Below are 57,671 nucleotides of genomic sequence, written 5' to 3'. Positions count from 1 at the left end.
ACACGACGTTCGTGATCTTCTCGCCGCTCGCGTGCTCGACCGCGATGTATTGGCCGACGATCTCGCCGACAGTGAGGTTGCGCTTGAGCTTCAGTGATGCCGTCGCACAGAACTTGCAATCGAGCGGACAGCCTACCTGCGTCGATAAGCACAGTGTCTTGCGGCGTGCTTCGCCGCGTGCATCGCGCATCTCGCTCGGGATCAGGACGGACTCGACCTGTCTGCCATCGGAAAGCTCGAACAGATACTTGATCGTCCCGTCAGCGCTACGGGATTCTTTGACGATCTTCGGATGGACGATCGGGAAGCGCGCGTCAAGTGAAGCCCGCAGTGCTGCTGGCAGGTTCGACATCTCGGCGAACGAGCGAATGCCTTTTGCGTAGAGCGCGTTATAGATCTGACGCGAACGAAATCGCGGCAGCGACGGATCAGCCTGCGCAAGCGCAGCCGCGATCGCGGGCTCATTCAAGCCAAAGAGCGTTGTCGGGGTCTCGTTCATTCGTTGTGCTAACAGCAAACTTCTCGCACTAATGCCGCCGCTGCATACCGTACCAGTATTCCGATTCCGCGACGAAAAAGAACGAGCCGCTCTGCGTCAATGGCGCGGAGCCTTACGTGTGACGGGCAAGAAGCTCGTGTTCACCAACGGCGTCTTCGATCTTTTGCATCGGGGCCATGTCACCTATCTCCTTGCAGCCCGCAACGAAGGTGATGCGCTGATGGTCGGGGTGAACGCCGATGCATCGGTGAAACGCTTGAAAGGAGAATCTCGTCCGATCCAGAGCGAAGAAGATCGTGCACTGATCCTCGCTTCACTGAGCGCATGCGATTGCATCGTGATCTTCGATGAGGATACGCCGAAAGAGCTAATCGACTTCGTCATCCCGGATGTACTCGTCAAAGGCGGCGATTACAAGATTGAAGAAATTGTCGGACGCGATACGGTCGAGAAGAGCGGCGGCAAGGTGATGACGATCCCGTTCGTCGATGGGAAAAGCACGACGGGTATTGTGGAGAAGATGAAAGGGTAGTGCTCCATTCGGCATGTCATTCTGAACGAAGGCCGCTTGCGGCCGCAGTGAAGAATCCCTTCGGTCCTGCCTGAATGTTCGTGCAGTCCCGAAGGGATTCTTCGCTTCGCTCAGAATGACAACGATCGCTACTTCATCAGCAACCGCTCGACCGGCTTGCCGCCGACGATGTGCGATTCGACGATCTCCTCGACGTCGTTCTCCGTGACGTGAGCGTACCAGATGCCTTCGGGGTATACAACAACGGCCGGACCCTTTGCACACTGGTCCAAGCATCCGGCTTTGTTCGCTCGTGCCTGACCTTTGAGTCCGCGCTTCTTTAATTCTTCTTTGAGCTTCTTGCGGATGGCTTCCGAGCCTTTTGCTGCGCAGCATCCGCGCGGATCGCTCGGATCGCGGTAGTTCTCGCAGACGAAAATATGGTGCGTGTATTTCGGGACGCTCATCGTCGTGCTCAGTCGCGCATGTCCACGACCTGAATATTTCTCGCGGGCTTGTAGGTGAAGAGACTCTTCGGCAGCGTCTTCTTCGGTGTGATCTTGAGCTTCGCAAGCGTCATCGACGCGTTCGGGGCTTGCGCCGAGATCGAATCGACGACCAACCCACCGCCCTTGGCAACCATCTTGAACTCGACGGTCTTGACATCGCCGATGCTCTTGAAGAGTGACGCAATGTTCGGATGCGGCGTCAGCGTCAGCGTGTAATTGCCTTTGCTTGGGTTGGTGAGCTTCGCATCGTAGTTATGCGCGAAGTCGAGCATGGCTTGCGAATTGGCACCGCTGCTGCCCGCTTTATCGATGACGACCTTCTTTTCTTTTTTGAACAGATGCCACTGCGTCTTGCCGTCGCAGATGAACTCTTCGGTCGCGCTGGTCAGATGATAGGCGTTCGAGTCTGTCGCAAGCGTCATCGTGACCTTGCTCTTATCCGGCAAGGCAAATTGCACCTCGACTCCGGCGCCTGTTTTGTACGTGCTTTCGAGCCGGGCAATGACCTCCTTCGTCGATTGTGCACGCACGAGCATGGGGAGCATCACCAACACGGTGAGCACGATCTTACTGATAGAATGTCTGTAGTTCATTCCTTCTTTCATTCCACTCTTCACTGGTGATCGCAAAGACACGGGTATCGGTCCATTTCCCGCCCTGATGCAATGCGCGGATGGCCGTCCCTTCATAACGCAAACCCAACTTCTCAACGACGCGCAGGCTTGCTGCGTTCTCGGGTGAGATCCAGATCGAAATGCGGTGCAGCCGCAGCACATCGAACGCGAACGCCAGGATCGCCGCCGTTGCCTCGGTCGCAACGCCTCGGCCCAACCAGTCATGGCCGACCCAATAGCCGACGAAGGCAGATTGTGCGACGTTGCGGATAATGTTCGTGACGGCGATCTGGCCGATGATCGTCTCCGACCCCGACTCGCGGATCACAAACCGATAGTCGGTACCGTCGTCCCACTTGTCGAGCGTCGTCCTGATCTTCGCGCGCATCTCTCGGATGCCTTCGGCCCGCGCTCGCTCGTCGTCAGGAGTACCCGGCATGAATGCCGCCAAGTGGTCGCGAAGGCCGCGCTGTTCGAGATCGTAGTAGCTCTCGGCATCTTTGGAGTCGAACGCGCGCAGGACGAGGCGTTTGGTCACGACTCGCTTTGGAATAGGGTACTGTGGCTCGTGTTCGGGAAAGATCACGATACAGGGATCTCTTTGATATAGAATCGCTCTTCGAGCAGTTCTTTGGTGATGCGGTGCCGATGCTCGAACATATCGTTGATCATCCGCTGCACCGAAATCTTGTTCGCCAATCGGCCGATCGCACCGAATGGCAGGGCGTATTCCAACTTGTCGCGCAATTCTGTCAGCGCTGCACACGGCTGGCTGAACGTACGGGAATGGCGAAAGTAGGGGAAGGGACCTTTCACCACGAGGTCGGTGAGCTTGAACGGCGGATCGAATTCGTCGATCTTCACGATCCAATGGCTCTTGAATAATCCGAATTGGGTAATCTCAAGGTACATCGTCCGGGCCGTACCGAGTCCCTCGTCCTTCACCAGCCGCGCCGACATGCCGGGTGGCGAGATCTTGTTGAGGTTCGCAACATCGAGATGAAAATCGAACACCGCCTCGATCGGGGCGGCAATGGTCACAGCACTTTCGACGGTGTAGATCGTCATGCCTTCGCTGCTTCCAACACTTCTTTGACGTGACCCGGGACCTTCACCTTTGAATACAAGGCTGCAATCTTGCCTTTTTCGTCGATGATGAACGTCGAACGCACGACGCCCATGTACTTGCGGCCGTACATCGACTTCTCTTGCCAGACGCCGAACGCTTCGCAGATCTTCTTGTCGGTATCCGCGATCAGCGGAAACGGAAGTTCATACTTCTCTTTGAAGCCTTTGTGCGACTTCTCGGTGTCCGGACTTACACCGATGACCGGAATGCCAGCCTTGCGGAACGAGGGAAAAGTATCACGGAAATCACACGCCTCGACGGTACAGCCGGACGTGTTATCCTTCGGGTAGAAGTACAGGACGAACTTCTTGCCTTTGAAGTCTTTGAGCGAGATCGTCTTCCCGCTGTCGTCGATTCCGGAAAAGTCCGGAGCTTTATCGCCTACTGTGAGCATACCGTTATTGCTGAACTTTGCTAAAGTCTACCTGCAGTTCGCCTTTGGTCACCATCGCGACTTTCCAGTGCTGGCCTTTTTGCTTGACCATCCAGAAATACGCGACCGGATCGGTTTCATGCGGCGATTTCACCTTTACCATGCCGGTCTCTTCAATGTCAGTTGCGTCGAGAAGACCACCGGTGAGGTCTGCTTTGAAGTCCTTATCGACATCGGCGCTTGCAGCGCGGATGAATTTATGGTTACGGAAATCGTAGATCGACTGGATGTAGGTAATGAAGTCGCTGGCAACATAGTCGTTCTTGAAGTACGACTTAAAGAGCCGCGTCGCGATCATCGAGTCGCGCATGCCGACGTTGTTACGAGCAGTTGCTTCGGCAAATCGCTCGGCAGCCTGGATCTGTTCGGTGGCGCCGCGATCGCAGCTGCTGAGCATCGTTGCGACGAGCAGTGCGACAGCGAAACTACCGAAGCGGAATGCCCACGAGTTCTGTGGTCTCTTTGACATAGATCAATACTCCACGATGGATAAAAAAGTTATCGGGCACGGGATACGGCGTGCGGCTATTGAGCACTTCGCGATAGAGCACATCGCCGCTGTCCTTGTCGAGAATGACAAGGTGGTTCGACAGCGTGTTCGCGAGCATCGCATTGGCATCGCCGGTGATGCGTGTGTGGTAACTAAAGACAAGCTTCCCGCCGAAGTCGGCGAAGTCGATCGAGCCGCGAAGTTCATTCACATCGAGCACTTCGCTTACGAGCGCTGCGATCGGTTCGAAGAGCTCCTCGCCCGGAGCGATCGGTACCGAGTAGATAGATTCCGTATCCTCGTTCGCCACAAGCGCCTGCAACCCAAGGATGTTCTCGCGCTCCGAGCCAAAAGCCTCGAGCACTTCGCCACTGCGGCTATCGATCGCAAAGAACTCAGTGCGGCCGAGCGCCTCGCGTTGGGCGTACACCTTGCCGTCGTATTCGAAGAGCATCGCAACATCCGGTTGCTCCCAGCGAACGGTACCGGTCGCGGCGTCGAGCGTGACGATGCCGAGCGGCTCGGGCATGTCGGGCTTGCGGAAGCGATGGATATAGAGATTCTGCGGGGTGAGCTTTGCCGAATGGAACCACCACGGTTCGTCGATGCCGACGTTTCGCCAGATCATCGTGCCCGATGCCACATCGAGGGCAAAGAGCGAAGCCGTCTTGTTCTCCACATCGCGCTCCTCACCGCCGAGGATACCGTTCGGGCTGATGAGCAGGCGCCAGAACATCTTCCCATCGCCGGCTTGGAACTGCCAGGCGGGCTTGAGCTTACTGCCTCGGATGCGTGAAAGAATGCTCATTCGCTACTTCTGCGCAGGTGCAAACACGTAAGCAAGGAGAAACGTCGCCGCTGCTGGGGTACGCAGAAGAGACCTACTTTTCGTATGTGGGTAGAGACAACCGCTACTCTGCAGCCGTGTTCCTGCATAAAAGGAACATCCCGAAATGCAACACATCTCGCTTCGGTCCCGAATTATACATCTCCTCGTCGTCGCGACGCTTGCGATGTACGTCGGCGGATTCGAATATCTTCCCTTCCAGGATCTACCGCAATGGACGTATCACGGTTACGTAATGCATCAATGGCTCGCACATCATGACGATCTCGGCGGCCACTTTCGGCTTCAGCCATATCTTCCCCCGAATTCCGCTGCAACTCTGGTGATCGCAGCGCTGGAGGGCATGCTTGCCCCGATCGTTGCCGGAAAAATTTATCTATTGATCACATTGGTCCTGTGCTATAGCGGAAGCGTTCGGCTGATGTATGTACTTGGATCGCGACAGGAGGCGGTCAACATCCTTGTAGCCATTGGTGGGTGCATGACGCTGGATGTCCAGATGGGCTTTGTAAATTTTGTTTTCGGTCTCGGCGTTGCCCTGCATGGCAGTGTCTATGTACTTCGGCATCGTAGCTCTGCGCTCGGTTTCCCGCTGATGCTGTTTCTTTTTGCCGCATATGTCTCCCACTTTGTCGCCGCTGCGATCCTCTGTAGTGTATTGCTTGTCGTGTGCATGCGCGAAGCGAATGTCAAGCTGTTCAAACGATCGCTATTGGCGCTGCTACCGTCGGTGGTGCTGTTTGTGCAGTACTGCATAGCAAAAGACATTCCGATGGGCCCGACTGACGGATTCTCGGTCACTTATGCGGAGTCGGTCCGTACGTCGATACGGACGTTGCCGGCGGTAGTCATGCCGGTCCACCGGATGAAGCATGTCTTTGAGCCATCAACGGTGTTCGTGTGGTTCGACGCCGTATTTGCGATTGGGTTCTGGATCGGGGCTGTGTGGATGATCGTCCGTTCGATCCGCGCTCGGTACTGGGAGTTCTCAGCCGTGATCGGCGCACTCGCTCTTGCGATTGCCATCTTCTCGCCGGCGTTTCTCGGTGGGATGGTCGCGCCGGGCGTGCGATTTACGTATGTGGGGTATCTTGCAATAGTCGCATTCATTGCCCGGACACTGAGACATCCCCGTTCGCGCCGGGTTCTTGCATTCGGGTTGTGTACTCTAACAATGGTCTCCGCGACGATTCTCGTTTGGTCAACGGCGGTGTGGAATCGAGAGTTGGATGCTGCACCGATCGACACGTTCGGTAATTATGACACACACGGCGGTTCAAATCCGTTCACCCACTTTCATTTCTATCAGGATATTCGCAATCATACACCACGACCGGTATTTCGTAGTGGTATAATCACCTATGTTGAGGACAGCCGCGATATGCGGTAGGCTAATCGAGGAATGCCCACGTCACATCCAATCGGAACGAGAACCCCTCGCGTGGGTAGATCGGGACATTGAAATACGGAGTGCCAAGAACATTCAAGAACTGTACGTTCACTTGTGCTCGCTGATCGATCAGAGCGGAAGCGAGAATGTCGACTATATATCGTGGTGAGGTGAAACGTGAATCGTCGGTGAGTGTCGTCCCGTAGTGCGGAAGACCTCGATAGGCATAATAATCAGTCGCGGCATCGTACGATAAGGCGGGGGTCAGACGATTCAGGTATCGAGTCCGTCCACCAAGACTGAGCCGCAGGTTGCCATCGGCAATATCGCTTTCATAATAGACTCCGGCCTGAGCCGAGATCCGTGCCGATATATCCGACACCAGCGACGGAATGTTCGTGTACGACGAGAGAGGGTGCACGCTCGGCAGGAAAGTCCCGCTTGCATTAATGCGAAACGAACCGAGCCATGCATTGATCGAACCGTTGATGCCTCGCGAATGAAGCGCAGTAGCCGAGAAGGCAGGGTAGTAAAGGCTATCGTTGTAACTCGTGGGGACGAGGATAATGCCCTCCGGTTCGACGCGGTCGAGATATCCGGTTGTGATCGCAATACTGTCGTTGACTCCGAACGGAATGCCGAGCGTAGTGAAGATACCCAAATTGCGCAGTTCATAGGTCGCAAGCGGGTCTGGCGATTGCACGGCCCGATCGCGCATATAGGTGAACTGCGCAGTTACGGAAAGCGCACGGCTCAGGCGTGCCGAGCCTTCGAGCCCGAAGTTCGATAGTGCAAGGTCCGGCTCGGTGTTGCCGCCAAGAGTGAGGCTCGAGAGCGTCCACCGGAAGAAGCCATTGGCGCTCACGCCGAATGCACCGCCGAGCGAAAGCGAATCGCTTGCTAGCGCAGAGTATCGTTTCTCGAGAATATCCGTAGTTCTGTTCGATGGCGTCGTCCGCGACAGCACTTGTGCATCGGCACGAAGCAACGCCCTGGTCGTGAAAGCGCCGAGCGAGAGTTCGGCGGGTTGCTGGAATGTCATCCCGAAACGGTCACCGTTGCGAAGCGGTGCAGCGATCGATGAAAATGTCGAGTCCGCAACGAACAGCTTTCGTGCCGAGATCGTCATATATGCGGCAATGAGCGTCGGGTCTTTCTCGCTCAGAAGCGAGAAGGCAGATTGCCCGAGCAGGTCCAGCCGTGTTCGATGATCGTAGCTGCGCGGCGAATACGTCGGTGCGAGCTGTTCGTCGAAGACATCGGTCGTCGAGTCGATCTTGAACGTCCCGCCATTGGTGCCGCTGAATGCAGATGTGTAGAGGGCGAAGAGGAGCGCGTGAATATTCTTGCTGTCGTAGCTCGCCTGCGAGCGCACCCACCAATCGTCGGTGCGTGGGTTCAGGTTGAGCGTGGTCGAGTTGAGCGCCGACCCGGAGCCCCGGCGGTACACGGCAAGCGCGATATTGAGCGGCTCCGACGGACTGACGGCAAGTAGTCCTTCGAAATTCGAGAAGCTGTGGCCGAGCTCCTGCGTGTAATGCATGCGGGAATAGGCGATCGGCGTTCGGAATGTTTCGATGTGTCCGTCAACGACATCGCTTGCCGCATGATCGAGCGACCCCATCGCGCCGCCATGGGAGATATTGAGCGCACTCAGGAGTTCGATCGGATAGTAGTTCAGCATCGAATTCCCGCTAATCGGGTCGTTGAGTGGCAGGATCCCGTTGATGAACCCAGCGGTAAGCGGTTCTGAGGTGCGCGAAGTGAATAGATTGACCTCGCGGCCATAGCCTTGATCGCCAAGCAATAGCGCGGCGCCGATTCCCGCATTCTCAAGCAGCGATGGGATCGTTTGCGGCGAGCCATAATATCGTACCGCTTCGTTCGTGAGATGCGTACTCGCACCTGCATCGACGGCGATGGGGCGTCGAAACGGACGAACAACAAGGGTCTTTGCGGAATCCGGCCGAGCTAACGAATCGGTGTGGAGAGTCTGAGCGTCTGCGCACCATGCGAGTGCAGATACAAGACCGATCACAGCAAGTACAACCCACGCAGTTCTACTGCGAGGGCGGACGGAGCGTCTCGTTCGGTACTGTTTCAGGGCGATCGGTGTTTATTCAGTTTCCAAGTAACGCGAGAATTGTCAAATTGTTGCATCGAAGGATGATGCATACGCTAGACGCAACGAGCAACGAATCGATATCGCCATAACGCATGAATACCACACCCCGCCGCTTGTGTATCCTCGGTTCGACCGGAAGTATCGGCAAGAATACGCTCAACGTCGTGCGCCATAACCGCGATCGGTTTTCGGTGTATGCCATTTCCGCCCATCGCTCGGTTGACGAAGTGCTCCGTCAGATTCAGGAGTTCTCGCCGAAGGTCGTGGTCATGACCGATAGCGATGCCTATCATGCGGTGCTGCAAGCGGTCGGGACATCCGTTGATGTGCGCTTCGGTGCGGAGGCGCTCGAAGCAATTGCTGCCGACGATGCGGTCGACACTGTTGTCGGCGCGATGGTCGGCTTCGCAGGGTTACGGCCGACAATCGCCGCCATCCATGCAGGCAAGCGCGTGGCGTTAGCGAACAAAGAGACGCTCGTCGTTGCGGGCGAATTAATGACAGGGCTCGCCAAACGCACCGGTGCCGAGCTTGTGCCGATCGACTCCGAACATTCGGCAGTAGCGCAGTGCCTTGTCGGCGAATCGAACGATTTGATCAAACGGATTATCCTCACCGCCAGCGGCGGACCCTTCCGTACGCTACCCGCAGAAGAGTTTGCCGCGATCACGCTCGAACGTGCGCTCAAGCATCCGAACTGGGTGATGGGTCGCAAGATCACGATCGACTCGGCAACCCTCATGAACAAAGGGCTCGAAGTCATCGAGGCGCGCTGGCTCTTTGGTGTAGGGCTCGAGCAAGTGGATGTGATTGTGCATCCGCAGTCGGTGGTCCATTCGATGGTCGAGTTCAAGGACGGTAGCATTAAAGCCCAGCTTGGTGCACCAGATATGCGATTGCCGATTCAATATGCACTCGGTTTCCCCGAACGTCTTCCGGTCGCGTATGACCTGCTCGATTTGCTAAAGAATAATCGCTTCGATTTCGAAGAACCCGACACTACCCGATTCCCGGCGCTGCGGTTAGCGCGCGAGGCGGCGTCACTCGGCGGTGTGTATCCGTGTATCCTCAATTCCGCCAACGAAGTAGCAGTGGAGGCATTCTTGGAAGAGCGCATCGCGTTTACGGATATTCCGCATGTGATCGCCGATGCTATCTCGAACGCTCCGGCGAGCTGTGCCGAACCCTTCGATGTAAACACCGAGGCCGGTATCGCCGCCGGTTTGGAACGTATCTACGATGCCGACGTACAGACAAGAGTATATGCCCAGGAGCGTATCGGGTAGGTGTATCGTCGTTGCAGTCTTGGCAGGACTCGTACTTGCCGCTTCAGCGAGAGCCCAGCCGACCACGACCATGGAAGATTCCGTCCTGCGCCGGGTCGAGCAGATCCCCGATTTTATGGACGTACTTTCCCGCTTCAATGCACACTATGCACGAGACAGCGTGGAATCGATCATGTACGTCGAGGGCATTCCGAGCGATTCGGGTCAAACCGCGATCGAACGGAAGTACTACCAGATCTATGTTGGTGAATCGCATACCGACCATTCGGTGCGATGGTTTTCGTTGCTTGTCAGTAAGGACTTGCAAACAGTGAAGTTCTACGATATTGTCGAGGACCGCATTCACCCGGTCGGCTACTGGCGGAGGCAATGGCCGGCGACACGTTTTCTCAAGCGCAGACCGCCATCACGGTAGGGCTGGGGAGGATCAGTTTGAAGGTTTAAGAAGACGTCATTCTGAGCGAAGCGAAGAATCTCTATGGCGGAGCCTCACTGCGTTTCATCAAGGGATTCTTCGCTTCGCTCGGAATGACATGTATTACGAACGCCAACACTGGCCCCCTACCGGGGCCCGAACCCAATCATTCGAATTCGCATTTACACGGTTATGGAATTTCTGCAAACGCTCTTCTACTTCATCCTGACGATTTTCGTCCTCGTTTCGATCCACGAGTTCGGACACTTCATCGCAGGTCGCATCTTCGGGATGTATGTCCCGGTCTATTCGATCGGGATGGGCCGCCGTCTGTTCGGGTGGAACAAGCTCAACGGCTTCACCTTCGGTCCGCTCAGTGAAGAGCTCGAAGCACAACTTGGGAAGAATACCGATTACCGTCTGTCACTGCTGCCGATCGGCGGCTATGCACGGATTGCGGGCATGATCGACGAGACACAGATGGAAGAGATCTCCGGTCCGGCCCAGCCGTGGGAATTCCGTTCGAAGAGTTGGTGGAAGAAGTCGATCGTGCTTTCGGCGGGTGTGATCCTGAATTTCATGCTTGCGGGTGCGATCTTCATCGGCCTGAAGTATTCCGAAGGGAAGATCATTTGGAATACGACGACGATCGGCTATGTCGCGCAGAACTCGGTTTCGGCGAAACTGGGTGTATTGCCCGGCGACAAAGTGATCGCGATCGATGGCAAACCAATGACGAATTGGCAAGATGTCGATATCGACGGGACGATCGGACATCTGGGCCGCGACTACGCGATGACACTTGAGCGTGCCGGTACAAAATATACCGTCACGTATCATACGACGGAAATGACGACCGAACCCGCCGAGCTCGATAAGCGATTCGGCCTCTATCCCGAAGGTATGGCAGGCGCGACCGTTAACGATGTGACGGCGTCTTATCCGGCCGATCACGCGGGGTTCAAAGCGGGCGATCGCGTTGTCAAGATCAACGGCGTACCGGTGCTCAACGAGGTGGCGATGATCGATATGATCAAGACGCATGCCAACCAACCGATCACCGTGACGTATGTGCGCGATAATAAAGAGGTAGACGTTGCGGTGACTCCGAACGCCGCCGGACAGATCGGCGTCCAGATTAGCCCCGCGCCGTATTCCGGTCCGACGACGAAGCTGGATTACTCGATGGGAGAGGCGATCTCAACGGGCATCAACGACCTCTTCTATCAGACGAAGATGTACGTACAGAATATCGCGATGATCTTTACCGGGAAGGTAAACTTCTCGAAGAATGTCGGCGGCCCGATCAAGATCGCGCAGTTCGCTTCGCGCAGTGCCAAAAGCGGAATCGTGGCATACCTGAGCTTCATGGCGATCCTTTCGCTCTCGCTTGCTTTCCTGAATATCCTCCCTGTGCCGGCGCTCGATGGCGGACATCTTATTATTGTGCTCATCGAGGCCGTACTTCGCCGCGAGCTCTCGCAGAAGTTCAAGATGGGTTTTCAACGAGTGGGCGTGACGCTGCTCTTGCTGTTGATGGTCTTCATGGTCTTTAACGACCTGCGCGGACTCTGAGCGCTCCCATTTATTTCAAGTAGAGGAATCGTTCATTCGCTTCGAACGAGCCGCTGCGCATACGCACGGTTCGCGGCCCCGATGCGCCTTCGAGTATAATTGGTACGCTGATCACCGCTGTAGCGGTCGGCGGTTGAACGACCTGTGATTGCACAATCGCTCCGGCATCGTTGATAATATCGATCACGATCGGTTCACCAAGACCCCCTCGAACACGAGCATGGATCATGATTGTCCGATGCGCAGGATTGGGGACGATACCGGTGATATAAATCGCACTTGGTCCGTGCTGGAGATATTGTTCGAGTACGTTCGTCCCGCATTCTCCCAACAGCGTGAACGATGACTGCGACTGGGCTGCGAGTGTCGTCGGCAGGCACTCACTTGCACCATTAGCATCTTGAAGATCGAACGCTGCGATCGTGATCGGAGTGAAATTGGTGTCGGTGACATACGTCGAGCAGATCATCGTGCCGAACAATCCGCTTGCGAGGTGCTGACCCGCTGGAACATCGAGCAGCACGCTTGCCGTATCTCCTTCGGCTGCGAAACTGCGAATGCTCATCCCTTGCATGATCGATCCTGTCGTGACGAATGCCGTCGGGGTGAGCAGATCGGTGTTGAGCTTCAGGACGAGGCGCACCGTCCGAACATCGACATAGCATGTATCGAGTACTTCCACGGGAATCGAGACGACGCTACCGGGTACCGATGTGATGGCACCTGCATTGAGTGTGATGCGCACGGGTTGTGGTTGCAATGCGTCGCCATGAAGCTGTGACGTGACCTCTACGGTCGAGCCATCGCTCTTGTGCAAATAGCAGTGCAGGATTGCGTCACGGCTCCCGCCGGTAAGTGGTGCGAATCTTCCGCCGAGTGTGACAGCACTCCCGATCGCGAGCGGCTGCGGTGTGTTTGCGGCAATCGCGAAGTCGGCACTGGCGATTCCTTCGATCCGTAGCGAGTCGAACACAAGCGAGTCGCAGGTCGTATTCTCCAATCGGATCGCAAACGTAGTATCGTTGCAAGTAAGGATGGTCCCAAGTGTCGCATCGCCGAGCGAAAGTACGCCGGGGTCCGACGATCCGGTCCCTGTCATCGGTATGTCGATCATACCGACGTTCGTTGTGATATGAAGCGTCGTATTGTACGTGGTTTTTACGAACGGGTGGAAGCGAACGGTGATGCGAATCGTGTCGCCACCAAGCACTCGCCGGGTCGAGACGTCCGCCGTGATGTGGAATGCTGCTGTATCGGCACCGCCAAGCGTATCCACCGGTATCTCCAGTGTATCGCAACCGGTGCTCACAACCGTCACGGTAAACTCGCGTGCCGAGCACACCGAGACCGAACCGAAATCGATATGATCGGGCGAATAGGAGTAGGATGCCGTGCCCTCGGTGGCGACCGCCGTCACCGTTAGGTTCGTATCGAACGCTTCGTTGATGTCTTTGCCATGTACAACGATGGGGAGCGAATATGTGCCGGGTGTCGAGGGGACGAAGCGAAGCGGAATAGTGATTTGTGAATCCGTTGGGATCGAGACCGGCAGTGTGACGGCGCCAAGCCGATATGGGTCGGGCACGGTCATCGAATCGATACGAACAGACGAGCAAGAGAAATTGCGAAGATGGATCGTTACAAGCGCAGAGTCGCAGATCGTGCTCGTAATCGACGGTTGGGAGAGGACGAGTAATCGTTGCCCCGCTTTCCCGATGCCGCGTAATGAGGTCGTATCCGATTGGGTTGCAGTCGTCACCACCAGCGCTCCGACCTCCGGTCCGACCAGTGTTGCTTTATAACGCAGCAGATATTGTTTCGAGAATCCCGGGTCGAGCACGAACGGGGTGAAGCCCGATCGCAACGAAAATGAGGTGCCGAGAACTTGCACGTTTACAATTGATAGGCCGGTACATCCGAGATTCGAGATGGTGATCGTTCGTACGGAGTCTCCACCACAGACACTTGCTTCACCAAACCCGAGCGAATCGCCGACTACTTCCGCAATCGATAATTTCTCGGGTGAGGGAAAGGCGTTGATCGTGATCGTTACAATAGTGTCCTGGATGAACCCGTCGGCCTGACGAATACTAAAACGGATCGTTCTGGTATTTGTCCCACTTGCGACCGGCTTGAATCGGATCGTTACCGAATCGACAGATGAACCGCCATACCCGAAGAATCGGGGACGATGCGGCGAGGAAAGTTCGTGCAGCGAGTCATCGGGAAATTCGACGCCGATGATCGACACACTGTCGCAATCGGCATAATTAAACTTGAACACGACGGAGGCGCTGTCGCATACTGTCGCATTCAATGGGCCCGAGCTGCCGATTGAAATGACCTTGAACGAATTGAGGACCGACGGCGTGAGTGTCCCGTCGCCGCCGTCGCTTGTTTTCCAGATTCCGCCTACGTGATCGAATGCATAGACGACTGCTCCGCGGCCGGTGACCGCGAATCGTTTGTCGTTGTAATTGTAGGGGCCTCCGATCGGTACCCACTTCAGACCGCCGTCGGTACTGCGGAGCATGCCGTCGTCGAGATTCGTATTTCCGCGCGCGGCATACTGGCGCTGAATATAGACGACCGAACGGCAACCGCGAGCGCCCGAGATACCACCGGTGAGGCCATCGGTCGAATCGGTAAGATACGATTGCTGGAAGGTCACACCGAAGTTCGAACTCATCCCGACGAACGACTGCGAACCAGGGTATGGAATATCGTGCTCGCTCGAAAAGAAGAGCTTCTTGGATGCAGGGTCGGCGAATGCTCCCCATGATTCACGCCTGGCCTGATAGGGAAGCCAGTTTTGGCCGCCATCGACGGTGGTATAGTATGGCTGGCTTGGGTCGCCTTCGGTCGTCATGATCCCGACGTTGTCGTTCATGAAGTCGAGGCCAAGTGCACCGCCGGAAAAGAGGATGTTCGTAAATGTCAGTCCGTCGTCGGTCGAGCGCTTGATGCCCGCATAACGTTCGACATAAAAAATGCCGCGACCGGTGATCCTGATTGAGACGGGGAATGTCGCTTGCGTCCACAACTGCCAGGTTCGGCCGCCATCGTAGGTACGATAGAGACCGCTCCATCCGTGTTCGATCGATTCCTGGATCGTCGCCCACCCGTTGAGTTCGTCGCGAAAGGCCATGTCGGTAACCTGCCCATTGAGACGCATGTTCGGCAGAAGCGAGCGGGTCCAGTGTGCGCCGCCGTCACTGGTAAACCAGATCTGGATCGCCGCGCCGCTCGAATAATCACCGGTACCGATGCATCCGTGATCGGCATTCGTGAATGCCCCGGCACTGCCGACCGACTGAACACTGAGTACTTTCGTCCAATGTTGCGCCGAGGCCTCCGTCCGACAGATGACGAGCAGCAGGCAGAGCGATATGAACGAAATGAATTTCACTCTTTGATGAATCGCATCCCTATGCGAGTACCGAGTACGACGGAGTATGTACCAGCGTGCAAGGAATGAATATCAAGCGTGATGCTTGATGCATCGGACGATCGGATAAGCGATGGGATCGAACGGCCCAGCGCATCGAACATGCGAAGCTCATGTAGATGTGACGGATCGCAGGGGATTCTCACCCAGTCGGTGGCAGGGTTCGGGTAGATCGCAACGTCGGTTGCCAACGCTGTCGAGGATGCCGACGACAGCGTATCGTCCGGCGAACTGACACCGATGCCTTTGAGCACGACAAAGCGCATCCCGAGATTCGTGTGAATGTTCACGGATTCAAGATACTGACGGCCTTCGTGCGGTTTGAACCCGACAGAGGTAGGCGTACTCCCGCCCGGAGCAAGTACGATCGGTAACTTGCTGCCCGAGAGAATGAACACCGACGGGTCGCTCGATGCCACGGCATCGATCACAAGCGTATCGCAGCCGCTGTTGGTAACCGTGTAGGAGAACCGCTTTGTCGAATCGACCGGCACTTTGCCAAAATCGAGTGTCGATGTCGAAAGTGTGAAGCCCGCCTGACCGAGATCGGGAATTCCGCGAAGCATGAAGTCGATCGTTTCATGATTCCCGGAGGATGTCGAATGGAACCACATCCGGCATCGTGCGCTGTCGGGATTCTCGGAGCGGGCACGATACGTGAACGGAACATCAATCGAGCTGTCGCCGAGTACAACCGGGACGAAGCCGATGGCGAATGCGGGGTTCGGCTTGACGAGCTTGATGCTGTCGATTCTGATTGCGGTACATTCGTTGTAACCAACGTGGAATGTTGCTTTCGATGCGACGGCATTGGGGCAGAAGGCATTATGCAAGGTCGTATCGACTGTGAGTTGCACTTGCGACGCCACCAGATCCGTCACCGTACTATCGACACCGACTCGTGTGACCGACAAGATGCCGCTGGAGTCGAGATAAAACACCGTCGAACCGCGGTCGAAGACCTCCATCTGCAACTGTCTCGTCGAAGCAAGATTTGCGGCCCCGACCGACTGAAAGAATTTGCCGAGCGTCGTCGTGCGCAGTAGCTCGCCACGGGTGTGGTGATCAGGGCCGATATACAGAGCACCGGTGCAATCGTTCGTCCCGGCGATAGCGCCTTTGAGATCGAAGATCGGGCTCAGGACTTTTTGCCAGTGTGCTCCGCTATCAAGTGACCGATAGAGGGCACCACCGCCGACATACACAATATTATTGATGTGATCGCAATACGCTGAGCGCATCTCGGTCAGGCCGCTGAGCACAGTGGTCCAGTTGGCGCCGCCATCTCTCGAGAGATATATATCCCCGACGTCCACCGCAACGAACGATTGTGTGCCGACGGCCGTCACCGCCCAAATAAATTGCAGCGGCAAAAACGCAACAGGGAGCCCATTCACGTTCTGAAAGCTCTGGCCGCCGTCGTTGCTATAGATGACATGATTGTTCGAACGGGCGATCACGTGCTTCCCCGCAACGGCAAGGAGTGTTAGCGAGTCGCTCGAATAAATCTTCGTGAAGGTCGTCCACCGATTTGTGGCCTGGTAGAGTCCGTCGTTGCGAACGGTAAAGTAGGCGGTATTGCTGTCGACGGCAATAATCGAGGTGACGACGTTCGAGAGCGTCAGGATGCCACCGATGGTGTCGGCGTCGTATAAACATAGGATCGGAAGGCCCACATCGCTCGTTGCTGCGAGTCCGTGGTGCGGGGTAACCATATCGAATGCGGAAAACCGCCGGGTGCCGATCGTGCTCCACTGAGCCGACGCAACCTGCACGGTAAGACAACACAGCCCGATATAGACGAGAAATATCGAAGCAACGCGCTTCACAGTTAGTGTAGCCTCCGGTGAAAGATTCGAGTACAGATTACTCCCTCTCTTACTATGTCCCGACCGCTGCGATAGGTTTCCGCGTCGGTTTGGGGCGCCTCAGGGGCATCGAGCGACGTATCTGCGGCGATTTCCCCATATAGATGACAAAATGAATGCCCGGTTTGTAACACTCAACGGTCAACTTCTTCACAGGGCTCGATCTTTCTGCGTATTTTTGTGTTTACTCGTTTCTTCACCCAAACAATAGTATCACGCGCATGGCAACCGATTTCTTGACGCGGCTTGATGCCGTTATCGCCGAATACAACGTCCTGAACCACCCGTTCTATCAGGCCTGGAATGCCGGCACCCTGACGAACGCGCAGCTTCAGGAATACGCCAAGCAGTACTACCAGTTCGAGCGCAACTTCCCGCGCTACGTCTCGGCCGTCCACAGCGGCGCCGACGACCCGATGGTACGCAAACAGCTCCTCGAGAACCTGCTCGAAGAAGAGTGGGGCGAGGAAAATCATCCGGAATTGTGGCTTCGCTTCAGCGAATCGCTCGGCTCGGATCGCACCGATGTTCGTGCCGCCAAGCCCTACGCCGAAACCGCGTCGCTCGACGGGACCCTCATGGGTCTTTGCCGTAACGGCTCGACGCTCGAGGGTGTAGCGGCACTCTATGCGTATGAGTCGCAGATCCCGGAGGTCTCTACCACGAAGATCGAAGGGTTGAAGAAATTCTACGGTGTCGAGAGCGACTACGGGTTGTCGTTCTTCAAAGTACACGAAGAGGCCGATATCGTCCATCGCCGTGCAGAACGCGATATGCTTGCGTCGCTCATCACGACGAAGGAAGACGAAGAGCTTGCGATCTCCGCAGCCCGCGCCAGCGCCAAGGCATATTACGAGATGCTCACCGGCGTCGTCCGCGAGAACAACATCGTCTGCCCGTCGATGAACTGAGCGTACGTACTACGCGATCATACGAAAAAGCCCTCGCTCTGCGAGGGCTTTTTGTTTGCCACACAATTATGCGGTTAGAAATTGATGCCGATCACCAGTGAAATAGTGGCGACGAGCAGACCGTCGAAGATCGTCACGAGCACGATCGTCTTCCATGGCCATCGGAGGGTGTTTGCCGCCGTACTCAGCGTTGTTATCGCAGAAAGGAGCAGCACGCCACCTTCCTTCTGGTGCAGCGATTCTATTCCCATCCCGAACGCCTTTGCGAGGTACACGCACAGTGAAGCGATAAGCATCGTCCCGATATAGGAGACGAACAAGCGGGTAGTAACGTCCTGGTCCGCACGTTGCTCGGCGGTCATCTTGAAGAGGCTCATAGTTTGTGTAAGTAGGCGTTGATCATGAGACAACCTCCCATCATGAGTACCCGTTCCTCCGTTGGTAGTGGCTCGGTTTTGGTTGTATTTCAATCGTCATTCTGAGTGAAACGAAGAATCCCTTGATGAAACCCTATGAGGCACCGCCAAAGGGATTCTTCGCGTTGCTGAGAATGACAGCTCCTTACACCGTTTCAAACTGAGCCACAACCCCTCCGTTCGGTTCGGAATGGCCTTCTCGCCGAAAGCGTTATCCTGCGATTGCATTATAGATTGTTGTAATCCATGGCCAAGAACAACACCCCGAAACGGTACGACCTCAAAGACTTTTTCCGCAATCCCGACCAGTCCGGGTATCAGATCTCGCCCGACGGCAATTGGATCTCGTACCTCGCACCCTACGAGCGTCGGCGCAATATCTTCGTTCGTCCGCGAGCAGGCGGGGAAGCACGCCGCCTCACGAGCGAGACGGCCCGCGATATGGCCGGATATTTCTGGAAGCAGAACGACCGGCTGATTTATGCGAAGGATTTCGGCGGCGATGAGAATTTTCATCTGGTTTCCGTCAGCGTCGATGGCAGCGACATCAAGGACCTTACGCCGTTCGAGCAGGTGACCGTTCAGGTCGTCGACGATCTCGAAGAGCACCCGACCGAGATGATCATTGCGATGAATAAGCGCAACAAAGAGATCTTCGACGTCTATCGAATCGATGTGACCACCGGCGCGATGAGTATGATCGCAGAAAACCCGGGGAACATCACGCATTGGGTCACCGACCATGACGGGAAACTACGTGTCGCACAAGCGACCGACGGCGTAAACACCACATTGTTGTATCGTGCAACGGAAGCAGACGCCTTCCAACCGGTCCTGAGTACGAATTTTCGTGATTCGATCAGCCCGCTCTTTTTCATGTTCGATAATACGAACCTCTATTGTGCAAGCAATATCGGCCGCGACACCGAAGCGATCGTGCTCGTCGATCCGGCAACCGGCGAAGAGAAGAAAATGATTTTCCAGCATCCGGAAGTGGATATTACGCGATTCCATTATTCGCGTAAGCGCAAAGTTATTACGCACGCTACGTACACGACGTGGCGAACCGAGCGGCACTTCTTCGATCATGCGACCGAAAAACTCTTTGCACGGCTCCAGGAATTGCTGCCGAATTATCAAGTCACGATCGCCAGCGAAAATAAAGACGAGGACGTGATGATCGTCCGTACGTTCAGCGACCGCTCACTCGGTTCGTTCTATCTCTTCGAGAAAAACACCGACACGCTTACGAAGCTTGCCGATGTCAGCCCCTGGCTCGACGAGAACGACCTCTGCGAAGTGAAGCCGGTCACCTACACCTCGCGCGACGGACTCACCATTCACGGATACCTTACCGTGCCGAAGGGCAAAGAGGCGAAGAACCTTCCGGTGATCGTCAACCCGCACGGCGGACCGTGGCATCGCGATGTATGGGGATACAATCCGGAAGTGCAGTTTTTTGCCAATCGCGGCTATGCGGTGTTCCAGATGAATTTCCGAGGTTCGACCGGGTACGGCAAGAAATTCTGGGAGGCATCGTTCAAGCAATGGGGCCGCGCAATGCAAGACGATGTGACTGACGGTGTGCAGTGGCTCATCGCACAAGGTATTGCAGACCCCAAACGTGTCGCAATCTACGGTGGCAGTTACGGCGGATATTGTACGCTGGCGGGAATGACGTTCACGCCGGATCTCTATGCATGCGGCATGGATTACGTCGGCGTATCGAATCTCTTCACCTTCATGAAGACGATCCCGCCCTACTGGAAGCCGATGCTGGAAATGATGTACGAAATGGTCGGCGATCCCGAGAAGGATGTGGAATTGCTTCGAGCTGCTTCGCCAGTCTTCCATGTGGATAAGATCAAAGCGCCGCTCTTTGTCATTCAAGGCGCGAAGGACCCACGCGTGAACATCGAAGAATCCAACCAGATCGTCGCCGCACTACAAGCGCGCGGTATCGACGTACCTTACATGGTCAAAGAAAACGAAGGCCACGGGTTCCACAACGAGGAGAACCGGTTCGAAGTGTACGAGGCGATGGAAGGATTCCTGGCAAAGCATTTGAACTGAAGGCGTACCGGTATTCGATAGGTAGCCCACGGCTGAAGTCGTGGGCTAAGCTCATTCGGTTCTCCGAACGGTGAGAGGAGTAGCCTTCGTTGCTCTCCCGTCCACGAATTTATCCATTCGCGGAGCCTGGCGATCTGCGTGTCGGCGTATGAAACAAATCCTCCACGTGTACAGTACGCTTAGCATTCATCATTCTATGCACATCGATGTACCATCGCTACCGTGTTCTTCTCGTGTTGTTGGTGGTTTTCGTGCCGCTCGGCGCGTACGCCTCGCGCATTCCGATTCGAGACTTTTTTCGCAATCCGGAACACTCATCCTATCAAATCAGCCCGGATGGGAAGTGGATCTCGTATCTGGCGCCATACGAGAAGCGAATGAATATTTTCGTCATGCCCGTCGGCGGCGGCGAGGCCAAGCGGATCACCTCCGAGACGGCGCGCGATATGGCAGGATACTTCTGGAAGTCGAGCGACCGGATCGTCTACCTGAAGGACAAATCGGGAGACGAAAATTTCCATCTCATCTCGGTTAATCGCGATGGCGGCGACCTCAAGGATCTGACTCCGTTCGATAGTGTGCGTGCCCAGATTGTCGATGCGCTCGACGAACGACCGGATGAAATGCTGGTCGGGTTGAATAAGCGCAATCCGGAGATATTCGACGTATACCGCATCAATATTACGAGCGGTGAAATGACGCTTGCTGCAGAGAACCCAGGGAATATTTCCAGTTGGCTCGCCGATCACAACGGCAAGATACGCGTCGCCGTCACGACCGACGGTGTCAATAGCACGGTCCTGTACCGGCGATCGGAGAACGACGGGTTTCAGCCGATCGTGACGACGAACTTCAAAGAGTCCATGACCCCGCTTTTCTTCAGCTTCGACAACCGTTTCCTGTATGCATCGAGCAACATCGGCCGCGATAAGGAGGCCATCATCATCTACGACCCCGTGAACAAACGCGAGATGCGACAGATCTTTGCGCACCCGGATGTGGATGTCGAAGGCTTGCGATACTCGCGTAAGCGCAAAGTGCTGACCGTCATTGATTACACGACGTGGAAGAACGAACGGAAATTCCTCGATCCGGTTACGGAGTCGATCTATAAGGACATTGAGAAACAGTTGCCCGGATATGAGATCGGTCTGAACTCCGCCGATACGGCAGAGTCGGTCTTTATCGTTCGGACCTACAACGACCGCACACGTGGATCGTACTATTCGTACGATGTCGCGAGCAACACACTCACGAAGCTGGCTGACGTCTCTCCGTGGCTCCCGGAACATGACATGTCCGAGATGAAACCGATCACCTACACTTCCCGTGATGGTCTCACGATCCATGGGTACCTGACCCTTCCCAACGGCAAAGACCCGAAGCACCTGCCGGTGATCGTCAATCCGCACGGCGGACCGTGGGCGCGCGACGAGTGGGGGTTCGACGGTGAAGTGCAGATGTTCGCAAATCGCGGCTATGCAGTCCTACAAATGAACTTCCGCGGGTCCACTGGATACGGCCGCACGTTCTGGGAAGCCTCGTTCAAAGAATGGGGAAAGAAAATGCAGGACGACGTGTCCGATGGCGTCAAGTGGCTCATCGATCAAGGTATCGCCGATCCGAAGAGAGTAGCCATCTACGGCGCAAGCTACGGCGGCTATTGCTCACTAGCAGGAATGACGCTAACCCCACAACTCTATGCCTGTGGGATCGACTATGTCGGCGTCTCGAACCTCTTTACCTTCCTTGGCACGATCCCCCCGTATTGGAAACCGTACCTCGAGATGTTCCATGAGATGGTCGGTGATCCGGTGAAAGATTCGGTCATGATGCACGACGTCTCACCGGTATTTCATGTCGATAAGATCACCTCGCCGCTGCTGGTGATCCAAGGGGCGAAAGATCCGCGTGTCAATATCAATGAATCGAACCAGATCGTCGAAGCACTGAAAAAGCGTGGCATCGATGTCCCCTACCTTGTCAAGCAAAACGAAGGTCATGGCTTCCATAATGAAGAGAATCGAATCGAGGCATATGAAGCGATGGAAGGATTCTTGGCAAAGCATTTAGGGGAGTACTAAGTAGTCAGTAGCCAGTAGTCAGGTATTGCATTCCACCTGAGTACTGGCTACTGACTACTCGTCGAGCAGCGCAATGCGCATCGGTACCTCGACGTTCACCACATTCGACGGCTCGCTCTTGTTGCCTGCGAGGTCGTAGGCTCGCAGATAGTACTTATACTTGCGACCGGATTGCGCGAGGTTGTCGGAGTACATCGAGACCGTGACCGAGTAAATATGCTCGAAGTGCTTGCCGTCGTCTTCCGATCGCCAGATCTCGTAGCCTGCGACCTGTTCGTTATCGACGGCCTTCTCCCAGTTCAATCGGATCTGATTCGTGCGTGCCAAGACCTTCAACGGTTCGGCCGATTGCCACGTCGGCGCGATCGTGTCGTCGCTCAGCGGCGCGTGTTGGTACCCCTTCGGCCAGAGGCCACAGACGACTTCATGGAAGGTCTCGTCGAGCGCTTTGCAGACATTCCAATAGATACACTTGACGATCGTGTCGCGCTTGCCTTCGCGGACCTTCTTGATCACATCAGGGTCGGCGAGCAATCCACGGGCCATACCAATCATGTCGGCGCGATCGTTCTTCAAGACTTCTTCGGCGAGATCGGGCGTGGAGATCTTGCCAGTTGCGATGACGGGTGTCGTCAGCCCTTTTGCACGGAGTTTTCGCCGCGCGGCTTCGGGCATGTGGAGGTTGTAGCCGTCGGGGTATTCGGCGGGTGGCATGCAGCGGTCGCCGCTGTAGCCTGTGTACGGATACAAGACTTCGCCTTCTTTGTGTACGGCGTCTTCGAATTTGCCGCCGGCCGAGAGCGAGATGTAGTTCACACCCGTCTCTGCCATGCGCACAGCGATCTCTGACGATTCTTCCGTCGTGTAACCGCCTTTGATGCTTTCTTCGCCGAGGAATCGAACGCCAACAGCAAAGTCGTCGCCCACCATCTTGCGAACATGCTGCACCACTTGCAGCGGTACGCGCAAGCGGTTCTCGAGCGACTTCCCGCCGAACTCGTCGGGGCGTTTGTTCTTGCGCGAGAGGAACGAGCTCATTGTATAGGCATGGGCCATGTGCAGCTCGACACCGTCGAACCCGCACTCGCGTGCGCGCACCGCCGCCTGACCGAACTGCTGGATGATGAGCTTGATGTCGTCGCGCGAGAGGTCTTCGATCTTCTGGCGCCAACCCGAGCGGGCGATCTTGAGGAAGTGGATGATCTGCGGGACGATCATTGACGGGCCCGCATCGTGCACGCGCGTTGCAAGCTCGGTCAGTCCGGGCTTGAAGTCGTCGCTTGCGATCTTCAGGAGGGGACCGCTCTTGGCGCCATGTACGCTCATTGCTTCGACGACGATCAGCCCGACCTCGCCTTTGGCGAAGCGCACGTAGCGATCGGTGATCGCCTGATTGACAAGGCCGTCTTCGCCCGAAAGGCGCGTGACCATCGCCGGCACGACAAGCCGGTTCGGGACGGTCATCGAATTGATCTTCAGCGGGGATAGCAGGTGTTCGTACATCGAGGGTTAGCAACACTCGATGTGCACAAAAAAGCCCCGCTCAGACGGGCCCTACTTCTCGACGGCGAAGGAGCCAAACACTATGGCCGAGCCAGTTTCGATTCGGTATCGATAGAGACCATTTGAGAGTGTGCTCGCATCGATGGCAACACTATGAGGCCCTGGATTCGAAGCGTCGCGGATCTTGTGGACGACGGCACGCCCGAGCGCGTCAAATACGGTGAGACTGCTTCGTCCCGCGTTCGGCAGCCGATAACGGATCTGTGTCCGCGAGGAGCACGGATTAGGAAAGGCAGTTGTCCCTTCGATGTTCTGAGCACCCGTGCCATCTGAGACGGAGGCATCGGAAAGACGCGGTGTAAAGACAATGACGGTGCCCTCCACGCATGAGCCCGGTGGCCAGCATTCGGTTGTCCGGCTGTGGCTGAGTCGGGTTGAGTCGCCGTTCGCCACCGTAGAAGGGAATAGCCCGTTCATGAACGAAGATCCAATGCTGTCTTCGATCCCTACCGTGCAGCCCGCCGGATGAAAAGCCGATCCGGTCGGTCCGTAGTGAAACTCTATGATTGCGCGGTTGTCCGGCGTCGTCAAGTCGTGGGCCATCGGGTTTTGAATGATCTTAAGCTGGAATGTTGCCGTACTCAGCGGGTCGGTCTTGTCATTCACATTGAGTGTGTTCCATTCCAGAGTGAAGACGTGTAAGAACTGACCCGGCTCTCCGTTGAGGTTCGGATCCGCAGCCATGTCAGTCTGGTAGCGGATGCTTGTCCGTCTGAAACCGAAGCTGTCATCTGCCAGTGTTCTGACAAAGTGATCTCCCCAGTACGGCGCTAGCACGTTGTTCGGACCGGCAGGCAAGAACAGGTTGACACAGTCGTTGGTGATTGTCGGTGTCGGTGCATTCGGTCCGAGCGATACCCAACCGTTGGTGCACACGTTGACCGTCGAGTAGGCATTGCCAATGAAATCGAAGGTGAAGCCGAGCGGGATATCGTGCTTGAGGCCGTCATCGAGGTCAACGTTTCCCGCGAAGTTTGTGATCTCATCGGGGAAGATCGCATTGGCGGTGGGTGCGAGCGATACGAACGGCGCCGAACGACGTTCGCAGACGTACCTGCTCGAGATCTGTGCATGAAGAACAGTGGCGCATGTCAACTGCACCACGAGGAGCATCAGGAAGTAAGCATGTTTCAGCATCATCACAAGCATGTGGAAGCGAATTGAGACAAACGCTCGGCCGGAACGATCGGCAACCACCGATACTGTTGGAAGAACCTCGCTCCGGCGCGATAGTTACACCGGACTCGCGCACAAAAAAGCCCCGGCGGATGCCGGGGCTGTACGTGACTTTCTAAGGCCACTTTTAGGACCTGTTTTGCATCAGTGCACCACAGTCATGATTCGCTCAAAGGTTGTGCCGCCAGCTTCGAGCCGATAGAAGACCGGTCCGTTTGCCGATATACCGGTCAGATCGACGGGGATCGTAAACGAACCCGGTCCGACGACCGCATTGAACGGCTGCGAGTATTCGCGTCCGAGCAGATCGAAGAGCGTCAGCGTGACGCGCCCATGCGTTGCGACATAGAAGTCAATCGCCGTTCGCTCGGAGCATGGGTTTGGATAGTTCTGGCCGAGACTGCTCGGAATGCTGAGCATCGGCTGCGTCGGGACGGCATCGGGGAAGCTGACGTGAAACACCCACGTCGGACTGAACGGACCCCAACCGGCGTCGTTCTTCGCCTTCACCCGCCAGAAGTGAGTCGAATTGTTCGCGATTCCGCGATTCCACCGGCTGGCGCTCGAAGTGAGCGAGGGACTTACTGTATCAATTACCGAATTCACGAAATCCGGGTTATCCGCAATCTCGAACCAGTACTTTGTGATGCCTGGGCAATTCCAGTCCCACTGGCAGAGCACGCTGTCGGCGTTCATGGTCATATCCATCAGCGGCGTGATGAGCGTACATGCCTGGGGTAATGGCTTGAAGACGGTGAGGCCGCCGTAGGACCCGAACCAGATATGCCCGCGGCCATCGACGGAGATCGTCAGCATCGTATCGTTCGGTACGTGCGCCGCTTCGGTCGGGATGGCTGTCCACGTTGCGCCGTCATACATGGCAGTGCCGTGTTGCGTTGCGACCCAAACATTGCCGCATTGGTCGACCTCGATCTTATTAATGATATTGCTATGGATGGCAGACGTGTTGCCTGCGTTGAACACAGTACCGCCGGACGCACTGATGCGCACAACGCCTGTGCTCTTCATACCTGCCCATACATTTCCGCTGTGATCGACGGCAATACACGTGATCGCTTCACTCGGCATATTGGAAATGGTATCCTGCCGGATGAATGTACCGAGCGCACCCGATCCGCCCGGCAATCTCACGAACCCTCTCGGCCCGATGAAGATCAGCCAAATGTCGCCATTGAGGCCGGTTGCAATATCCTGTATGCCATTATCCGGGATCACCGGCACGACGTCGTGCTTGAATGAACTGATGAGATGGTCGGTACCAAGCCGGCATAATCCGCGCGCTGTGCCGATCCATAACTGACCCCTCCCGTCATCTGCCAGACGGAGCACCGGGGCATTCACCAAACCCGAGTTCGTCGTCGTGTACGTCGTCCATGTCGATCCGTCGTATCCGGTCAGGCCGGTGCGCGTCCCGAAATAGACCGTGCCGCCAACACCCTGGATCTCCCAAATATCCTTTGAAGGGATCTTCGTGAGATCGACATAATCAGTCCAGATACCACCAATGAACGATTGCGCGCCATAGCGCGTGGCCGACCAGACGCCATCATTGCCATCAAAGCCAATGGCGATGACGCTATCGGCGTTGATCTCGGAATTCGCGCGATTGTATGTCTGCCAGATACCGTCGAGGTTGCTTTGACCGAATGCCGGTAGTGACCAACTAATCACACCCATGGCAAGACTAAGTGCACAACCAACAAGTATACGTGTACGCATATTATCCTCCGCTGTAAAGACCCCAAATAATAGGAAACGAGGTGCAAGTATTATGCCAGTATGGATATGCCGCTTCCGAGTATCTCTGAGGCACGATCACCCATGTCGGAAGCAAGAAACTTGACGGTGCACCTCCGATTCTTGTCTCCAATCCACATCACGAGAAGAGTCGCCACTCCCTGATCATTCCCTGCCAGGGCACCGCTCACCGTCGCACAACGAGTCACTGTTTTTCGAATCGCAACTTGATCTCGGGAATCAACTGTGTGCTTGTCCAATCGGTCCCTCGATATTCCACCTGCAGGACGCTATTCGTCGATTCCGAATACACCACGCTCACTATGTGATCGCGAACCGTCGACCCGGTCAGGTCGAACTCGACCCATGGTCCGCTCGGATAACTCTCCTTGAGCGGAATGTCGGTGAACCGATATTCGTAGTGATGGTCTTGTGTGGTCGACTGATCCTGATAGTTGAATTCGTAGAGGCCGTGAATCGTCTTGATCATCGTTCCGTCGTCCGAGACCGTGCCGTCGAGAGTGATATTATATGTGCCGCCTCCGCTCGTCTGAGTGAAGGTGAACGTAAACGCCGTACCGCTCCAGACAAGCTGTTTCGTGTGATTGAAGTCTTTGTTATAGATATTCATCCATAAACCTTGATAGGCTTCATGCGGTGTCGGATAGGACGTGTACATCAGTTGCCAGCCGGCGAACGAGAACGTAGTCCAGGAGTTCAGCCGGTGGAGCGTACGCAACACGTCCTCGTCAAGAGTGAACTCGATCGTTGACATCCCCCATCCGGTGCGAGCCAGATAGAGATTCCCAAACCCATAGTGCCAATCCGTCGTCGCATCGGCTGCTAATGCAGTGACGACCGTATCGCTCCACGTCACGATCGTCCAGCCGAGCGATTCGTATCGATGATACAACGTCGCCGTACCCTGCTTATAGCCGAAATATTGTCCGCGGATCTCGACGAGCTCATCCGGCTTCGCGTGTGACTTCGAGAGCGATGTGATCTTGGGGTACATCCGAGTCAGATACTTCGTGTTGCTTGCTTGTCCGCCAACGATCACTTGCGCAGTCATCGACCCGCTTGTTACATCGGGGATCGTTGCAACGATCTTCGTATCGCTCCAGGAAATGATACTCTCCGGTGCCATACCGGCGAGCAACACCGAACTTGTACCTTGCGTCGCCCCAAAGCCGGAGCCGTTGATCGTTACCGGCATCGCGTAGGATACCTTGTCCGGTACGACCGAGGTGATCTCGAAACCGGCGCCGATCGTTGCGGTGGCGGTGGCATCGCCAAGTTTGACCGACGTGCTCGGATCGTACACCTCCAGCTTGATCGTATACGTACCGGCAGCGCTGTAGCGATGGTAACCGTTCGTATCGTTCGTGAGGATATACTTTGCGCTGCCGTCGCCGAAGTCCCATTCGTAGCGTGCGCGGGAGGGCTTCGATTCAAAGACGGCATGCCACACGTAGTCCGAGTCCTTCGATCCCTTCATCGTCGCAGGATCGATACGAAGCGAGGACGCTTGGTAGGTCACCGTGATCCATTGAAAGTCGATGTAGTACATAAATCCACCGGCGGAGCCGAAGACCGCGATCCCGAGTTTGTTCTCTCCGGGTTTGAGCACGATGGTATCCCGGCTCACGAGCGGATACTGCTGGCCCGGAACGGGGGAGATCCGATTTCCGCTTGCATCGTACACCGTCATTTCGATGCTCCCCGCTTGCGACCACGTTGCATTGAAGTCGAGCGTATCGAGATCCGTCTTCAGACCATCGGTCAGCGGGTACCCTGCGCCGTCATTTACCCGGAGTGAGTACGCCGGGTACCCGGGGTTTTGTTTGTTGACCATCACATCGTTCCACGTTTGGCCGATGACATTCCAGTCGACCACGGCTGTTTTCGCATTGAACTTGATGTCAGTGAACGTGATGTCCGACTGAGCCGCAGTCAAGCCTGACAGATAATTGCCGAATCGCTTGTTGGCGTACAGGATCTCCCTCGTCTTGTTGCCGGGGAAATTGGGGTCGGCGATGTAGATCTTACCGGCAGGAATATCGATGCGGTATGCAGTGAGGTCGTGGCCGGCCCGGGCGCCATTGTGCATCCCGTACACGCCGATCGCAAACGGTTCTTTGCACAGGAGCATGCTCACGACCAGCGCTCTCCAGGTCCAATCGTCCTGCATGCCGACATACTCTTCGTAGAGTTTGAGCGAGTAACTCGTCCAGTCGAGCTTCGTCTGCAACGCTGAAGCCATATGGTATCCGAGCGGATTGTCTTCCCAGATCTTGTCGGGGGCGACGTGTACCTGGTCGAACTGTCCGTAGAGTTGCTTCGCGGTTTGTTTCTTCTTCTCAAAGAAGTACCAGATAGAGGATGCATTCTGGCCCGCACAGTGACCGGCGCGCGCATCGGGCAAGTAGGATCCGTTATTGACGAATTCCCAGTCGTCGATACCCGGCTCGTAGCCGGTATTGATATCGGTGACCTTGGAAGTGAGATCGGCGAACATCGCTTCCGAGAGCCCGCTGACGATCAGCTTCGCATAGTTCGACAGGGTGCTCGGTTGCGCATGCTTGCTGCCGGCGAGTCCGGCAGCAATGCCCGAGACGTCGAAGTGTTTCGTCATGATTGTGACGCTCGATACATCGAACGAAGCGACCGGTATCGGTTCAAGCTTGCCGGTCTTGTCGTTGAAGAAGAATGCGATTGGGATCTCGCCCGTCGCGAGTGTCACCGGTATCTTCACGAGCATTGTCGAATCGGCATACCCGCCGCCGTTTGAGATTGTGATCAAGGGCGAGACCGGTTTGAAGTAGTCGCCGAACGAATGGCTCGTGACCGGTGCATAGCTGACGGAAACCGTGCGGCTCTCTGTGAATGAATTTGCCGGTACGATGATCTGTAACCCATCGACCGGCTTGCCCGGTGCCGAGACAGTGACGATACCGCCACTTTGTGAGATGCTCTGCGATGCAACACTAATCTCTTCGCCGGTCTTGATAGATCCGCCGCTGTTCTCCGGAGGATTCGTTACACTTTCGTTGCATGCGAGAAAGCCCAGTGCATATGTGACAAGCGCGAGCAAGATCCCTGTATGCACGATTCGATGCTGCCTTTTCATACGTGGAGCCTCCAGCGACTCCTTCAAATCGACCAACAACGCAAGTCTTATTGAATGCCCGCTACGGCCGGTGTGCGAAAGGGAGCACACCGGCCGTCGGTTCATCTACCGGTCACGCGCAGCCTCCGTGCGTATCGTCATCTCCGCCTACGGGAACGACTTCTCGTACGTAGCTTTGATATCGAAGTGGAAGCGTACCGTGAACGTGATCGGTGTTTCATTCGTCGTAGCGCTGAATGTCAGGATCGCTGCGCCCGCGGAGCCCAGTAATTGGTCTTTGAAGAATTGCTTCCCCGCGTCAGATAATGGCAGCTCCTGGGTCATTGCTGCGACACTAGATAGGTTGACATTACTAATTGATGCCAGTGTGATGCTTGTCCCGCCGCGAATGTCGCTTACGGCTAGCGAACCGGAGACGATCGTCTGGGTTGCCGATCCGCTGAACGAGGTGATTGTGTATGTTGCGCGCTCGATTTCGAGCGATTGCATGTCGGACTTATACTTTGTAAAATCGGAACTTGCTTTGTTCGCATCTGCAGTATCGCTTCGCGAGTACGTCGTTGACGAGTAGTTATTCACGACGAACTCTCTATCGAGCCCAAACGAGAAGTCCTTGTTCACGGTACAACTGTTGAGCAGGATCGGCGTCGTGGCGATCAATGCGAGGAATAGTAGCTGTCTCATTTCCCTTTCCTCCCTTTCTATTTATGCTGCGAGGGTGGGGTCGCTGAGAAGATCGACACAAATTCCGTGCCACTAGAAATAATGCTTATCCGCGTACACAATTGACACATGGCAATGCGAGCCGAAAGAAATCTTGTCACCGAGGAGTTGCAGAGGCCGTGCTTCCATCGCGTGTTGTCACGCGCAATGTGGCAGAATGACGCTGGCACGATACAGAGACGGTTCTGCACGTAAATTGCATTACATGTTGCGTATATCACACGTCGATATCTATTCAATGCCATGAACAACCGCCCGGAACACGCGCAGACACTCGTGCTGCCATTTGCCGAGATCACGAACCGTGATGTCGCCATCGTCGGTGGCAAAAATGCATCGCTCGGAGAAATGCTTCGTTCGCTTGCGGGCGTCGGTGTACGAGTGCCGGATGGTTTTGCCACGACCGCCGATGCCTTCCGGCTCTTCCTCAGCGAGAATACCCTCGAGGCTCCGTTGCGTGCAGAACTCGCGACACTCGACACTACGACGTTCGACAATCTCAACGAGGTCGGGGAGCGGACACATGCCTTACTTGAAAGTGCCATGATGCCGACAGCCATTGCGGATGCAGTGACCGCAGCGTACGCCGGACTCTGCGAGCGTTACGGTCGGGAAGTCGCTGTGGCCGTTCGCAGCAGCGCAACGGCAGAGGATTTGCCGGACGCGAGTTTTGCCGGGCAGCATGAATCCTTTCTCAATCGCCGCGGCGCCGATGACATTGTCCGTGCAGTGCATCAATGCTTTGCGTCGCTCTATAGTGCTCGTGCTATCAAGTACCGTGTCGATAACGGATTCGATCATCTGAAAGTCGCGCTTTCAGCGGGGATCCAATTAATGGTTCGTTCCGATCTGGCAAGTTCGGGTGTTGCGTTCACGCTCGATCCTGAATCCGGTTTTCGCAACGTCGTTGTCATCGACGGCGCATGGGGCTTAGGTGAAAATGTAGTACAGGGTGCGGTGAACCCTGACGAATTTACGATCTTCAAACCCACGCTCCGAGCTGGAAAGCAGGCTATACTGTCGAGGACGCTCGGGACGAAGGCAAAGACGATGGTCTTTGCGCCGGGTGGAGGCTCGGTGAACACCGACACGCCGGTTGAACAGCGCTCGCGTTGGGTAGTTGGCGACGAGGAGATCACACACATCGCCGAATGGTGCGTCTGCATTGAAGAGCATTACGGCCGGCCGATGGATATCGAATGGGCGAAAGATGGAGTCAGCGGCGAACTCTTCATCGTACAGGCACGGCCCGAGACCGTTCACTCGTCACGCGATCCGTACACAAAGCGAACATATACACTGACGTCGACAGGAAACGTGCTCGCACGCGGGAGCGCCGTCGGTTCCGGTCTTGCAGCCGGGACGGCGCGGATCATCCTCTCGCCGACAGACGCCGATGCGCTGCAACCCGGCGATGTACTGGTGACCGATATTACGAATCCCGACTGGGACCCTATCCTGAAAAAAGCATCCGCCATTGTCACGAACAAAGGCGGACGCACCAGCCATGCAGCGATTGTTGCACGCGAAGTCGGCGCCGTCGCTGTTGTCGGATGCGTTAATGCAACAAGTGCGATCGCCGACGGAAGCATCGTCACTGTTTCTTGCGCCGAAGGAATGACCGGGAAGATATACGACGGCAAGCTCGACTGGAGTGAACAGACGATCAACTTCAACTCTGTCACCATGCCGCGCACGGCGCCCATGCTGATCGTCGGCGACCCCGACAAAGCATTTGGCTTGTCATTCTATCCCAACCGCGGTGTGGGATTGATGCGTCTCGAGTTTATTATTACGAATGCCATCCGTATTCATCCGATGGCGTTGGTGAAGTTCGACGAACTTCGCGACTCTGTGGTGAAAGCAGAGATCGATTCGTTGACAACAGGGTATGCCGATAAAACGCGCTTCTTCGTCGAGCGTCTGGCCCAAGCGGTTGCTACGATCGCCGCAGCATTCCATCCGCATGACGTGATTGTTCGAATGAGCGATTTTAAGAGTAACGAATATGCGAATCTTCTCGGCGGTAAGCAGTTCGAGCCCGACGAGGAAAATCCGATGCTTGGTTGGCGCGGGGCATCGCGGTATTACAACGAGCGATATCGCGACGGTTTCCGACTCGAATGCCTTGCGATGAAAGAAGTCCGTGAAACGATGGGACTCACGAACGTCAAATTGATGATCCCGTTTTGCCGCACTGTTGACGAAGGCAAGAAAGTTGTCGCGGAGATGGCGAAGCACGGCCTCGTGCGCGGCGAGAATGGCCTTGAGATCTATGTCATGGCCGAGATCCCGAGCAATGTCATCCTCGCGCGTGAGTTCGCAGAAGTGTTCGACGGCTTTTCGATCGGTTCGAACGACCTGACGCAGCTCACGCTTGGTCTCGACCGCGATTCGGCGATTGTCAGCGACCTGTTCGACGAGAACAACGATGCCGTGAAAGCGATGATCGCGCAGGTCATTCATACGGCCAAAGCAAGCGGGGCAAAGATCGGTCTTTGTGGTCAGGCACCGAGCGATTGGCCCGAGTTCGCACGCTTCCTCGTTGAGCAGGGAATCGACAGTATCTCGTTCAACCCGGATGCGTTACTTCGTGGAATCGAAAATATGGTCGAGGCGGAACGTGTGGTGTAACACACGATAGGCAGTGAGGAAAATTATTGTCGGTATGTAAAAATCAATACACGTACAGTCGACGGCCTATCGGTAAGCGATTGAGTTTGTGACTGAATCTGTTGTGGCACACAGTTTGCAAGATGCATGCGTGTACGCGGATAAGATGTACTGTTTGAAAGGATACTCCGATGATACCGCACACAACGTTAGCGTTTCTTTGTGCACCCCTCGTCGTTCAGGGTGCACGAACGTTGCGCCGATCACCGGGGAGTACCGAAATGGCGCGCACCACATCGCAGCCTCTTGCAGTCGGAGCGCCTCATGCTGCCGTCTTGACAGCAGCACATGAGGCCGAGACAAAACAGCAGAATACGGACGAACCGTGGGCACATATCGATCCGACAGTACATCTTCCGATCTTTTAATGACGATCTATTAACACGATCAACAAAAGGAGCAAGGTCATGTCACTCGTGAAATTTGATCCGTGGCGTTCGCTCGAGAGCGCAGAACATGAGATGAAGCATTTCTTCGAAAGCTTCAAGTGGCCGGTGTCCACCACGTTCGAGAAACCGGAATATATGCCAAAGGTCGATACGTCGGAAGATGAGAAGAATCTGTATCTGACGGCCGAACTGCCGGGAATGACGAAAGAAGATGTGAAGATCTCGATCTCGGAAGGCATTCTGACAATCCGAGGCAAGAAAGAACGCAAGGAAGAAAAGAAAGAGAAGGACTATCATCGTGTCGAACGTTCGTTCGGCGAATTCGTCCGTCAGTTCGAACTTCCGGAGGGCTTCAAGAAAGATAAGATCGTTGCAACTGTGAAGGATGGAATACTTGAGGTAACGATTCCCAAAAACGGCGCCTCCAAACCGAAGGAAGAAGAACAGATCGTTCCGATTCAGTAGTCCCCTAATCCTCCGGGATGAAAGGATGAAACTGTCGGCGGCCGGCTACCGCATGCATCGGCTAGCCCCGTACAGTGAGCCCTCGCAGAACGCGAGGGCTATTTTTTTGTGTAGTATCGAAAGGAGACAACACTGGATAAATGGTGGGTAGCCTGTCATTCTGAGCGAAGCGAAGAATCCCTTCAGGATCATCACTCGCGTCCGTGCTCGCCTCTGCACACAAAAAATGTCATTGCGAAGAAGCGCTTCTGCGCGACGAAGCAATCTGAAATCGCGCGGCTTACTTCCGCATCCGAACATTCCAGATTGCTTCGTCATCCGCTTCGCGGATTCCTCGCAATGACAAGATAAGTGCTACTCGCTCAGAAATTCTCGTCCACCAACTCAAAGAAGCTCTGCGGATGCATGCAGGCGGGACAGACCTCCGGCGCTTTGCGGCCTTCGTGCAGATAGCCGCAGTTGCGGCACTTCCACGTCATCACGCCCTCACGCTCGAACACGCGGCCTTCTTCGAGATTCGAATAGAGCTTGTTGTAGCGGTCGGCATGAGCGCGCTCGACGCGGGCGATCAGCTTGAACGCGGAGGCGATCTCCTTGAAGCCTTCTTCTTCGGCGATGCGCGAGAATTCCGGGTAGAGTGTGGTCCATTCTTCGGTCTCGCCTTCGGCAGCCGCGCGGAGGTTCTCGAGCGTGGTGCCGATCTTGCCGGCCGGATAGGTTGCGGTGATCTCGAGCGCGCGGCCTTCAAGGAATTTGAAGAACCGCTTCGCATGCTCGCGTTCGTTTGCCGAGGTCTCGAGGAAGATCGCGGAGATCTGTTCTAATCCTTCTTTTTTGGCTTGCGATGCGTAGAAATCGTAACGCATTCTGGCCTGCGACTCGCCGGCAAATGCCTTGAGCAAGTTCGCTTCGGTCCGTGATCCTTGTAGCGTAGGCATCGTGGTACTCCTTTCTACGGGGAAGGAGTGTTCAAGAAGCGTGCCGAGCGGATGGAATGGCCAATCGCGCGAGCATTCGGCACTTCGCGAACCCGAGCGACGCCGGGAGTAAAGGATGTTAACAGCGGGTCTTCCTCCTTGCCTCAAACAAGTTCACAGCGGATGAGATGGTGGCACCGTTCGGATGGCTTACACAACAGTCATTCTGAGCAAAGCGAAGAATCCCTTGATGAAACGTAGTGAGTCTCCGCCGCAGGGATTCCTCGCTTTGCTCAGAATGACCGCAGAAATAGAGTTGAAACGGAGCCACTACGGCCGAAGTGGTGTCGGGGTGCTATATTGCATGGAGCTGTTTCCCATGTATGGAACGTTGCGTATCGTTCGTGCGTCACTTTAGCAACTATCATAATATCGATGCACTCGGAGATGCTCATGGCTCCCGTTCGAATTTATTTCTTGATTTTCTGTATCATTGCAGTCAGCGGTATCAAGGCTCAGCCCCGTTGGCATGTTGTGCATACCGACCAGATAGGGGCAGTCCGGTATTACTTCCATCGTGCGTCGTGCTCTGGCAATGTCTGTATTGTCGGAGCCGAGATCGTTGACTACGATGGCCCGACATGGACCCCTGCCTTTTTTCGCAGCACCGATGCCGGCCAGACTTGGATCGAGCAACAGCCAAATATTGACCTTCCACAGACATTTACTGATGTTGGGCGAGGATTTTCCCAGATTCAACAGATCGACTCGTTGCATGCCGTAGCGGCTACAGATTCTGGTGTCATTCTTCGGACCTTTGATGGTGGGGAACATTGGATAAAACAGCAGTGCGAGACGCCTTACCGTGTAGTCGACATTCATTTTTCCGATCGTCTTACCGGAATTGCTGTTGCACCAGGATATTCGAACACGATCCATTTAACATTTGACGGTGGCATGCATTGGAACGTAGCCCCATTCAACGTTCTCAATGTATGTCAGTGCCATTCGTACGGCAATGGTAAATATCGTGTTGTGAATTACCAAACAGGTGAGGTATATACGACACTTGACACATTCCGTACGGTAGACTCCACTCGGATGGTATTTGACTCCACTATTGACAAGCATTGGCAAAGTAAGTTTGTAAATCGCTGTACCTTTGGTTTGGGTGATACAATATTGGCGTACGGAGAATGGGGGCGTGAAGGAGACCAACTGGATACAATGCCTGGCTATTGCTTTATCATACGTACGGTGGATGGCGGCAAGCATTGGGGAACACCGTATGTATGCCGATCATATTGGTATGGCGGCGGGACCACTTGTAGCACCCCGCTAACATCGGACACTGTGATCGCGGGCGGGAATGCACATAGCAGCCTGTTCGTGAGCTTCGATCGGGGAGCCACGTGGCAACTGGACTCGGCACTACTCGACACAAACTACAATTTCGGTTTAACCCAAGGATTGGCCGTTACATCCGATCGGCACATTATTGCATGCTTCCAGGCATTCCCGTTGTATGCACCCGGGCAAGCCATAATCGCACAAGGTCAATGGTCCGGTCAGAATGAAGTGGCAACGAAGCGAGCAATAGGCAGCTTCGCGATGTATCCAAATCCTGCAGTACGGACCGTGACGGTTTCAGTGCCGCTCGATGCGGTGCGGTATCGACTCTACGACCTACTCGGTCGGCAAGTGACAATGCGTATGGTGTCGGGCAGTTCGACAACGACAGTGGATTTATCCGCCCTATCACCGGGTGTCTATTCGATTGTATTCGAAACCGATCGTGGGCAATTAATTACCTCGAAGTTCGTCGTTAGCAGATAGTAAGCTTGTCGAATTATTGTTCTGAGTATCTCCTTCCCGGTATCGAATAAGCGTTCGCAGACAAGGTAATCGAGCGCAATGATTGCTTCTTTGCTCGGAGATCTGCACAGAGGGATTAGCGAATGCCCTACAAAAGCAGTGCGCGCCGCAGCATCTCCAACGCTGCGTCGGCTGATCGTTCGCGGACGATCTGGCGTTCGCCGCCGAAGTGGGCGAGCTTGACGAGTGTTTGTTTCTTGCTTGCAAGGGCGATGTACACGGTGCCGACGGGCTTCTCTTTCGTACCGCCGTCTGGACCTGCAATGCCGGTAATGGCGAGCGTGTAGTCGGTACCGAACTTCTTGCGTACACCTTCGGCCATCGCGCGGGCTGTCTCTTCGCTCACAGCGCCGTGCTTCTTGATGATGGCGGCGGGGACGCCGAGCTCGCGCATCTTCGCTTCGTTGGAATACGAGATCACGCCGCCTTCGAAGACCTTCGACGAACCGCTCACATTCGTGATGCGCATCGAAAGCATTCCGCCCGTGCAGCTTTCGGCTGTCGCAAGCGTCTTCTTCTTCGCGCGAAGCAAACCGACCACAACTTCTTCGAGCGTCTGCTCTTCCGTGCCGAAGATCGCAGTGCCGACGCGCTCGCGGATCTTCTTCTCGATGCGCGCGATGATTGCGTTGGCCGTGCGCTCGCTCTCATGGCGAACACTGATGCGCAGGCGCACGCCACTTGTCTTGGGCAAAAATGCGAGCGTTGCGCCGGTTTCGAGGAAATCCTTCACATTCCCGACCTTCTCCGCTAATGCAGATTCGCCGATGCCGGTCGTCAGCACTGTGCGATGTAAAATAACGGCACCGAGCTTCTTCGCATAGATCTGCTTGAAGCGGCGGATGAGATGCGTTTCGGTCAGGTGCTTCATCTCATGCGGCACGCCCGGGAGGATGACGAATGTCTTGCCTTTGGTGTGATACCAGAGTCCGGGAGCGGTGCCACGCGCATTCGCGAGCGCTTCGAAATCGTCGGGGACCATCGCTTGTCCGATGTTCGCTTCCGGCATGCGCTTGTAGCCGTAGGCGACAAAGCGGGCCTTGACGCGCCTGAGCGTAGCCTTGTCGAGATGCAATTGCTTCTTGAAGTACTTCGCGACGATATGCTTCGAGATGTCATCGTGCGTCGGGCCGAGGCCGCCGGTGGCGATGACGACGTCGTGCTCCTTCCACGCGCGGTCGATGGCGCGACGTAACTGTACGGCATCGTCGCCGACGGTAACGACGGACGTCACGTCAACGCCGATGGCGTTGAGTTGCTGGCTCAGATACGAAGCATTGGTGTTGACGACCTGCCCAATGAGGAGCTCGTCGCCGATGGAAAGAATGGCTGCTGAAAGCATTTGGTCGGTCGTAGTCAGTAGTGAGTAGCCAGTAGTCAGGATAGTAGGCCGGCCGTCTTCTCTGACTACTGGCCCCTGACTACGACATACAACATCATCGCTAAGTGTGTCGCGATATTCGCCCACACGCCGGCGACGGCATCGTCGAGCATTACGGCAGAACCGCCGTTGCGTTTCTCGAAGAGCGACGCCGGCCACACTTTGAAGATGTCGAAGAAGCGGAACATCACGAACGCGATCACGACGTAGATCGGGTCGCCTGCATAGGTCCAGGTGAAAAGCGCGATCCACTGGCCGAGCACTTCGTCGATCACCACGACCGACGGATCGTGTTCGCCGAGCTTCAACTCGATCACGTCCGTCGCCACAACGCCAGGGATAAAGACCAAGAAGCACGCCACAGCAAGAAAGCCCAAATGCTGCAGCGTCGGGATGAAGTAGTACAGCACAGCGGCAACCAAGCTGCCGACCGTCCCGCTCGAGACCGGCGACAAACCCGCAAAGCCGAAGGAGCCGATCAAGAGTGCCCACATTGGGACGTCTTTCATCTTCGGACTCATCGGCTTCCAGAGCCGCGTGCGTGCTTTTGCGAGTGCGCTGTATTCTGCCATGAGTTACGCTTGCGTTGATTTGCCGAGGATGTAGCGGTTCATGATGCGCGAGAGCACCGCCGAATTATCAAACGAATACTTCAACGCCGTCAATAGCGTAAGCGACGTTACGAGCAGCGTGATCGGTAGCAGCCATTCTTGCTGCATCAGCATGCCCGCTGTGTTCGCGAGCGCCGTGCCGAAATCTCCTTCGCGCGCGAGTAGGACAAGCAGCACGTACGAGATGAACGCCATTTGGAAAAAGGTCTTGTACTTTGCGAACGTCGTCGTGCGGATGGACTGGCGCAGCGAATCGGCCGCCATGCGAAAAACCGTCAGATACACATCGCGCAACACGATCAGCACTACGCACCACCATGGCACGAGGCCCGTTGCGGCGAACGCGACGAACGCGACGGAGGTCAGCACTTTATCGGCCAGCGGATCGAAGAACGCACCGAATGGCGTCATCTTGCCGAGGCGCCGCGCGAAGTAGCCGTCGTACCAATCCGTCACAGCCGCAACGATGAACACGCCGACTGCCCAGCCGTAATGCGGCGGCGCCGCGACCGCAAACAAGATATAGAATAGCGGTGCGAGCACGATCCGAAGGGCCGTCAGCTGGTTCGGTAAGCTCATTCGCACAAGGCAACAACAGGGGCGGAGAGGTAGTTTTGGGGAGGATATCTGGAATTAGGAATGAGGAATCAGGAAAGAAGAATGGCGATGCCCGTCATTCTGAGCGAAGCGAAGAATCCCTTCGGGTGTGCCACGAACTTCTGTGCACACCCGCAGGGATTCTTCGTCGGGCTAAAGCCACTCCTCAGAATGACACCCCTTAAAGCAAAAACGGCCCGGGGTGCCCCGAGCCGTTCTACACTCCTAATTTCTAATTACTCAGACTCAGTTCGCCACTCGCAGCTTCGCCAGCCCGAGACCGCGGAGCAACTGGATATAGGCCCAGCCCATGTCGAACTCGAACCACTTCTCCGAGAACTTCGCGCTCGACGGATGCTTGTGGTGGTTGTTATGAAGCTCTTCGCCGCTCAGCAGCAGGCCGATCGGGCTGAGGTTACGACTTTGATCCTCGACGTTGAAGTTGCGATAACCGATCGTATGTCCGAGGCCGTTGACAACGCCCGCAGCCCAGAACGGTACCCAGATGACCATGCCGCCCCACACGAGCACACCCCAATAGCTGAACAGCATCATGCAGATGCCGAGGAGCACGAACGGCCCGATGTACTTGGTCGGCTCAAAGAGGAAGCGCTCCAGGAAATCGTTCGGGACGCCCTTGCCGAACTTCTCGATCGTCTCAGGATCCTGATACGCCTTACGGTAATACTTTACGCCAAGGAACAGGATCTGTGCCCAACCGTGAACGACCGGCGAATGCGGATCTTCATCGGTCTCGCAATGGGCGTGGTGTTTCCGGTGCACGGCGACCCATTGCTTGGCCGACATGCCGGTAAAGAGCCATAGCCACAACCGCATCGGGAATGCCGCGATGGGGTGGAACGTGATGGCTTGATGCGTCAGGGAACGGTGCAGGTACAACGACGTGCACATGATGGAAAAATGGCCCGCGACAACGATCACGATCAGCGCGCCCCACCAGGTATTCAAGAGAAACGAAAGATCCATTAGAACAAGAAGAATAGAAACAGAAACAAAACGATGGTTCGGTGGTAGGTGAATGATAACGCAGGGGAGGGGGGAATGGTTGTCTGAACTTGGATTCGTCGGATTCAGGGATTCATCGGATTTCTTGACGCAGCCGCACGTAATGCCCGAAACTGATGCCAAATCGAGCCCTGATGCAGCCAATCCCACAAATCCATTAATCCGACGAATCCGAGTTCAGACGGATTGCTTGGATGCGATCGCCAAGTCTCTCATACGGTCGGCAACTAACGAACCACGCTGAACTTTCCCGATGCGTGCTCATCACCATCGGAGGTCTGGATAGAATACTGACCGGGAGGAAGAAGGTGCACATCAAGTGACAGCCCCGATTGTTGCGTATGGGAGATACTGACGATCGAGGTACAATCCTGACCTGCCATGTTAAAGATCCGTATGTGTTTGGTGGGTGTGACCGAATCTGATCCTGTCAGGACTGTGCTCGCATTGCATGGGTCAGGCCACACGACGATCTGCGCCCCGCGGGCTTGTGCCGCCCGAGCAACTGTCGCCGACGCGAAATTCGGATCAATGCGACAACCGGCGAGATTATATGCAGGTTTGCCCCCGGCGCGTTGAAAGAATCCGCTGACTATGCAACCGGAATCGGTAACGACTATACCGCTTCCGCACCCGCTATACTCATCTTGCGCGTACGACTGTCGATCAATGTTGCGAAGTCCGCTGCCCATCGGCCACCAGCGAGTACCATCCCATGCGGCCACCCCGTACGTGTTCTCTCCATTGACCATGTTGAACGAACCGGCGAGATAGATCGCGTTCTTATCAAACGCCACGTCCCAGTCCCCGCTGCACTCCCGTGTGGCCAAGGGATGAATCGGGTCGTACGATACCCCCGTGCCAAGCAACTCGACACTATGCCCGTTCAGGAAACACGTCCCAGTCGCGGGTACTCCATTGACATGATTGAATTGCCCGGCAATGAACAACTTCCCATTGTGCCATCTGGCCAACCCGATGTATGCTTCCAGTGTGTCGGTTCGTTGATAGATAGAGTCGTAGCGAAGCGTGAGCACTGACCCCGGGGGAAGTATCGTGTCCCAGGTGCTCCCTGTCCAGTAGTAGACTGCAGGAGCGTATGAGGTGCTAACGAGGTAGAATCCCTCCGACGAGCCCGTGATAACTATGGGATTATCTGACGTATGAATCGGGAACGGGGATGGGATCGTGTCCCATCTCGTATCATTCCACTTCGTCAGCGTGGCGAACTGACTCTGGGCCTCGAATGCGGCAAACACTGATCCGGATGAATCGACGGCCAGGGCACTGGGGAAGTTGCGGAAGACGACGTTCGTATCGAGTGCAGGATCGTGGTAGGTAAACCAGTTACTACCATCGAATCGTATCAGGCCATCGGTTCTTCGATCACGGAAACGTTCAAACCCACCGAATATGTAGATGTTTGAATCATGAGCAATCATGCCGTCGATCATGATATTCGAGTTCAGCGCTTCACCTACCGAATCGCAGAAATAGAGGCGGTGCCATGTCGTGCCGTCAAACTGCATGAGAGCATCGTAGCGATATGGGAGTCTCCATGTTGCCGGTCCGGATGTATCGACGAACGTGAAACGTCCTGTTGCAAATATCCTTTCGCCTGAGCGAACGAGACCTCGGACGTACGGTGCTAATCCTGCTTGTCCTGATCGCCGAAGTGCTCCGTGCGACACAGAGTCGGCCCACCAGATTCCTTCCTGCTCTGCAAGACCGAACAACTTGCCATGGTATTCGCAGACGGCGCCGTCTAATCGCGAGTACGGCGGGGCTGCGCTCCATCGTGCACCATCCCAACGAACTCCATTTCCCGTTAGAATAGCACCCGAAGTGACTGCAGAGGCAGCATCTGCATCGAAGTCAAAGTAAACATATCGCCCGTCTGTCTGTTCAGTGACGACTCCCCCGACGGCGTTCGACGGAATACGATCTGCACCGGGAAACACGCCCCAACTCGTACCGTCGAAGGTGGCGAGCCATCGCGATGGCTTGTCGTCGACACTATCGAAGGCACCAGCAACATATAGCATACCCCGTAGCGGGGCGATCCCCGTAATGAAGACCCTGTCACTGTGATTCTGGAAGTGCTCGGTGTGGTCGGTCCAACTTGATCCGTCCCAACTGACAAGCCATCCGCTATGCACGCCAAACAAGCGTCCATTGAAGATGCAGATCTGGCTGAAGTACTCTCCTTGTTGATTCGCTGGTTTCTTCCATGACGCACCATCCCATTCTGAGATCGATGCCTCGCCCTCAGACATGGCGAAGATGTGGTTCTTCGAGCACGCGATGCCGATCACCGGTTGCGCGACACCCCCTCCGAGTGGTTGCCACTGCGTACCGTCGAAGAATGCGATGTTGCTGGCAGGCTGCCCGTCGACTGAATCAAAGAAACCTCCAATGATGAGTCGGCCGGTTGAGTCTAGGGCCATACAGCGAATAATGCCATGTTCGCCAAAGCTCAGCGACCCGGTTCCCCGGAAGGGGATGAGCGAATTTCCGTCCACCCGATAGACACCGGAGAGAATTTGCTGACCATACTCTAACAGCGGACCGCCGATCAATAACGTATCATGGTAGTTGAGGAAGATTTGTGAGGAAGACGGCGTGTCGAACGAGCGTACCGTCACTGTTGGACAGCCGAATGCTGAAGACCAATCCTTATCTTGTATGGATTGCGCCTGATTGCGATTCGGGAAGGTCAGACATAGCAATAGCATTGCGATTATGGACCAGACAAGATTTCTCATTCCAGATTTGCTCAGTGGTTTCTTACATGTGATGACACAGGGCCTGCATGTATTGTGACACATAGGCCCCCATTTGCACTAAGTGTCAACAAAAGCGTGCTCGATCTGCTCAGTGCCTACGGTTATCGGACGGCTATTTGGTATGTTGTGATGACAATGAGGAAAACAGATTGTAACAATATATTGCTATTTATGTCGGGTGATTTCTATCCCCCTTGCTTGGTATCATCAATCGGTATTGCGGTCAGCTTCCGACAATACCAAAGCTAACCGGGTCCGCAGGTCGATCAATTCTTTTCACACATCAACAATACTCCCATGAAACACTCGAAGCAATCCGACTTACGTTTGTCGACTGAGGGGGCGGCGTTTTGCAAGAATGTGCCGATGCGGCATGGGGAGCTGACGGTGATGGTCGGCGATCGGGCGGAAGATTCGATGATCCATTCGTCGAGGCCGCACTCAGCCACTAATTCGCTTGGTTCCGATTCGACTGCTTGATCGCTTTCTCTTGCTCTGCGATGTTCTTTGAAAAGTAATGACCACCGCTGCCGTCGCGGCGGGCTACGAAGTAGAGTTTGTCGTGGTGGGCCGGATGCAACGCCGCTACGATGGCTGCTTTGCCGGGGTTGTTGATCGGTCCGGGCGGCAGGCCGGTATTGAGATAGGTATTGTATGGGTTATCCTTCAACAGATCGTCATGCGTAATGGGCCGCGAAAGGCCGAGGCCGTATTGAACAGTCGGGTCGGCATCGAGCTTCATGCCGATCTTCAATCGGTTGAAGTACACACCGGCAATGGTATCTCGTTCGTCGGCTCGCTGTGCTTCGGCTTCGACGATCGATGCGAACGTGAGGAATTGGGTCGGGGTCATCGCAAGGTCCTTCGCTCCGACCAGCAGCGAATCGCTGACGACTTCATGGAATCTCGAGACCATTCGCTTCAGTAATTCCTGCGGTGTCATCATCAGGTAGAAGCGGTAGGTATCGGGGAAGAGATAACCTTCGGCGGTGCGGGCTGCATTCGGCACACCGGCAGAATGGATGAAGGCGGTATCACGGGCAAGTTTGACGATCATCGCAGAGTCGAGTCCCAACTTCTCTTTCGCAATGGATGCTACTTTGCGAATGGTGGACCCTTCGGGAAATGTCGCCTCGAAGACGATGGAGAATTCGGTACCGAGGAGGCGGGTCAGGATGTCGATGTTCGACAACCCATGGACCATCCGGTAACTGCCGGGCTGCAAGGCAGACGAAGCACCTTCGAACTTCGCAGCGATCTTGAACAGGAGTTTGGAACGGATCAAGTCATACTTGACAAGCGAATCGGTCACACTGCTGAGCGTTGCTCCTTTCGGAACATGGATCAGGACCTCCTCCTTCGGTCCGGACGGGTTCTTCCAGAACAGAGCAGCAAGCACGATAGCCAAACCGAGAACGGCAATGGCGGCGACGATGGCAGAAATTCGCTTCATTCAGAGAGTTGAAAACTCAACATACTATTGTCATTCTGAGCGAAGCGAAGAATCCCTTGAGGATTGCCTCAATAATCCGTACAGTACCGAAGGGATTCTTCGGTCGCGGTCGCTCTCTCAGAATGACGTGATGAAATCAGTGGGAGGAAAAGTGCTTCAGTCGTTCCAATTGTTCCTTGTCATTATTGATGAACCAGTCATCCCTCTCCAGAAGCTGCAGGGCTTCGGAGAAAATTGGTTTGGCTTCGCCGTGTCGGCCAAGGGCTTCGAGGTCTTCGGCATACTCGCAACTGATATAGCCGTCGGGTGTCTTGGCCTCGGCGAACTTCGAATAGTATGGCTGCATCAGAGCCAAGGCATCGGCGGGCTTGCCGAGGAGTCGGAGGCATTTGGCCTCGTCCTTCTCGGTATACATATCAGCCTTGCCGACTCGCTTGGTTTGGTATTGAGCAAGTTTGTGGAAGTATTGATACGCATTGGAAAAGTCACGAAGCTTAAGATAACTTTCGCCAATGTTATTGTATAGGGCCCAGAGCCATCCGTGCAGTTTCTCGTTTGGCTCCGCCATCGCAATGCCCTTCAAGTTCCACTCGATCTGGTCCTTCGGATCGGGTTGCGCGATGGCCACCATGTGTATTGCATCGACTGCATGCAGGTCGATATGGTATTGCATGGCGAGGTTCGCCGCTTCGAAAAACAGCTGTCGGGCAGTATCGATCTGGTTCGACGAATTGAATGTTCGGCCCCGTTCGAGAAGGTATCGGACACGAGCCAGTTGCATTGTATCGGAGATGAGTTTGTCGGCCCGGTCGAGCGTCGCATGGGCCTCGTCGAATTTTCCTGTCAGGCTATACGTCCTGGCGATCTGGGTCAGCAGCTCAGCAAGATATTCAGTATTGCCTGACTTCTCGGCCTTTGGCAGCACCTCGAGGAATTTGGCACGGGTAGCGGAAGGGTCGCCGTAATTCCACATCTTATCGAAGTTCGGAAGTTCGGCCTGGTTTGAATCGACGACGATCATAGCTTTGGGTCACGATGGATGAATACGGACAAAAATAAGTGAGGGAAAGACGTGACGCACAGAAGCAGGATTGGGGAGGCTACAAATGAAAGGGTCGGGAAAGTGAATTACTTTCCCGACCCGTTCACCAATGAAACGAATCTAACCGCGTTGGTTGGATCCTAACACTTTCTATTCTATTGTCACTTGTTCGACTTCTGAATGGCCACCTCGACACGTCGGTTGAGCATGCGGCCTTCCGGCAGTTCGTTGACAAACTTCGGGTTGCGTTTTCCCATACCGGTGACGTTGGAATTGGCAGGAAGTTTCGTCACTTGCTTCAAGGTCTTCATCGCCTCGTCGGCACGGGCTTCCGATAGTGCCTGGTTGTAATCGTCGGCGCCGGTATTGTCGCAATAGCCGGTAACGGTCACGCCCGTTGCATCGCGTGAGATAGACTCTCCGATGAGGCCGATCATCTGCTGTGCACGTTGGTTGATCTCCGATAGATTGAAATCGAACGACAGCATTCCGTACTTCTCGAGTTTGTCGTTCTGTACCGGTTTGTTGACGATGCGGGACATTCCGTCCGTGGAATATTTCTTGCCATCGGCATCATAGACGTTCATCGTATAATGGAACGGCTGTCCGGCGTAGGCGCTGGCGTTCGGTACTTTGAGCGTCACGATGCGTGGCGGGGTGCCTTTGCCGCTGTCGGCAGCACCCAAGGGTGTACCGTTCTGGTCCGTGGTGATTTCCCAACGAACGATATTCGTCCGCGCATCCGCATTAACATTGTTCTCGAACCGAACGAGAGTTTCCCCGACTGGCATCGACTCTTTATGTTCGATCTTCACCGGCTCGGTGATTCGGTTGTCGCTGGAGGTGATCTCCACGCGACGGTTTTCTTCCATACCGGCCTTTGTGACGGGGTTCGTCGGAAGCTCCGGCAGGTTGCGCTGATCGACGATGATGCGCTTCGGGTCGATGTTCCAGGTCTTGACGAGGTAATCACGGACTGCCATCGCACGCAGGCGGGACAACTCGATATTGTCGCGTTCTTTGCCGCTGTTGGAATTCGTCCCGGTGATCTTGATGACGGCATCGGGGTACTGCTTCATGCGAAATCCATAGACATCGAGTGCCGCATGGTTGGCTTCGAGTTCATCCTTCCCGGTGAGCATCTCGGGGCTGAAGCCGGTCGAGCCGCTGCGGGTATAACGTTGGGGAATTTCCGCGCTATTGTAGTCGAAGAAGATATATGGCAGCAGCGGCATCGATGCCCGGGTACGGGTCACTTGCTCCGCGACGACCGGATCGTTCGTTGCATCGCCGTTCGGCAGAACACCTTTTGCACTCACACTGATTTGCGGTGCAGCCGGCGCCGGCTCGGAGGGTTTGTCATCACTGCCGAGGTCGAATTTCACCGAAAGCCCTGCACGAAGCGTCGAGACCTTCAGGTCGCCGTTCGAACCGCCGAGGTTTGTCAGCGGGAAGCTATAGAACAATTCCGGTGTCAGCCAAACGGTATGCTTGTCATTGATCGGGATGTCATAGCCGACTCCTGCGCCGATCGTCGCATAGACACTGCCGGTGCCTGGAAGATCCTTGCTCGAAGAGCTGGCATCGCTCGAGGTGCCGTGGGCGTATGTTTTCTTGATCATCGTCCCGATCGACGGTCCGAAGAGAATATGAAAATTATCCAGCACCGCATACTTGCCGAGGATGTCCAGGCCGATGGTCTGAACATTGTAGGCGAAGTTCTTAACCTGGCTGGCAGTCGAATTGATGGGCGTACCGTCGCTGAACGATCCGCTATAGTCACTATAGTGGAGTCTCGGGACGAGCATCCACTTCTCAGCAAGCGGGATCTCGAGCATTGCGAAGAACGTCGGTGCAGCACCGAACCCGCTTGAATAGTTGTTCAAGCTGTCGGTGTACGTGCCGGATGCAAAGTTCATATTGATCCCGGCGCCGAGTCCGAGGGTAAGTCGGTGCGGATAGGTGATCGGTTTCGTGGCGGTTTCGTCCGGTTGGCTTTGCGCGAACGTAGTCGAGGTGGTGAGAAGTAGTGCGAGAACGAGTAGCGTCGATCTCACAAGTGTACGCTGATGTTTTTTCATCGACACGGGGTGAAATGAATGAACAATACTGCTTCAATTACGCCCGAACGAAGAATGGGTAACACCAACCTCTGTGAATTCTTGTTCATACAGGATTGGACCTACCCGTTCGTCAATCTGGCGCTTCTGGTGAGAAAACGACAATAATTCAGGATAATTCCACTATTTTCCACTTTTTACCACCATAACGAACGAAACACTTTTTCCGGTCCCCGTAGAAGTGCGAACTCAACATTCGGCTCTATCACATTCGGTAGAATCTTCATATATTTGTGATAGATCAGATTTGAACATAATGAAGAAGAACACATTTATTTTCCTCACCTGTCTTGTTGCAACTGCCGTCATCGGATGTGCCGGTGGCAAATCCTCAAAGCCAGACCCGAACGATATTATCACGATTGGGAATGGGGGCGGATTCAGCGGTGCGTATTCAGGATTTCGTATTACCCGTACCGGTGAAGTTGCGTCGTGGATGCGTTCTACTGCCACAGCAAAAGATTCGGTGCTTGCACGGTCAATGACGACCCCGGATTCCGTTGAATTCTTTTTCCGCTACCTTGACGAGATCGGTTTCACCGGTCTACAGTATGACAAGAGTGGGAACATGACTTTTTTTGTCGAGCACTCGTTGCCGAGCCCACATCGACTCTCTTGGGCTGATAGCCCGGAAGGAGGCCCGCCGGAGCTTTCCGTATTCTACCGGCTGGTCATGATGTATGTCTCGCGACAACTGCACCCGTAGCATCCACCGTTTCGCATCAACAGGAGAACATAGCATGGTAAGAACGATCATTCACAATGCGATCGGCCTATCGCTCGTGGCCGTTATTCTATCCCCGGCACATGCGCAAGAGCGCATGCACAAGGACCCTCGTACATTGAAAGGGTTGGAGGTCTCGAAGATCCCGACCATCTCAAACCTCAAGCAATATATCGACCAGCGTCGCGGATCGAAAAAGCTTCGAGAGGCTGCCGATATCATTACTACCGTACCGAAGGAGATCGTCGCACCGATCGCGAGCGGGACGATAGACCCAGTCCCCTCACAACACCACACCCCAATCGAGGTATGGCGTATGGCACGCGCCGCGAACGGCACTGCAAATTGGATGTGGCATGCTCGTACGAAAACCAGTGCACCCACAACACAATCGATTTCCAAGCCATCGGCGATCTCGGTGTTGCAGAACGTGAAAGAATACCTGCGTCTCGACGATCCTGCGACCGAACTGCGCCAGATCGGCGACACCCGCGACGAGCTCGGACAGGAGCACGTTCGTTTCGCACAGTATTATAATAGTGTCCCGGTATGGAACCGCGACATCTATGTGCACTTCGACGCACAAGGCGAGGCAACGATCATCAACGGGACCTATGAGCCGACTCCGCGCGGTGTGAACACGGTACCGGGATTGCGTGCGGAAGCAGCCGAAGTGCTTGCCATTGCCGACCTGCAAGCAAAAGGCGAGTGGGCGTCGGTATCCGGCAACTCGTCCGTGCTTGCATCTTCGAGTTATCCGACGGCGACACTCGTACTCTTTCCGGTTGAAGGTCGTGCGCCGCGATTGGCATACGAAGTATCGGTTGTCGCGAATATTCTGCAATCCTACTACTATATCATCGATGCAACGACGGGGGAGATCATCGAGCGCTTCGATCATTTCTGTAGCCTGCTACCGGAGCATGCAACGCCTCCGCGAGTGACATTCCCGTCATTGGCACTCTCCAGCAACCGCCCCTTGTCGATGCCGGAAGGATCGTTCACCGATGCGAGCGGTACCGACCTCAACGGCGTCACGCGCAACTTCCGGACGTACCATCATGATGATGGGAATTACTACATGATCTGGGATCTGCCGAGTCTGAATGTCGGGGCATCAAAGCTGCCCGATCAGCCCAGCGGCGGCGCCTTGACGCTGAACCTGCGCAGTGCAGATTACGCGCAAAATGCGACCATCTATCACAACGTAACATCGAACAACTCGTGGCAGGATGCAACTGCTGTCTCGGCTCACTATAATACGAGCGTTGCATATAACTATTATCACTCCACGTTCTCGCGCAATGCGATCGACGACAAAAATGGAGTGATCAATTCGATCATCCACGTCACGAGCAATGGCGAAGGAATGGATAATGCCTATTGGAACGGCGGTGACAAGATCATGGTCTACGGCGACGGCAAGAACGAGTTCAAACCGCTTGCCGGCGGACTCGATGTTGCGGGCCATGAGATGACGCATGGGGTGACCGAGAACTCGGCGAATCTCGTCTATCAGTATCAATCGGGCGCACTCAACGAGTCGATGTCGGATGTATTTGGGGTCATGATCGATCCATCGAATCTGACGGTCGGCGAGCAGGTGATGCTTGCGTCCACCGGGAAGACATGTTTGCGCGATCTGGCAAACCCGCACAGTGCACAGGCGTTGTCCGATCAACCGGCAACGATGTCAGAATTCCAACAGCTCGATCTCAATAGCGATAATGGCGGGGTGCATATTAACAGCGGCATTCCGAACCATGCTGCCGCGATTATTATTCAGGCGATCGGCCGGGATAAATCGCAGAAAATCTATTATCGTGCCCTCACGAAGTACCTCACGCGTGATGCGCAATTTCTCGATGCACGCCGCTCGCTTGTCAGTGCTGCGACCGACCTCTTCGGTGCGAGCGGGACGGAGGTGAATGCGGTAAAGAATGCATTCGACCAGGTTCAGATCTTCGATAACGGAGGTGGCGGAGGCGGGACGGATGACAAGCTCCAGCCGCAAACCGGAGGCTCGAACTACATCGCATTCGAAACGACCAGTGGTCAGATCGGCTTTGTCGATGTCGCTTCCGGCAACGCTTCGCTCTTCAATAGCGCTGCGGCAGTCGCTCGTGTCTCGGACGGCGGTGCAAGCCGCTCGGTCCTGACGACTCCGCGAGACGGGAAGACGATCTGGTTCATCGACCCGAACGGCCATCTGTGTTTCACCGATAGTGTCGGTACGGTTCACTCGTTCTCAACTGTGCATATTCAATCCGACGGCGATTTGTGGAATGTCGCCGTTGCACCCGATGAGTCGGTGGTCGCACTTTCGTCGGCCTATGCGAAAGATCCGAATATCTACATCTTCGACGGTTCGGTCGTGAGCCGCTTCCCGCTGGAGATTGCCGCGGATAACACCACGGTCTCCGCGATCGACTATCCGGATGTCATCAGTTGGAGTCCGAATGCCAAATACCCTAAATTATCGTTCGACTGTTTTTCGGAAGCACAGGTCAACGGTTCGACATACGGGTATTGGTCGATTTATGAGATGCTCTTCGGCACGGGAGCATATACGATCACGAACCTTGTCCCATCACAGCCATACGGCTACGACATCGGAAATATCTCCTATAGCTCGACAAATCCCGGCTTCGTTGCATTCAACTCCATCGATCCGCTCGGAGATGAGGATGTCGTCATCGCCGACTTCGATAATAATCAGATCGGTTCGCTCAACCTGCCGACAACGGCAACCATCGGCGGCAATGCGGTTGTCGATGGCGACCGGCCGACATTCTCGCCCGACGATGCATTCCTTACATGGAGCAGCGCCGAGAACAACTCGCTCATGTTCCTCAATAGCAATTCGCAGATCACATTCCTGCAATACCCGTTCGCACTGCACAAACCATATTGGTTTTTGTATGGCGGCTCGGCGGATGTCAAGCAGCAGTCTGTTTCACAATTTGCACTTCGCTCAACACCAAGCGTCATCGAGCGCGAAGCGACGATCACCTGGACTCAGAAGACCGCAGGCGTTGCTTCGGTCGATCTCGTCAATGTCTTCGGAGTCAGTGTTCGCTCGATTGCATCGCAGTTGTTCGGCGAAGGCGCGAACGCCGTTCGGTTCGACCGGTCGAACCTGGCGGCCGGCACCTATTTTGTCCGCGTACGAGCAGCGGAAGGCCAAGAGGTCTTCAAAGTAATATTGGAGTGACCCAACATAGTTGTGGTTCAGAGTTGACTGTATTCCAATCGTCATTCTGAGCGAAGCGAAGAATCCCTTTGGCGGAGCCTCACAGGGTTTCATCAAGGGATTCTTCGCTTCGCTCAGAATGACAGGATCGTACACCGTTTCAAACTGAGCCACTACCGACCGAATCTGATCCCAACGATTCGTTACAAGGCGGCTCTGTGCCGCCTTGTTTTTTTTGGTGAAATTTTTTTGAAGCGACGATACTCTTTCTTCCTCGGTTCGTATCTGTGGTAACGAGTCGTGACTCGCGAGAAATACCTTACTGAGCGGATGGTTCAGTATGTACCCCCTGAAAGACTATCGTTCAATACATTCAGAACGAGATACGACCCATAACGGGACATCCCCACCCGTTCCGACGAAGCATATACCTGTATCAGTATCAACGCAGATGGACAGAAAACTTACAGTCATCACGAAAGACGGAGTTAATCACGCCTACAGCATCCAGAACCTGATGTGGATGTCCGACACGCTCGGAACCTCGCCAACGTACCGGTTGCAGGTCAATGGTACATCTACGTCGTCAGCAATCGCATTGACGCTCCGCTCGTCTTCCTCACAGTCGCAACTGGCGCATTTATTCGATTCGATCACGCGGTCGCTTGGGCAACTGAATCTCACGCTTGTAATATATCCGGAGGTGCAGTCATTTTCAGGCGGCTCGCTCGCAGTGGATCTCAGCGCCCACCCCCATTATCTTCAGTTGTCGTAGGAGTGGTATAAGCGCACGAGAGTCAATTACGTTTACAGACGACGCATGCTCACGCAACTGATCAACAGTATCTCCATGGCGCTGGCAGCGCTTGCGTCGAACAAGACGCGCGCACTGCTGACGATGCTCGGCATTATCATCGGCGTGGCATCGGTCATCGCTTTGAATGCGATCGGGCAAGGTGCAGCCCGGCAGATTGCAGACCGGATCAACTCGATGGGTACGAATTTGCTGCAGATCGATCCGGCGCCCAGCCAGCGTAACGGCTTTTCCTCCACTGCCAATATTAATTTAACCGAGCGAGATGCGGAGGTGCTCAAACGCTCGACATTTCTTTCGGCGGTCGAGCCGTCGGTGGACGGCAGAGTGCAGGCCATCGGTTCGAATCAGAATTGGAACACCCGCATTATCGGCACGACGCCGAAATGCGTCGGCATCCGCAACTATACGATCGACGTCGGGTCGCTCTTTTCCGATCAGGATGTCGCCGGTTCGAAAAAAGTGTGTGTGCTCGGTTCGACCGTTGCAACGCAGCTCTTTGCGGATGCAGATCACGCAGTAGGGCAAGAAGTCCGTGTTGCCGGCGTGCCGTTGACGGTCGTCGGCGTGCTGCAATCGAAAGGATTTAATGCAAACGGCTTCGATCAGGACGATCTGATCATCGGCCCGTTATCGACCGTCCAGAAGCGCATCATGGGCACTACCTGGCTGAACGATATTTTTGTGACCACGTCGTCGAGCGCCGTGACCGATGCGGCGATCGCGGATATCACGGACATGCTCCGCATCCAACATCGGCTCACCGGGAAGGGCGACGATTTCCGTATTCGTTCGCAGGTCGAGATTGCGCAGGCTGCGGCGGCAAGCAATCAGACACTGACCGATCTGTTGCGCTATGCCGCAATCGTCGCGTTGCTTGTCGGTGGCATCGGGATCATGAACATCATGCTTGTGAGTGTAACCGAACGCACCCGCGAGATCGGTATCCGCAAATCCATCGGCGCGAAGCCGTTTTCGATCATGATGCAATTCATCACGGAAGCGCTGACGCTGAGCCTCCTCGGAGGGTTCATCGGGATCGGTGCCGGTGTGGGTGCAAGCTATCTCCTTGCACAAAGTAATGGCTGGATTCTATTGATTTCACCGTCAGCAATCCTCCTTTCGTTCTTCGCTTCGACGGCTGTGGGGCTACTGTTCGGCTTTTATCCGGCCCGCAAAGCCGCCAAACTCGACCCGATCGAAGCGTTGCGATACGACTGAGAGACGCAGAGGGGAACGGTCATTTTCTTTTGCCCTGAGTATGGTATCAATGTGCGTGTCGTATGTTTGTCATGATCGTCCACAAATGCAGATGAAGCACATACTACAGATCGCCGGAATTCTCCTCATGCATAGCGGAATAGTGTTCGCCCAGCCACCGAGGATCAGTTATCTCCAAGTTGACGAGGCGCAGTCACATCTCTGGATAGTCGGTTCATTTGGGGATACTCCAGGTGTGGTCAGGATAGAAGATAGTGTACTAGGGACGGTGTCGTGGAGTGATACACTTGTCGTGTGCAATATCCGTGATAGCGGGATGTATTCATCAGGATTGGTTTCTGTCTCAAATGGGACAGGCCAACCCGATACGAGAATGCTCAGTGCTTTCCACCTCTACATCAATAGCCAGCAGTTCGCGATGACGTCGCCCGGCATAGGATTCCAGAACGTGGGCGAGACTGTTTGGGGCTGTTCCTGGCGCACTGATCTTTCTGCAGCTACTGGACCTCGTAGCGTCATCCCGTTTGAGATCTCAAAAGTGTCCAGCGTGCGCGTCGACAATTTCTCTGACACATGCAATTGGGTTGATACCTCGATATCAGTACTCAAGTCTTTCTCGTGCAAAGGTTATGTGAATGTTGCCCAGCTAAGGCTCGAGCGGTTGGAGTTCACATTACACGGCAATTCACTCGGAAAAGATCGCATCTATCCTCCCCCGGTCTTCCAGACACTTCCATTTAACGCAGATGGAGCAATGAAGGAATCTCATGAGGACGGGGAGTATCTTGGGATACAGAAATGGGACGATCTAGCTAGGTTGAGCATCGTTCACGTTCCCGAAAGTCTTGAAGCCAAGACATTCTCAGCCTCTCAGCGAGTGCAAGTGATTCTAACATCGAACTACGGATTCAGCATTGACGGCGGTCTCATAAATCTGCCAAGCGCAAGTATCTGTGAAGCCCTGTCCTACTCGATCTACGATCTCAGAGGAGTTGCGATTGATTGCGGCTCTTGTTCGGTAGACGAGCATTCCCAAATCCACATCAGTCTATCAGGGGGGCGGCGCTCTCCTCTATTTGTCGTTTTGCAGACTAGCGACAGAAGACTCCTAGGTACAACACTTATGCCTTGAGGAGAATCCGTTCGATTTGCTGTTTAGCAGATACCACCGAGCTACATTTGAATTCGAGCACAAACCAGGGAGGTCGATAAACGCTGATCTTCGCCTCACAGTCGAAGATTAGAGGCCTTCGCCCACCCTCTTTTCCACATTTTTCAACACTCCTCCCTTTAAATTGCGCCAAGGTTGCCTCTTGGGGCCGTTCGGAACTGGTTCTTTCGTATGGGTTTGCAGGGTTCGGCACGGAAATTGCCGAGTTCTCAAAAAATATTCCGATAATTTGAAGTTTTTTCAGGACACACCCTAAAAATGGCTGAAAGCCGCGTCAGATAAGGGTTTCAGGGGCGGTGAGGGCGGGGTAGAAATAGGCTAAATACGGGCAGGTTTACGATTTTTTAAAGAAATTTGTGGACGATTCGGAACTACGCGGGAGTACAGAGGCGTTATACCGTCCCCTTGACAAAAGGGAAAGTTCTTTGACAAGCGAAGCGGTGAAATTCTGATCGATTCGAAGTAAGCGAAAGCCCAGTCGAATAGGCCAGAACCGCGAATGAGATAACTTAAGTATAAGATAATGGACATGGTTGAATTTGTCAGCAATGACGAAGGAGATCATGACCGCAAGTATCGAGCATAGACATAAGGCTGATTGATGATCTCATGAGTAATCGTGAGAATGTCAGTTAGTCCCCAAGCAAGTAACGAAGTAGTTGAAACGCAGTGCAGCGAAAGCGGCAATGCCGATCGGCGACTTCGGTACCGAACACTGTAGTGATGCACTAAAGTAGTGAGGCGCTTTGCAAAAGGCGTCGCCTGCTATCTGTATTATGAACGTTTTTGGTGAAGTTACAAAGAGCGTACGGGGGATGCCTTGGCACTGAAAGGCGAAGAAGGACGTGGTTACCTGCGATAAGCTTCGGGTAGGTGGAAGCAACCTGTGATCCGGAGATCTCCGAATGGGACAACCCACTGAGGGTCATACCTCAGTATCATACACTGAATACATAGGTGTATGAGGCAAACCCGCTGAACTGAAACATCTAAGTAGGCGGAGGAAGATAAAACAATAGTGATTCCCTGAGTAGTGGCGAGCGAAACGGGAACAGCCCAAACCGTTTGGTCATAGACCGACGGGGTTGTAGGACTTGCGATACGGAAGTTGTCATTATAGTCGAAGCTCCTGGAACGGAGCACCATAGAGGGCGATCGTCCCGTAGACGAAATAGTGGCAATACCTAGCGAGTATCCTGAGTACGACGGAGTAAGTGGAAGTCCGTCGGAAACTGCGAGAACCATCTCGTAAGGCTAAATACTCTTCAGTGACCGATAGTGAACTAGTACCGTGAGGGAAAGGCGAAAAGAACCCTTCAGAAGGGAGTGAAATAGTACCTGAAACCGTATGCTTACAAACGGTAGGAGCGAGCCGGGATTTATCCCGGGGAGTGACTGCGTGCCTTTTGCTTAATGAGCCTACGAGTTACTCATCACATGCAAGGATAAGCATTTCTGATGCGAATCCGTAGCGAAAGCGAGTCTGAATAGGGCGATTTGAGTATGTGGTGGTAGACGCGAAACCTTGTGATCTAGCCATGGTCAGGATGAAGGTTGGGTAAAACCAACTGGAGGTCCGAACCGGTGTGGGTTGAAAACTACTCGGATGAACTGTGGTTAGGGGCGAAAGACTAATCAAACTGGGAGATAGCTCGTACTCCCCGAAATGCCTTTAGGGGCAGCGTCGGATAAGAGTCTTCCGGAGGTAGAGCACTGATTGGGCTAGGGCCGTCACAACGGTACCAACCCCAGACAAACTCCGAATTCCGGTAAGATGTTTTCCGGCAGTGAGGCCGTGGGTGATAAGATCCATTGCCGAGAGGGAAAGAACCCAGATCTACAGCTAAGGTCCCCAAATGATAGTTAACAGAGAAAGGATGTCTCGTTGCATAGACAGCTAGGATGTTGGCTTAGAAGCAGCCATTCATTTAAAGAGTGCGTAATAGCTCACTAGTCAAGCGACGTGGCGCCGACAATAATCGGGACTAAAACTATCTACCGAAGCTTAGACAACGAAAGTTGGGTAGGGGAGCATTCTGATCTGCTGCGAAGGTGGTGGCGCGAGCCCTGCTGGAGCGTTCAGAAGAGACGATGTAGGCATAAGTAACGAGAACAAGAGTGAGAATCTCTTGCACCGAAAATCTAAGGTTTCCTGAGCTACGTTCATCGACTCAGGGTTAGCCGGAACCTAAGCCGAGGCCGAAAGGCGTAGGCGATGGATGATCAGTTAATATTCTGAT

At 54.8% G+C, this 57,671-nt stretch carries 44 protein-coding genes and 1 rRNA gene (2 of these 45 only partly in view); 18 read left to right on the top strand and 27 right to left on the bottom strand.

The features are described 5' to 3' along the window. A protein-coding gene (gene rlmN / locus JSS75_03975) for a 23S rRNA (adenine(2503)-C(2))-methyltransferase RlmN (protein ID MBS1902840.1) crosses the window boundary here: on the bottom strand, positions 1-499 show its 5' portion. The gene continues 611 nt to the left of window position 1, outside the view; only the first 499 of its 1,110 coding nucleotides appear in the window; the start codon lies at positions 497-499; its stop codon lies off the left edge, out of view. Between the two features lie 31 nt (positions 500-530). Between rlmN and rfaE2 the strand changes: the two genes are divergently transcribed. Further along, the gene (gene rfaE2, locus JSS75_03970; GenBank protein MBS1902839.1) at positions 531-1,031 is read left to right on the top strand and encodes a D-glycero-beta-D-manno-heptose 1-phosphate adenylyltransferase; all 501 of its coding nucleotides are present in this window, start codon (positions 531-533) and stop codon (positions 1,029-1,031) included. A 128-nt stretch (positions 1,032-1,159) separates the two neighbouring features. On the opposite strand, the gene JSS75_03965 is transcribed toward rfaE2, so the two are convergent. The 7 genes from JSS75_03965 to JSS75_03935 are packed head-to-tail and all read right to left on the bottom strand — an operon-like array spanning position 1,160 to position 4,993. After that, a complete protein-coding gene (locus JSS75_03965; protein ID MBS1902838.1) occupies positions 1,160-1,477 on the bottom strand; it encodes an NAD(P)H-dependent oxidoreductase subunit E in 318 nt (105 codons plus the stop codon). 8 nt (positions 1,478-1,485) lie between these two features. Further along, positions 1,486-2,112 carry a hypothetical protein gene (locus JSS75_03960; protein MBS1902837.1) on the bottom strand — a complete coding sequence of 209 codons (627 nt, stop codon included), beginning with the start codon at positions 2,110-2,112 and terminating at the stop codon, positions 1,486-1,488. Next, positions 2,087-2,671 carry a GNAT family N-acetyltransferase gene (locus JSS75_03955; GenBank protein ID MBS1902836.1) on the bottom strand — a complete coding sequence of 195 codons (585 nt, stop codon included), beginning with the start codon at positions 2,669-2,671 and terminating at the stop codon, positions 2,087-2,089. Before JSS75_03955 ends, JSS75_03960 begins: the two co-directional genes overlap by 26 nt. Before the next feature lie 44 nt (positions 2,672-2,715). After that, positions 2,716-3,201 carry an SRPBCC family protein gene (locus JSS75_03950; GenBank protein MBS1902835.1) on the bottom strand — a complete coding sequence of 162 codons (486 nt, stop codon included), beginning with the start codon at positions 3,199-3,201 and terminating at the stop codon, positions 2,716-2,718. Next, complete coding sequence (bcp, locus tag JSS75_03945) at positions 3,198-3,656, bottom strand: thioredoxin-dependent thiol peroxidase (protein MBS1902834.1); 459 nt, start codon at positions 3,654-3,656, stop codon at positions 3,198-3,200. The genes JSS75_03950 and bcp overlap by 4 nt, the downstream gene beginning before the upstream one ends. 4 nt (positions 3,657-3,660) lie before the next feature. Then, positions 3,661-4,164: a hypothetical protein gene (locus JSS75_03940; GenBank protein MBS1902833.1), complete on the bottom strand. Its 504-nt coding sequence runs from the start codon at positions 4,162-4,164 to the stop codon at positions 3,661-3,663. After that, the gene (locus JSS75_03935) at positions 4,121-4,993 is read right to left on the bottom strand and encodes a DUF4905 domain-containing protein (GenBank protein MBS1902832.1); all 873 of its coding nucleotides are present in this window, start codon (positions 4,991-4,993) and stop codon (positions 4,121-4,123) included. The genes JSS75_03940 and JSS75_03935 overlap by 44 nt, the downstream gene beginning before the upstream one ends. Before the next feature lie 145 nt (positions 4,994-5,138). On the opposite strand from JSS75_03935, the gene JSS75_03930 reads away from it, so the two are divergent. Further along, complete coding sequence (locus JSS75_03930; GenBank protein ID MBS1902831.1) at positions 5,139-6,422, top strand: hypothetical protein; 1,284 nt, start codon at positions 5,139-5,141, stop codon at positions 6,420-6,422. 1 nt (position 6,423) lies between these two features. Here JSS75_03930 and JSS75_03925 read toward each other — a convergent pair whose 3' ends face one another. Continuing rightward, positions 6,424-8,460, bottom strand: coding sequence for a hypothetical protein (locus JSS75_03925; GenBank protein ID MBS1902830.1), 2,037 nt, complete (start codon positions 8,458-8,460; stop codon positions 6,424-6,426). Positions 8,461-8,639: 179 nt separating this feature from the next. Here JSS75_03925 and JSS75_03920 point away from each other — a divergent pair, with 179 nt between their 5' ends. The 3 genes from JSS75_03920 to rseP all read left to right on the top strand — a co-directional run bounded on the left by JSS75_03920 (position 8,640) and on the right by rseP (position 11,823). Further along, the gene (locus tag JSS75_03920; GenBank protein ID MBS1902829.1) at positions 8,640-9,833 is read left to right on the top strand and encodes a 1-deoxy-D-xylulose-5-phosphate reductoisomerase; all 1,194 of its coding nucleotides are present in this window, start codon (positions 8,640-8,642) and stop codon (positions 9,831-9,833) included. Continuing rightward, entirely contained in the window at positions 9,811-10,248 is a 438-nt protein-coding gene (locus JSS75_03915) for a hypothetical protein (GenBank protein MBS1902828.1), read from the top strand. The genes JSS75_03920 and JSS75_03915 overlap by 23 nt, the downstream gene beginning before the upstream one ends. A gap of 192 nt (positions 10,249-10,440) precedes the next feature. Next, positions 10,441-11,823: an RIP metalloprotease RseP gene (gene rseP, locus JSS75_03910; protein ID MBS1902827.1), complete on the top strand. Its 1,383-nt coding sequence runs from the start codon at positions 10,441-10,443 to the stop codon at positions 11,821-11,823. 10 nt (positions 11,824-11,833) lie between these two features. On the opposite strand, the gene JSS75_03905 is transcribed toward rseP, so the two are convergent. Then, positions 11,834-15,232 carry a choice-of-anchor D domain-containing protein gene (locus JSS75_03905; protein ID MBS1902826.1) on the bottom strand — a complete coding sequence of 1,133 codons (3,399 nt, stop codon included), beginning with the start codon at positions 15,230-15,232 and terminating at the stop codon, positions 11,834-11,836. After that, complete coding sequence (locus JSS75_03900; GenBank protein MBS1902825.1) at positions 15,229-17,100, bottom strand: hypothetical protein; 1,872 nt, start codon at positions 17,098-17,100, stop codon at positions 15,229-15,231. The genes JSS75_03905 and JSS75_03900 overlap by 4 nt, the downstream gene beginning before the upstream one ends. Before the next feature lie 260 nt (positions 17,101-17,360). On the opposite strand from JSS75_03900, the gene JSS75_03895 reads away from it, so the two are divergent. Then, positions 17,361-18,050, top strand: coding sequence for a CADD family putative folate metabolism protein (locus JSS75_03895; protein MBS1902824.1), 690 nt, complete (start codon positions 17,361-17,363; stop codon positions 18,048-18,050). Between the two features lie 74 nt (positions 18,051-18,124). Here JSS75_03895 and JSS75_03890 read toward each other — a convergent pair whose 3' ends face one another. Next, positions 18,125-18,427, bottom strand: a complete 303-nt coding sequence (locus JSS75_03890; GenBank protein MBS1902823.1) for a hypothetical protein — start codon at positions 18,425-18,427, stop codon at positions 18,125-18,127. 285 nt (positions 18,428-18,712) lie between these two features. Here JSS75_03890 and JSS75_03885 point away from each other — a divergent pair, with 285 nt between their 5' ends. Together JSS75_03885 and JSS75_03880 are read left to right on the top strand one after the other, a co-directional pair. Further along, positions 18,713-20,539, top strand: a complete 1,827-nt coding sequence (locus JSS75_03885; protein ID MBS1902822.1) for a S9 family peptidase — start codon at positions 18,713-18,715, stop codon at positions 20,537-20,539. A gap of 206 nt (positions 20,540-20,745) precedes the next feature. Then, positions 20,746-22,623 carry a S9 family peptidase gene (locus JSS75_03880; protein ID MBS1902821.1) on the top strand — a complete coding sequence of 626 codons (1,878 nt, stop codon included), beginning with the start codon at positions 20,746-20,748 and terminating at the stop codon, positions 22,621-22,623. A gap of 54 nt (positions 22,624-22,677) precedes the next feature. Here JSS75_03880 and JSS75_03875 read toward each other — a convergent pair whose 3' ends face one another. The 5 genes from JSS75_03875 to JSS75_03855 all read right to left on the bottom strand — a co-directional run bounded on the left by JSS75_03875 (position 22,678) and on the right by JSS75_03855 (position 30,934). Next, positions 22,678-24,126 carry an NADH:flavin oxidoreductase gene (locus JSS75_03875; GenBank protein MBS1902820.1) on the bottom strand — a complete coding sequence of 483 codons (1,449 nt, stop codon included), beginning with the start codon at positions 24,124-24,126 and terminating at the stop codon, positions 22,678-22,680. Between the two features lie 51 nt (positions 24,127-24,177). After that, complete coding sequence (locus tag JSS75_03870) at positions 24,178-25,323, bottom strand: T9SS type A sorting domain-containing protein (GenBank protein MBS1902819.1); 1,146 nt, start codon at positions 25,321-25,323, stop codon at positions 24,178-24,180. A gap of 183 nt (positions 25,324-25,506) precedes the next feature. Continuing rightward, positions 25,507-27,102 carry a hypothetical protein gene (locus tag JSS75_03865; protein MBS1902818.1) on the bottom strand — a complete coding sequence of 532 codons (1,596 nt, stop codon included), beginning with the start codon at positions 27,100-27,102 and terminating at the stop codon, positions 25,507-25,509. 223 nt (positions 27,103-27,325) lie between these two features. After that, positions 27,326-30,229, bottom strand: a complete 2,904-nt coding sequence (locus JSS75_03860) for an IPT/TIG domain-containing protein (protein MBS1902817.1) — start codon at positions 30,227-30,229, stop codon at positions 27,326-27,328. Positions 30,230-30,397: 168 nt separating this feature from the next. Beyond that, on the bottom strand, positions 30,398-30,934 hold the full coding sequence (locus tag JSS75_03855) for a hypothetical protein (protein MBS1902816.1): 537 nt from the start codon (positions 30,932-30,934) through the stop codon (positions 30,398-30,400). Between the two features lie 282 nt (positions 30,935-31,216). Between JSS75_03855 and ppsA the strand changes: the two genes are divergently transcribed. From ppsA to JSS75_03840, 3 genes are all read left to right on the top strand, one after another. Then, complete coding sequence (gene ppsA / locus JSS75_03850) at positions 31,217-33,607, top strand: phosphoenolpyruvate synthase (protein ID MBS1902815.1); 2,391 nt, start codon at positions 31,217-31,219, stop codon at positions 33,605-33,607. Positions 33,608-33,867: 260 nt separating this feature from the next. Beyond that, on the top strand, positions 33,868-34,014 hold the full coding sequence (locus JSS75_03845) for a hypothetical protein (GenBank protein MBS1902814.1): 147 nt from the start codon (positions 33,868-33,870) through the stop codon (positions 34,012-34,014). A 39-nt stretch (positions 34,015-34,053) separates the two neighbouring features. Beyond that, positions 34,054-34,500, top strand: a complete 447-nt coding sequence (locus tag JSS75_03840; GenBank protein MBS1902813.1) for an Hsp20/alpha crystallin family protein — start codon at positions 34,054-34,056, stop codon at positions 34,498-34,500. Between the two features lie 362 nt (positions 34,501-34,862). Here JSS75_03840 and JSS75_03835 read toward each other — a convergent pair whose 3' ends face one another. Both JSS75_03835 and JSS75_03830 read right to left on the bottom strand, forming a co-directional pair. Then, positions 34,863-35,438 (bottom strand): rubrerythrin family protein, encoded by a 576-nt coding sequence (locus JSS75_03835; protein MBS1902812.1) that lies wholly within the window; start codon positions 35,436-35,438, stop codon positions 34,863-34,865. A 393-nt stretch (positions 35,439-35,831) separates the two neighbouring features. Then, positions 35,832-36,299 (bottom strand): hypothetical protein, encoded by a 468-nt coding sequence (locus JSS75_03830; protein MBS1902811.1) that lies wholly within the window; start codon positions 36,297-36,299, stop codon positions 35,832-35,834. A 345-nt stretch (positions 36,300-36,644) separates the two neighbouring features. Between JSS75_03830 and JSS75_03825 the strand changes: the two genes are divergently transcribed. Continuing rightward, on the top strand, positions 36,645-37,253 hold the full coding sequence (locus tag JSS75_03825; GenBank protein MBS1902810.1) for a T9SS type A sorting domain-containing protein: 609 nt from the start codon (positions 36,645-36,647) through the stop codon (positions 37,251-37,253). A gap of 127 nt (positions 37,254-37,380) precedes the next feature. On the opposite strand, the gene JSS75_03820 is transcribed toward JSS75_03825, so the two are convergent. The 8 genes from JSS75_03820 to JSS75_03785 form a co-directional block, all read right to left on the bottom strand. Then, the gene (locus JSS75_03820) at positions 37,381-38,634 is read right to left on the bottom strand and encodes a competence/damage-inducible protein A (protein MBS1902809.1); all 1,254 of its coding nucleotides are present in this window, start codon (positions 38,632-38,634) and stop codon (positions 37,381-37,383) included. Between the two features lie 65 nt (positions 38,635-38,699). Then, on the bottom strand, positions 38,700-39,245 hold the full coding sequence (locus tag JSS75_03815) for a phosphatidylglycerophosphatase A (GenBank protein ID MBS1902808.1): 546 nt from the start codon (positions 39,243-39,245) through the stop codon (positions 38,700-38,702). A gap of 3 nt (positions 39,246-39,248) precedes the next feature. Further along, positions 39,249-39,863, bottom strand: a complete 615-nt coding sequence (gene pgsA / locus JSS75_03810; protein ID MBS1902807.1) for a CDP-diacylglycerol--glycerol-3-phosphate 3-phosphatidyltransferase — start codon at positions 39,861-39,863, stop codon at positions 39,249-39,251. A 264-nt stretch (positions 39,864-40,127) separates the two neighbouring features. Next, entirely contained in the window at positions 40,128-40,868 is a 741-nt protein-coding gene (locus tag JSS75_03805) for a fatty acid desaturase (GenBank protein MBS1902806.1), read from the bottom strand. Between the two features lie 266 nt (positions 40,869-41,134). Further along, positions 41,135-43,552 carry a T9SS type A sorting domain-containing protein gene (locus JSS75_03800; GenBank protein MBS1902805.1) on the bottom strand — a complete coding sequence of 806 codons (2,418 nt, stop codon included), beginning with the start codon at positions 43,550-43,552 and terminating at the stop codon, positions 41,135-41,137. A 589-nt stretch (positions 43,553-44,141) separates the two neighbouring features. Beyond that, complete coding sequence (mltG, locus tag JSS75_03795) at positions 44,142-45,146, bottom strand: endolytic transglycosylase MltG (GenBank protein ID MBS1902804.1); 1,005 nt, start codon at positions 45,144-45,146, stop codon at positions 44,142-44,144. A 136-nt stretch (positions 45,147-45,282) separates the two neighbouring features. Further along, a complete protein-coding gene (locus tag JSS75_03790; protein ID MBS1902803.1) occupies positions 45,283-46,167 on the bottom strand; it encodes a hypothetical protein in 885 nt (294 codons plus the stop codon). 182 nt (positions 46,168-46,349) lie between these two features. Beyond that, the gene (locus JSS75_03785) at positions 46,350-48,245 is read right to left on the bottom strand and encodes an OmpA family protein (GenBank protein MBS1902802.1); all 1,896 of its coding nucleotides are present in this window, start codon (positions 48,243-48,245) and stop codon (positions 46,350-46,352) included. A 319-nt stretch (positions 48,246-48,564) separates the two neighbouring features. Between JSS75_03785 and JSS75_03780 the strand changes: the two genes are divergently transcribed. From JSS75_03780 to JSS75_03755, 6 genes are all read left to right on the top strand, one after another. Further along, positions 48,565-49,014: a hypothetical protein gene (locus JSS75_03780; protein MBS1902801.1), complete on the top strand. Its 450-nt coding sequence runs from the start codon at positions 48,565-48,567 to the stop codon at positions 49,012-49,014. Between the two features lie 34 nt (positions 49,015-49,048). Continuing rightward, positions 49,049-52,246 carry a M4 family metallopeptidase gene (locus JSS75_03775; GenBank protein ID MBS1902800.1) on the top strand — a complete coding sequence of 1,066 codons (3,198 nt, stop codon included), beginning with the start codon at positions 49,049-49,051 and terminating at the stop codon, positions 52,244-52,246. A 430-nt stretch (positions 52,247-52,676) separates the two neighbouring features. Beyond that, positions 52,677-53,000, top strand: coding sequence for a hypothetical protein (locus JSS75_03770; protein ID MBS1902799.1), 324 nt, complete (start codon positions 52,677-52,679; stop codon positions 52,998-53,000). Positions 53,001-53,045: 45 nt separating this feature from the next. After that, positions 53,046-54,260 (top strand): ABC transporter permease, encoded by a 1,215-nt coding sequence (locus tag JSS75_03765; GenBank protein MBS1902798.1) that lies wholly within the window; start codon positions 53,046-53,048, stop codon positions 54,258-54,260. A gap of 91 nt (positions 54,261-54,351) precedes the next feature. Then, positions 54,352-55,392 carry a hypothetical protein gene (locus JSS75_03760; protein MBS1902797.1) on the top strand — a complete coding sequence of 347 codons (1,041 nt, stop codon included), beginning with the start codon at positions 54,352-54,354 and terminating at the stop codon, positions 55,390-55,392. 827 nt (positions 55,393-56,219) lie between these two features. Further along, positions 56,220-57,671, top strand: a 23S ribosomal RNA gene (locus JSS75_03755); it runs 1,470 nt beyond the window's last position.

Source organism: Bacteroidota bacterium (assembly GCA_018266755.1).
GTDB lineage: Bacteria > Bacteroidota > Ignavibacteria > Palsa-1295 > Palsa-1295 > JAFDZW01.
Note: the sequence above shows the minus strand (reverse complement) of the source record. Positions and strands in the feature narration are given on the sequence as shown.

Excerpts from the sequence above, each read along its gene's own strand:
- mltG (MBS1902804.1), bottom strand. The coding sequence starts at position 45,146 with ATGAAGCGAATTTCTGCCATCGTCGCCGCCATTGCCGTTCTCGGTTTG.
- JSS75_03765 (MBS1902798.1), top strand. The coding sequence starts at position 53,046 with ATGCTCACGCAACTGATCAACAGTATCTCCATGGCGCTGGCAGCGCTT.
- JSS75_03920 (MBS1902829.1), top strand. The coding sequence starts at position 8,640 with ATGAATACCACACCCCGCCGCTTGTGTATCCTCGGTTCGACCGGAAGT.
- rfaE2 (MBS1902839.1), top strand. The coding sequence starts at position 531 with ATGCCGCCGCTGCATACCGTACCAGTATTCCGATTCCGCGACGAAAAA.
- JSS75_03830 (MBS1902811.1), bottom strand. The coding sequence starts at position 36,299 with ATGAATGTCGACTACACGGTAAGGCGTCTCGCACTGCTGTTTTATCCA.
- JSS75_03760 (MBS1902797.1), top strand. The coding sequence starts at position 54,352 with ATGAAGCACATACTACAGATCGCCGGAATTCTCCTCATGCATAGCGGA.
- JSS75_03825 (MBS1902810.1), top strand. The coding sequence starts at position 36,645 with ATGCCTGGCTATTGCTTTATCATACGTACGGTGGATGGCGGCAAGCAT.
- JSS75_03960 (MBS1902837.1), bottom strand. The coding sequence starts at position 2,112 with ATGAACTACAGACATTCTATCAGTAAGATCGTGCTCACCGTGTTGGTG.
- JSS75_03820 (MBS1902809.1), bottom strand. The coding sequence starts at position 38,634 with ATGCTTTCAGCAGCCATTCTTTCCATCGGCGACGAGCTCCTCATTGGG.
- JSS75_03890 (MBS1902823.1), bottom strand. The coding sequence starts at position 18,427 with ATGAGCCTCTTCAAGATGACCGCCGAGCAACGTGCGGACCAGGACGTT.
- JSS75_03780 (MBS1902801.1), top strand. The coding sequence starts at position 48,565 with ATGAAGAAGAACACATTTATTTTCCTCACCTGTCTTGTTGCAACTGCC.
- JSS75_03880 (MBS1902821.1), top strand. The coding sequence starts at position 20,746 with ATGTACCATCGCTACCGTGTTCTTCTCGTGTTGTTGGTGGTTTTCGTG.
- JSS75_03875 (MBS1902820.1), bottom strand. The coding sequence starts at position 24,126 with ATGTACGAACACCTGCTATCCCCGCTGAAGATCAATTCGATGACCGTC.
- JSS75_03935 (MBS1902832.1), bottom strand. The coding sequence starts at position 4,993 with ATGAGCATTCTTTCACGCATCCGAGGCAGTAAGCTCAAGCCCGCCTGG.
- JSS75_03950 (MBS1902835.1), bottom strand. The coding sequence starts at position 3,201 with ATGACGATCTACACCGTCGAAAGTGCTGTGACCATTGCCGCCCCGATC.
- JSS75_03855 (MBS1902816.1), bottom strand. The coding sequence starts at position 30,934 with ATGAGACAGCTACTATTCCTCGCATTGATCGCCACGACGCCGATCCTG.
- JSS75_03840 (MBS1902813.1), top strand. The coding sequence starts at position 34,054 with ATGTCACTCGTGAAATTTGATCCGTGGCGTTCGCTCGAGAGCGCAGAA.
- JSS75_03885 (MBS1902822.1), top strand. The coding sequence starts at position 18,713 with ATGGCCAAGAACAACACCCCGAAACGGTACGACCTCAAAGACTTTTTC.
- bcp (MBS1902834.1), bottom strand. The coding sequence starts at position 3,656 with ATGCTCACAGTAGGCGATAAAGCTCCGGACTTTTCCGGAATCGACGAC.
- JSS75_03865 (MBS1902818.1), bottom strand. The coding sequence starts at position 27,102 with ATGCGTACACGTATACTTGTTGGTTGTGCACTTAGTCTTGCCATGGGT.
- JSS75_03845 (MBS1902814.1), top strand. The coding sequence starts at position 33,868 with ATGGCGCGCACCACATCGCAGCCTCTTGCAGTCGGAGCGCCTCATGCT.
- JSS75_03775 (MBS1902800.1), top strand. The coding sequence starts at position 49,049 with ATGGTAAGAACGATCATTCACAATGCGATCGGCCTATCGCTCGTGGCC.
- JSS75_03940 (MBS1902833.1), bottom strand. The coding sequence starts at position 4,164 with ATGTCAAAGAGACCACAGAACTCGTGGGCATTCCGCTTCGGTAGTTTC.
- JSS75_03835 (MBS1902812.1), bottom strand. The coding sequence starts at position 35,438 with ATGCCTACGCTACAAGGATCACGGACCGAAGCGAACTTGCTCAAGGCA.
- pgsA (MBS1902807.1), bottom strand. The coding sequence starts at position 39,863 with ATGAGCTTACCGAACCAGCTGACGGCCCTTCGGATCGTGCTCGCACCG.
- ppsA (MBS1902815.1), top strand. The coding sequence starts at position 31,217 with ATGAACAACCGCCCGGAACACGCGCAGACACTCGTGCTGCCATTTGCC.
- JSS75_03965 (MBS1902838.1), bottom strand. The coding sequence starts at position 1,477 with ATGAGCGTCCCGAAATACACGCACCATATTTTCGTCTGCGAGAACTAC.
- JSS75_03895 (MBS1902824.1), top strand. The coding sequence starts at position 17,361 with ATGGCAACCGATTTCTTGACGCGGCTTGATGCCGTTATCGCCGAATAC.
- JSS75_03815 (MBS1902808.1), bottom strand. The coding sequence starts at position 39,245 with ATGGCAGAATACAGCGCACTCGCAAAAGCACGCACGCGGCTCTGGAAG.
- JSS75_03805 (MBS1902806.1), bottom strand. The coding sequence starts at position 40,868 with ATGGATCTTTCGTTTCTCTTGAATACCTGGTGGGGCGCGCTGATCGTG.
- rseP (MBS1902827.1), top strand. The coding sequence starts at position 10,441 with ATGGAATTTCTGCAAACGCTCTTCTACTTCATCCTGACGATTTTCGTC.
- JSS75_03790 (MBS1902803.1), bottom strand. The coding sequence starts at position 46,167 with ATGATCGTCGTCGATTCAAACCAGGCCGAACTTCCGAACTTCGATAAG.
- JSS75_03915 (MBS1902828.1), top strand. The coding sequence starts at position 9,811 with ATGCCCAGGAGCGTATCGGGTAGGTGTATCGTCGTTGCAGTCTTGGCA.
- JSS75_03770 (MBS1902799.1), top strand. The coding sequence starts at position 52,677 with ATGGACAGAAAACTTACAGTCATCACGAAAGACGGAGTTAATCACGCC.
- JSS75_03870 (MBS1902819.1), bottom strand. The coding sequence starts at position 25,323 with ATGCTGAAACATGCTTACTTCCTGATGCTCCTCGTGGTGCAGTTGACA.
- JSS75_03930 (MBS1902831.1), top strand. The coding sequence starts at position 5,139 with ATGCAACACATCTCGCTTCGGTCCCGAATTATACATCTCCTCGTCGTC.